Origin of the sequence: Dactylosporangium cerinum (genome assembly GCF_042653625.1) — a bacterium.
GTDB classification, from domain to species: domain Bacteria; phylum Actinomycetota; class Actinomycetes; order Mycobacteriales; family Micromonosporaceae; genus Dactylosporangium; species Dactylosporangium cerinum.
Genome location: NZ_JBHSIU010000053.1, coordinates 1 through 56072, shown reverse-complemented (window position 1 = coordinate 56072; position 56072 = coordinate 1). Strand labels below are relative to the sequence as shown.

Genomic DNA, 56072 nt, shown 5'->3' with positions numbered 1-56072 from the left:
CATCGGACGCGGTCAGGGCAGCCCTGACGTGCCGCCGGCCCTCAGGCCCGTAGAACGCGCCGGGTGCGGTCAGGATGCCCCGCTCGGCGAGCCACGCGACCGTGTCCCAGGAGTCCTCGCCACGGGTCAGCCACAGATACAGGCCGGCCTCGGAGTGCTCGACGGTGAAGCCGGCCTTCTCGAAGGCGGCACGCAGCATCGTCCTGCGGGTGGCGTATCGCTCGCGCTGCTCCTGCACGTGCTCCTCGTCGCCGAGGGCGGCGACCATCGCGGCCTGGACCGGGGCCGGGACGATCATGCCGGCGTGCTTGCGCACCGCGAGCAGCTCGTCGACCAGGGCGGGGTCGCCGGCGACGAACCCGGCGCGATACCCGGCCAGGTTGGAGCGCTTCGACAGCGAGTGCACCGCGAGGACGTTGTCGAAGCGGCCGTCGCAGACCGACAGGATCGAGACCGGCTCGGCCTCCCACGGCAGCGGCAGGTAGCACTCGTCGCTGGCCACGACGGCGCCGCGTTCGCGGGCCCAGTCGACGACCTTGCGCAGGTGGGCGGCAGGCAGGACGCGACCCGTCGGATTGGACGGCGAGTTGACCCAGACGAGGCGGACCCGGGCCGGGCCGAGCGACGTCAGCGAGTCGGCGCGGACCACGGTCGCGCCGGTGAGTTGCACGCCGACCTCATAGGTCGGGTAGCACACCGGCGGGATGACCACGGTGTCGCCGGGGCCGAGCCCGAGCAGCGTCGGCAGCCACGCGACCAGCTCCTTCGAGCCGATCGTCGGCAGCACCCCGAAGCCGTCGCCCGCCGGTGCGCACCAGCGGGTCACCCAGTCGCGGATCGCGGCCCGCAGCTCGGGCGTGCCCGCCGTCAGCGGATAGCCCGGCGAGTCGGACGCCGTTGTGAGGGCAGCACGGATCGCCGCGGGCACCGGGTCGACGGGCGTGCCGATCGACAGGTCGACGAGGCCGCCCGGGTGCCGGGCCGCGGTGGCCTTCGCCGGCTCCAACCGGTCCCACGGGAAGTCCGGCAGCCCGGCAGCGAGCGCGCGCCGGGCTCCGGGCGGCACGGTGCCGGTCAGTGGTCGTGCTCCTGCGGCGGCAGGCCCGCGACGAACGTCGCGTCCTTCTCGACCTTCCCGACCTTCGAGGCGCCACCGGGCGAACCCAGCTCGTCGAAGAACGTGTAGTTGGCGCCGACGAAATCCTTCCACTTCTCCGGGACGTCGTCCTCGTAGAAGATCGCCTCGACCGGGCACACCGGCTCGCAGGCACCACAGTCGACGCACTCATCCGGGTGGATGTAGAGCATGCGGTTGCCCTCGTAGATGCAGTCGACAGGGCACTCCTCGATGCACGCCTTGTCGAGCAGATCCACGCAAGGTTCGGCGATGATGTATGTCACGGGTCGCCCTCTTTCGCGCCTGAGGCTGCCAACGTGGTTGGCGAACCCCGCCGCATCCCTACCGCGGCGGGTACGAGCCTAGTATCCCGTCCGCCCGGAGGTGCAGCGTGCTCGGTCCACAGCACGTGGGAAGTCGGGTCGTGGTGCGCCGCATCGTGGGACTTCGCAACGATCGGCCCGTGTACTCGGACATTCTGGGCTACCTCGTCGAGGCGACCGAGACACATCTCACAGTGCGTGCGCGCGACGGAGCCATCCGCGTTCCAACGGCTGAGATCTTCCGGGCCAAGACTATCCCCGATCGGCGCCGCTTCACGCCGACCGAGGCCCTGGAGTTCGCCGCAGCAGCCGGCTGGCCGGCCCGCGAGCGCGACCGGCTGGGCGACTGGTTGCTGCGCGCCACCGACGGCTGGACGATGCGGGGCAACTCCGCGCTCCCCGTCGGCGACCCCGACCTGCCGCTGCCCGACGCCGTCGACGAGGTCACGCGGTGGTACCAGGACCGCGGCCTCCTCCCGGCGATGAGCGTGCCGCTGCCGCTCTTCCAGCGCGTCGACGCCGAGCTGGAGCGGCGCGGCTGGACGCCGATGCCGCTGACGCTGCTCATGACGGCCCGGCTGGCCGGCCTGGCGGCCCTGGAGGACCAGCAGATCACCCTCGACGCCGCGCCGTCGCCGGAGTGGCTGACCGCGGTCGCCGGCCGGAAGGGCCCGCTGCCCGCCTCCGCGATCGACGTCCTCACCGGCGTGCCCCAGGTGCGCTTCGCCACGCTGCGGGAGGCCGGCGGGGCGTTGCTCGCGACCGGGCGGGGCTGCGTCGCCGACCCGGACGGGCGCTGGCTGGGCCTGTCGCTGATCGGCACCGAGGAGCACGCCAGGCGGCAGGGGCTGGCCCGCCGGGTGATCGCGGCGCTCGTCGCGTGGGGCGTCGCGGCCGGCGCCACCGACGCCTACCTCCAGGTGGAGCAACGCAACGTGGGGGCGGTCGCCCTGTACGAACGACTCGGCTTCACCACGCACCACGTCTACCTGACCCGCTACCTGCCCGCCGCGACCCAGTAGGCCTGGTGCACCGACAGGTCTACCGGATCATGAGGGCCGGCTAGCGGCGCACGACGCGGCGGGGCTTGGTGCCGGCGCGGTCGATGTAGCGCTTCCACGACTGTGACCGGTGATCCAGGCCGAACGTCATCAGCGCGAGCACGCCCAGGACGGCGCCGATCGCGGACAGCCCGACGAAGTAGAAGAACTGGCGGAACACCAGCCCGACCCCGTCGCCGAACGGGGTGGCGCCCGACACGAACGGGCCGACCAGCACCGCGAGCACGCACGCGGTGACGACGGCGATGCCCAGGTCGGCCACGACGCGGAGCATCGGGTGGCGGCGCGCATGCCAGAACGCGATGGGGACCATCACGGCACCGACCGCGAACAGCGCCCACAGGCCGATGGTGATCTGCTTGTCGTCGTCGTCGCCGGCGGCGAACCGCACGACGAGCCGGGCGACGACGTTGACGAGGAAGAGTGCCCCCGCGACGAGGCCGACCGGCAGCCACCGCTCCTTCATGCCACGCCTCCGCTGGTGCTCGTTCGCCGCTGGCCGCCCACGGTCACGGACGGTGCGGGAACGTGTCTACCTCTCCACGCTCCGTGGCGCAAGAGGGGTTGCCTTGGAGTTGGCTGAGGGCGCGAGCTGCCGCCGGAGCACATGCCGGTAGATGGCGACCGCGAACACCACCGGACCGCTCAGCAGGGTCAGCAGCCCGACCCAGTTGTCATCGGTCAGGATCAGGTCGCGCTCGGTGGTGGGGGCCGCGGCAAGCACCCACACGACGCACCATGCCCCGGCCGGTAACAGCGCCGCCAACGGCCGCCCGGTCGACCTGATCGCGAACCACACGAGCAGCGGATTGGTCACCAGCGCCAGGACCGGCGACACCGGGAGCCGCCAGTTTCCCCCGCCGGGGTCGGAGAACCCGAGATCGGAGACGCGCAGCGGGACCAGGAACGCCTCGAAGACGGCGAGGAGCAACGCGAGCAGCACCGCGACGATCAGCGCGCCGATCGTGATCGGGAGGTCGAGCGGCCCACCCGCCACCTCCGCCTTCTCCACCGGCGCGACACCGTCGGGCACAGTGAAGCCGGTGTCCGGCGCGAACACGTCACCATCGGCACCATCGGCACCAGCGGCACCAGCGTTGACCTGCGCCTCGACCGACTCGTCGGAGGACGCCGCGGTCGACGCCTCGTCGGCCGTCCCGGTGGATGACTGGTCGGCGCGCGCCGCGGTCCTCACCTTGCGTTTCGTCACGACGCCGCGGTCTCCAGCTGCGGGGCGACCGCTTCGACGTCGAGACCGGAGAAGAGGTCCTCCTCCCAGCCATGCGGACCCACGCCGGGCCCCTTGATGCCGCGGGCCAGTTGGTAATACTCCACGCCCATGAACTCGGCGCCGAAGTTGCCCGCGATCGCGAACAGCCACGACGACGGCGGGATCTGCGTCGCGTGGGCGCGCAGCGCGGCGGTCTTCTCCTCGGCGAACTCGTGCCCGTCCAGCCGCGCCGCGATCTCGTGGTCGGCGGTGCCGAACGGCAGGTCCTCGGGCTTCTCGACGTCGGCGAACGGGTTGTCCGACGAGTCGCGGAACTCCGCCATCCCCGCCTCCAGGACGCTGCGCGGCACCGCGGTCCAGTAGACCTTCACGGGCGCGATCCCCTCGGCGTCGGCCAGCTCGACCGCCCGCATCAGCACCCGGTGGGCCTGGATGTGATCGGGGTGACCGTAGAAACCGTTGGGGTCATAGGTGACGGCGACCTGCGGGCGGACCTCGCGGATCACGGCGAGCAGCTCGGTCGCGGCGGCGTCCAGGTCGGCGCCCCAGAACGCGCGGGGGTGCTCGTTGGGCGGGGTGCCCATCATCCCGGAGTCGCGATAGCGCCCCGCGCCCCCGAGGAACCGGTGGTCGGTGACACCCAGCCGGCGACACGCCTCCTCCAGCTCCGCGATGCGGTAGCCGCCGAGCTGGTCGGCCGCACCCGCGGCGAGCCCGGCGAGCTCCGGCCGGTGGATCTCGCCCTCCTCACCGAGCGTGCAGGTGACCAGGGTGACGTGCGCGCCGGCGGCCGCGTAATGGGCCATCGTCGCGCCGGTCCCCATCGACTCGTCGTCGGGGTGCGCGTGGACGAAAAGGATGCTCCGGGCACTCACAGCGCCAACTCTACGACGTGCGTATGACACTTCCACCGCGGCGCGGCCCCCGCGGAACATGACAATCGCGCCGCTTCGGGTAAACATTCCGGGGTGGACTATCCGGAGTTGGCCGCGCGCACCCGACGCTTCACCTACGGCGCACCCCGTGCCGTGACGGTGACCTCCGACGGTGCGCGGGTGGTGTTCCTGCGCTCGGCCGGGCCTGAGGACAGCAGCGACGCGCTGTGGGTGTACGACGTGGCGACCCGGGCCGAACGCCGCCTGGCGGACCCGGCGCAGCTGCTGGGCGACGACGTCGACCTGCCCGCGGCCGAGCGGGCGCTGCGCGAGCGGCTGCGGCTCTCGGCCGGCGGGATCGGGTCCTACGCGATGGACTCCGCCGGCGTGATCGCCGTCTTCCCGCTCGGTGGCCGGCTGTTCCGGGTCGACCTGCTGACCGGCGACCTCACCGAGCTGCGCACGGCCGGCCCGGCCGTCGACCCGCGGCCGGACCCGGCGGGCCGCCGGGTGGCGTACGTGACCGGCGGTGCCCTGCGGGTGATCGAGCCCGACGGCACCGACGCCGTCCTCGCCGGCGAGGAGGGGGTGACCTGGGGCCTGGCGGAGTTCATCGGGGCCGAGGAGTTCCATCGCTTCCGGGGGTACTGGTGGGCCCCGGACGGCCGCAGCATCCTCACCGCGCGGGTCGACGAGTCCCGTGTGCCCCGCTGGCACCTGCACGACCCGTCACAGCCGGACCAGCCGCCGACGACGGTGGCGTATCCGCACGCCGGCGCCACGAACGCCAAGGTCACCCTGCACGTCCTCGACCTGGACGGCGGCTGGGTGGACGTGCACTGGGACCGGGAGACGTACCCGTACCTGGTGGACGCCTCCTGGACCGAGCAGGGCGGGCCGCTGCTCACGGTGCTGCGCCGCCTCCAGCAGCACGGCCTGGTGATCGCGGTCGACCCGCGGACCGGCGAGACACAGGTGCACGCCGAACTGGCCGACCCCCGCTGGGTCGAGCCGGTCTCCGGCACCCCGCAGCACCTCGCCGACGGGCGGGTCCTGGTCGGCGGCGAGCTGGCCCACGACGGCTACGACTCGCGCTGCCTCTTCGCCGACGGCAGCCTGCTGACCCCGCCCAACCTGTACGTGCGGCGGGTCGCCGGCCGGCTCGGCGCGGACCTCGTCGTCGAGGCCAGCGAGGGTGAGCCCAGCGAGCAGCACGTGTTCCGCATCCCGGTCTCGCACGCCGGCGCGCAGGCACAACGCCTGACGGCGGAGCCCGGCTGGCACGTCGCCCACGCCGCCGGACGGACCGTGGTGATCGGGTCGCAGACCCTGGAGCACGCCGGGTGGCAGTACACCGTCCACCACGACGACGCAGTCATCGGGACCATCCCGTCGCTGGCCGCGACACCGCCCTCCGCGCCGAGACCGGTGCTGGAGCGGGTCACGGACCGGCGGCTGCCCACCGGGGTCCTCTACCCACGCGGTCACGTGGCCGGGCGCCGGTTGCCGGTGCTCGTCGCGATCTACGGCGGCCCCGGCCACCAGGAGGTCGTCGCCGCGCGGGCCCGCTGGCTGGAGAAGCAGTGGTGGGCCGACGCCGGGTTCGCGGTCGTCACGATCGACAACCGGGGCACGCCGGGCGTGTCGCCGAGCTTCGAGAAGGCCATCCACCGGCGGTTCTCCGACGTGATCCTCACCGACCAGGTCGACGCGCTGCAGGCCCTCGCGGAGAAGCACCCCGACCTGGACCTGGACCGGGTCGCGATCCGCGGCTGGTCGTTCGGCGGCTGGCTGTCCGCGCTCGCCGTCCTGCGCCGCCCCGACGTCTACCGCTGCGCGGTCGTGGGCGCCCCGGTCACCGACTGGGAGCTGTACGACACCGCCTACACCGAGCGGTACCTCGGACTGCCCGCGGACGCGCCGGAGGTGTACGGCCACAACTCGCTGATCGAGATCGCCGCGGAACCGCCGGTGCGGGCCGAGGACGCCCGCCCGATGCTGCTCGTGCACGGCCTCGTCGACGACAACGTGGTCGCCGCGCACACCCTGCGCCTGTCCGCGGCGCTGCTCGGCTCGGGCCGCCCGCACTCGATGATCCCGCTGACCGGCGCGACCCACATGGCCGCGGGCGGGCTGGCCGAGAAGCTGCTGCGGATCGAGCTGGACTTCATCCGGCGATCCGTATCGTGACGTCGCCGCCGAGGCGGCCGTCGCCCGGTTCCCTGGTCACCGCGCCGCTCTGCAGCAGCGCGGTGACCACCTTGACCGCGTCGGCGGCCCGGTAAACCGTCTCGGTCAGCGCGAAGCGCTTCAGCTCGGTGACGGTGCGCCCGCCGGTGCGCAGCAGCGCCAGCAGTTCCCGTCGCAGCGCGCCCGGGTTCGGCTCGAGGGCGATGTCCATGAGGTGACCCTCGGGATCGTTCGGGTCGCGGTACCGCACCCCCGCGTACTCGTCGAGCGCCCACATCTCGTTCTTGAACGCCTCGAGACTCTTCGCCGACCGGGTCCCGAACCCGATCGTCCGCTCGTCGGGCCCCTCCACGAGCGTCACCGCGGCGGTGAGCTCGAACCCGCGCAACTCCTCCCGCGGCACGTCCACGGTGATCACCTCGGCCGGCTTGCCGACCTGCACGACGGCCGGGTCGATCCCGTCGATCAGCGACAGCAGCGGGCCGGAGTGCGCCCCGAGCGCCTTGAGCATCACCGCCACCGACCCCGGCATCACGTGCACGGACAGTTCCGGCGGTGTCCGCAGCTCCCGCTGTACGGCGTCGAGCCGCCCCCGCACGTCGCCGACCTCGGGTGCCACGAACAGCAGCGTCAGCCGCCGCCTGGAGAGGCGGTCACCGAACTCGGCACCCGCCCGCAGCGCCGCCTCCGCGATGTCTGCGTCCAGCCCGGTCGCCGACGCCTGCAGGAACGTCGCCCCGTGCGGCGAGTGCACCGCCCCCGGCACCCACAGGTCGAGGTAGCGCACGAGGAGCTCACGGGTGACACCTGCGATGGACATGCTCTCTTTGTACTGGAAGCGGTAGCGTTTCCGGCATGACAGCAGTGCTCGGCAGCGACGAGGTGGCAACGGCTCTCGCTCACCTGAGCGGGTGGGCCGGGGACGTCGAGGAGATCGAGCGTTCCGTGACCGCGGCGACGTTCCTCGACGGGATCCGGCTGGTGGCGGAGGTGGCGCACGTGGCCGAACAGGCCGACCATCACCCCGACATCGACGTCCGGTGGCGGACGGTGACGTTCCGCCTCAGCACCCACAGCGAAGGCGGCGTGACCGAGAAGGACATCGCCCTCGCCCGCCAGATCAACGAGTTGATCGGGTAGGTCACGGCAGGACAAAGGGTCCGAATGTCGTACCCGGTCGGTAGGGTCCAGACATGACCCACTTCGACGTGGCGAGCGCAGCGGTCGAGGCGGCCCTCGCAGCCGGGGCCCGGTATGCCGACGCGCGCGTGATGCATCGGCGGTCCGAATCGATGAGTGCGCGCAACGGTGAGATCGAGGACCTGAGTCAGGCCGAGGACGCTGGGGTCGGCGTGCGGGCGCTGGTCGGGTCGAGCTGGGGCTTCTTCGCCCTGCCCGACCTGGGCCGGGACGCGGCGCGGCGGGCCGGCGAGCGGGCCACGGCGATCGCGCGGGCGTCCGCGACGGTGCCGGCGCCGGCGGTGGACCTGGTCGAGGTCGAGGCGCGCACCGACTCGTGGGCGAGCGTCTGCGAGGTGGATCCGCTCGGGGTGGCGCTGTCGACCAAGGGTGACCTGCTGACGGGCGCCACGGCGGAGGCGCACAAGGGCGGCGCCGACATCGCCGAGGGGATCTACCAGATCTGGGACACGCGGAAGTGGTTCGTGTCGTCGCAGGGGCATCGCATCGACCAGCACATCCGCGAGGCGGGTGCGGGCATCTCGGCGACCGTGATCGGCGACGGCGAGACCCAGCGGCGGTCGTATCCGTCCTACCGGGGGCAGTATGGGACGAGAGGCTGGGAGCTCGTCGACGAGCTGGACCTGACGGCGCACGCGGCGCGGATCGCCGACGAGGCGCGGGCGCTGCTCACGGCGCCGCAGTGCCCGGCGGGTGAGACGACGCTGATCCTGGGCAGCGAGCAGATGGCGTTGCAGATCCACGAGTCGGTGGGGCACGCGATCGAGCTGGACCGCATCCTCGGCTGGGAGGCCGCGTTCGCCGGGACCAGCTGGCTGGACCTGGCGAAGCTCAACCAGCTGCGGTATGGCTCCGAGCTCATGAACATCACGATCGACCCGACGATCCCCGGCGCGCTCGGGTCGTTCGGGTATGACGACGAGGGCACCCCGGCGGCGCCGCGGCACGCGGTGAAGGACGGGATCTGGGTCGGCACCCTGGCGGGGCGGGACTCGGCGGCGGTCGCCGGGCTCGACTATGCGGGCAGCGTGCGGTCCGACGGCTGGGCGCGGCTGCCGATGGTGCGGATGACCAACGTCGGGCTGACCCCGGGGCCGCACAGCCTGGAGGAGATGATCGCCTCGACGGCCGACGGCGTGCTGATGGACTTCAACCGCTCCTGGTCGATCGACGACAAGCGGCTCAACTTCCAGTTCGGCTGCGAGATCGGCTGGGAGATCAAGGACGGCAAGCTGGGCCGGATGCTGCGCAACCCGACCTACACCGGCATCGGGCCACGGTTCTGGGGGTCGATGGACATGCTGGGCTCGGAGCTCACCGCGTGGGGCACGCCGAACTGCGGCAAGGGCCAGCCGGGTCAGATCGGGCACACCGGCCATCCGGCGGCCGCGGCCCGCTTCCAGAACGTGCGCGTGGGGGTGCGGGGATGAGCGGTCCGGAGCGAAGCGGAGGTGGCGGCATGAGCGGTCCGGAGCGCAGCGCAGGAACCGCTCATCAGGGGCGCAGGGTTGGCTCAGGCCGACGCCGGAGCGAAGCGGAGGTGGCGGCGTGAGCGGTCCGGAGCGCAGCGCAGGAACCGCTCATCAGGGGCGCAGGGTTGGCTCAGGCCGACGCCGGAGCGAAGCGGAGGTGGCGGCATGAGCGACGAGACCGATCTCGCGGCGCGGGTGCTGAAGCTGGTCGGCGACGGGGTCGAGGCGGAGGTGGTGGTCGAGCGGGGCGCGGTGTCGCTGACCCGGTTCGCCAATTCCTACATCCACCAGAACGTCGCCGACGAGACCACGACGGTGCGGCTCAGGCTGCACGCCGACGGCAGGACCGCGACCGCGTCCAGCACGGTCGTCGACGGGGTGGAGGACTTCGTGCACCGCACGGTGGCCTCGATGCGCCTCGCCCCGGCCGACCCGACCTGGCCCGGTCTCGCACCGCTCGCGGCGACGCCGACCGGCGGCAACCTCGACGAGGCGACCGCGGCGGCCGCGCCGGACGAGCGGGCGGCCAGGGTGCGGGCGTTCGTCGACCAGGCGCGGGGGCTGGAGGTCGCCGGCTACTGCCGCACCTCGGCGACCCGCGTCGTCTACGTCAACTCGGCCGGGCAGCACCTGACCGGCGGGCGGACCAGTGCGGCCATGGACGGCATCGCGCGGACCGCCAGCTCCGACGGGCTCGCCAGGCTGGCCTCGACCCGGTTCGCCGACATCGACGGCGCGGTGCTCGGGGCGAGGGCGGCGGCGAAGGCGCGGGCCGGCGCGGACCCGGTGGAGCTGCCGCCGGGGCGCTACGAGGTGGTGCTGGAGCCGACCGCGGTCGCGGACGTGCTGCAGATGCTCGCCATGTACGGATTCAACGCGAAGATGCTGCAGGACCGGCAGTCGTTCCTGGAGCTGGGCGCGGCGCAGTTCGACCCCGCGGTGACGCTGGTCGAGGACGCGACGGCGGCCGACTCGACGGCGCTGCCGTTCGACGTGGAGGGCACCCCGCGGCAGCGGGTGGTGCTGATCGACGCGGGCCTGTCGAGCGCCGTGGTGCACGACCGCCGGACCGCGGCGAAGTCACAGACCACCTCGACCGGGCACGCGATCCCCGGCGGGGCCAGCTTCGGCGCGGTGCCGGCCAGCCTTCGGCTGCTCGCGCACGACGGGCCGGCCCCGGTCGAGGTGGACGGCCCGGCCGCCGACTCGGGAGTGGCCGCGCTGGTCGGCGGCGTCGAGCGGGGGCTGCTGGTGACCGACAACCACTACACCCGGGTGCTGGACCCGCGCACGCTGGTCGTGACCGGTCTGACCCGCAACGGGGTGTGGCTCATCGAGGACGGCGTGGTGACCACGCCGGTGCGCAACTTCCGGTTCACGCAGTCGTATGCGCAGGCGCTGGCGCCCGGCGCGGTGCTCGGTGTCGGACCGCGTGCGGTCGAGCTGCCGGGGGCCTGGTCGGAGTCCGGCGCGATCGCCCCGGCGCTGCGTCTCGCCTCGTGGAACTACACCGGGGGCGCGTCTGGGTGAGGCCGATCACCAGGCCGGGTGGAGCCGCGCGTAACGTGTGCACCGACCACAGATCGGTACATCGGCCCGTCCCTCGCGCCAACAGGGAGCAATCACCATGACGACCACGCCGGCCAGGCTTCGGTCAGCCTCGGGCGCGGGGCCCCGCGCAGCGATCAGCGAGAAAACGTTGCGGACGGACCGGTGGTGGCTGCAGCCACTGCTGGTGTTCCTCGGTCTCGGGGCCTTCGTGGTCTACGGCCTGGTCCGCGCCATCATGGACAAGTACTACTGGGCGGCCGAGGAGCACTACCTGGCGCCGTTCTACTCCCCCTGCCTGACGAAGAGCTGCGTCGAGGGGTCGAGCCACTTCCTCGGCCAGCCGATCCCGCAGCTGCCGTCCTGGCTGTCACCGGCGATGATCATCCTGGTGCTGCCCGGCGGGTTCCGGCTGACCTGCTACTACTACCGCAAGGCGTACTACCGCTCGTTCTGGCTGTCGCCGCCGGCGTGCGCGGTCCCGGACGGTCACAAGACCTACTCCGGTGAGACCCGCTTCCCGCTGATCTTCCAGAACATCCACCGGTACTTCTTCTACGCCGCGATCCTGGTCGGCTCGGTCCTGACGTACGACGCGGTCCTCGCCTGGCACGGCAAGGACGGTGGCATCGGCATGGGGCTCGGCACGCTGATCCTCGCCGTCAACGCGGTGCTGATCTGGGCGTACACGCTGGGCTGCCACTCCTGCCGCAACATCATCGGCGGGCGGCTCAAGCACTTCTCGAAGCACCCGGTGCGATACCGCGCGTGGGGCCTCGTGTCGAAGCTCAACGCCAAGCACCAGCAGTACGCCTGGGCCTCGCTCTTCTCGGTGATCATCGCCGACGCCTACGTGATGGCGGTCTCGGCAGGCTGGATCACCGACTTCCGGTTCTTCAACTGAGGACACAACCCATGACCAACATCGAGCGACACACGTACGACGTCGTGGTCATCGGCGCCGGCGGCGCCGGGCTGCGTGCCGCGATCGAGGCCCGGCTCGCCGGCAAGAAGACCGCCATCATCTCCAAGTCGTTGTTCGGCAAGGCGCACACCGTCATGGCCGAGGGCGGCGCCGCCGCGGCGATGGGCAACGTCAACTCGAAGGACAACTGGCAGGTCCACTTCCGCGACACGATGCGCGGCGGGAAGTTCCTCAACAACTTCCGGATGGCGGAGCTGCACGCCAAGGAGGCCCCCAGCCGCATCTGGGAGCTGGAGACCTACGGCGCGCTGTTCGACCGCACCAAGGACGGCAAGATCAGCCAGCGCAACTTCGGCGGTCACGAGTACCCGCGGCTCGCGCACGTCGGCGACCGCACCGGCCTGGAGCTGATCCGCACGCTGCAGCAGAAGATCGTGTCGCTGCAGCAGGAGGACTTCGCCGAGCACGGCGACTACGAGGCCCGGATCCGGGTCTTCCAGGAGTGCACGATCACGGAGCTGTTCGTCGAGGACGGCGCGGTGTCCGGCGCGTTCGGGTACTACCGCGAGTCGGGCGACTTCGTGCTGTTCGAGAGCGCCGCGATCGTGCTGGCCACGGGCGGCGTCGGCAAGTCCTACAAGGTGACCTCGAACTCCTGGGAGTACACCGGCGACGGGCACGCGCTCGCGCTGCGCACCGGCGCGACGCTGATCAACATGGAGTTCCTGCAGTTCCACCCGACCGGCATGGTCTGGCCGCCGTCGGTCAAGGGCATCCTGGTCACCGAGTCGGTCCGCGGTGACGGTGGCGTGCTGCGCAACACCGAGGGCAAGCGGTTCATGTTCGACTACGTCCCCGACGTCTTCCGCAAGCAGTACGCGGAGACCGAGGAGGAGGCCGACCGCTGGTACTCCGACCCGGACAACAACCGGCGTCCCCCGGAACTGCTGCCCCGCGACGAGGTCGCCCGCGCGATCAACAGCGAGGTCAAGGCGGGCCGGGGCACGAAGGCGGGCGGCGTGCTGCTCGACATCGCCAGCCGGCTGCCGGCCGAGCAGATCCGCAAGCGGCTGCCGTCGATGTACCACCAGTTCAAGGAGCTGGCCGACGTCGACATCACGAAGCAGCCGATGGAGGTCGGACCGACCTGCCACTACGTGATGGGCGGCGTCGAGGTCGACGCCGACACGACCGCCGCCGCGGTGGCGGGGCTGTTCGCGGCCGGTGAGGTGTCCGGCGGCATGCACGGCTCCAACCGGCTCGGCGGCAACTCGCTGTCGGACCTGCTGGTGTTCGGCAAGCGGGCCGGCGAGCACGCGGCCGCGCACGCCGAGAAGATCGGCCGGCGCAAGCCGTCCGCCGCGGCCGTCGAGGCGGCCGTCGACACGGCACTCGCGCCCCTCGCCCGGGCGGACGCCGGGGAGAACCCGTACACCCTGCACCACGATCTGCAGGAGATCATGGGCGTCCTGGTCGGCATCATCCGGCGCGACGGCGAGCTGCGGGAGTCGATCACGCGGCTGGCCGAGCTCAAGGAGCGGGTCAAGAAGGTCGGCGTGGGCGGCGGGCGGAAGTACAACCCGGGCTGGCACCTCGCGCTGGACCTGCGCAACATGCTCGTGGTGTCCGAGTGCACCGCGAAGGCGGCCCTCGAGCGCACCGAGTCGCGCGGCGGGCACACCCGCGAGGACTTCCCGAAGATGGACCCGAAGTGGCGCAAGGTGAACCTGGTCTGCTCGCTGGACGGTGAGGACGTCCGCCTGGAGCACCAGCCGCTGCCGGTGATGCGGCCCGAACTGCAGGGCCTGTTCGAGCAGACCGAGCTCGCCAAGTACATGACCGACGAGGAGCTGTGATGGGCACCAAACGCCACTTCCGCGTCTGGCGCGGCGACGACACCGGCGGCTCGCTGGAGGACTTCCAGGTCGAGGTCAACGAGGGCGAGGTCGTGCTCGACGTCATCCACCGGCTGCAGGCCACCCAGACCCCCGACCTGGCCGTGCGGTGGAACTGCAAGGCCGGCAAGTGCGGCTCCTGCTCGATGGAGATCAACGGCAAGCCACGGCTGGGCTGCATGACCCGGATGTCGACGTTCGAGGAGACGGAGACCGTCACCGTCACGCCGCTGCGGACGTTCCCGGTGATCCGTGACCTGGTCACCAACGTCAACTTCAACTACCAGAAGGCCCGCGAGCTGCCCGCGTTCGCACCGCCGGCCGGTGTCGCCCCCGGTGAGTACCGGATGCAGCAGGTCGACGTGGAGCGCTCGCAGGAGTTCCGCAAGTGCATCGAGTGCTTCCTGTGCCAGAACGTGTGTCACGTCATCCGTGACCACGAGGAGAACAAGCACGCGTTCTCCGGCCCGCGGTTCTTCATCCGGGCCGCCGAGCTGGACATGCACCCGCTCGACGCCCGCGACGACCGCAAGGAGCTCGCGCAGGCCGAGCAGGGTCTGGGCTACTGCAACATCACCAAGTGCTGCACCGAAGTCTGCCCCGAGCACATCAAAATCACTGACAATGCGATCATCCCGATGAAGGAACGTGTTGTCGATCGGAGGTACGACCCGGTGACCTGGCTCGGACGCAAGATCTTCCGTCGTGACCAGCTGGACGAGCAGCCCGTGCCGGCAGCGGTGCTGCCGAAGCCCGCGGCCGCGGCCGGCGACACCGGCAGCAACTGGCACCAGGATGGTCCCGTGCCGCAGGAGGCGCCCGTCGGCGCCGACGGCAAGCTCGTGGTCGCGGAGCTCACCCTGGACCGGGCCGCGGCCGGCTCGCCGTTCGGCGACGACCAGGTGTTCCCGCTGCCGCCGGAGGACCTGCGCTACCAGCACCCGTCGCCCCCGTCCGGGGACGGCCACTAACAACCGGACCAGAAGGCGCCCCTCGTCTAGAGGGGCGCCTTCTGCATGGCCTTCGCATAACGGTTCGTCACCGCGGACTGGACCAGCTTCGCCACGGGGTTGCCGAGCCGGACCCACCACTTCGCCGGCCGGCTGAACGCCCTGATCTCGAACCACACCTCGCCGCCCGGCTCCACGCTCAGCAGGAACGACTCCTCGCCGATCTCCACGTGGCCGGGCAGGGTGCCGAAGCCGAACCCGTAGCGCTCCGGCTCCTCGACGACCCACACGATCAGGCACGGCACCCACAGCCGCAGCGGGCCGACGCCGATCCCCGTGGAGAACCGCCCGCCGAGGGTGACCCGGTCCGCGTCGCTGCGCAGTCTCAGGCCCGCACCGCGCTGGGGCTCCCAGCGGGCCAGGGCGGCCGCTGCGGCGGTGAACGCCGCGTGCCCCTGCCCGACCCTCACCCGGCGCCGCACGTGGTGGTAGCCGGGCGGCAGGGGGCCTTCACGGGTCGCCCCGACCTCGGGGTAGGTGACGGTCACGCCGTCGAAGGTAGCAACGGCTGGAGCGCGACCACGATCGGCGCGTCGGCCGGCAGCCAGGGCACGGAATGGAGCTCGTCGCCGGCCAGCCATCTGAGGTCGCTGTGTTCCAGGGGCACGGGTATCGCCCCGTTCACCAGCCGCGCGAGGTAGACCTTGAGAATCGCGGCGCCATCGAGCATCGTGATGTCATCGCCGACGCGGTCACCCACCTCGACGTCCACCCCGAGCTCCTCCTGGCACTCCCGGATCAACGCCTGCTCTTCCGTCTCCCCCGGGTCCACCTTCCCTCCAGGAAACTCCCATCTACCGGCCATTTCGGGCGGTAACGCGCGCTCGCAGGCCAGGACGCGACCATCCGAGATGATCGCGGCCCCGACGATGATCCTTGGCATCAACCGTTCGGTCTGCACGGGCAACCAGGGTGCCAGATCCAAATGAAGTTCCGGTGGCCCCCTCTGCCCTGTTGTTCACCAGACGAGGGAAATGTGGCCGTGGACAGATCCACCAGTCGCACAGGAGACTTGCAGTCACCGTTGATGACGGGCAGGCTTCGAAACGGCCACAAGCCGGCAACGATGCCGCGGGAGGGTAGGTCGTAATGCGGGCCAGGCGGAGTGCACAGCACCGTGACTATCTCAGCGATGCGCTGGACTTATTGCAAGGCTGGACACACGACGGCGAGGAGATCCGCCGGACGCTCCATCTGGACGATTCCCAGCATGCGGCACTCACTGAGCGTATGAAGATCGTCGCCGACGCCCTCCAGGTGCGACCGGACGTGCGCCGCCTCGACGGCCGCACCCAGATCCGCCTGCGGGTCCCGGGCATGACGGATTTGTCGCCCGGCGAGGTCACGCTTGCCGCCCGCATCGAGGACCTCTACCGCACCATCATCGCCGGCGCCGCCTGATCGCCAGTACGCCGTCACCGAGTGTTACTGTGACGGCCGTTACTGCGCTGCCGGAGTGGATGCTCTCGCACCGGGTCGATGGCTGGTATGCCGGCGACCTCGAATGCATACCCGATGAGCCGCGCCACACCGAGCTGATCGGTGGAGCACTCGTCTTCAGGTCACCTCAGCCGGCCCGGCATGCCCGGCTCGCCACCGCGCTGACGAGGGCACTCAAGGAACAGGCGCCCGCAGGCGTCGAGGTCGAGCAGGCGATGACGATCTGGCTCGACGAGCGCAACCGCCTCGAGCCGGACCTTCTCGCCACGACCGCACTCTTCGAGCCGGACCGCACGGGCTACACGCCGGACCAGGTGCCGCTTGCCGTCGAGGTCGTCTCGCCGGACTCTGCGCATCGCGACCGGACGGTCAAGCCGCGCAAGTACGCGGAGGCCGGCATCGCGCACTACTGGCGCGTCGAGGAAGAGGACTCCTCACCGGTCGTGCACGCTTACGAGCTCGACGAACCCACCCGGCAGTACGTGCCGACCGGCATCCACAGCGGCGAGTTGCGCACCACCAGGCCGTTCGAGATCAAGCTCGACCTGAACGGCCTGGCCCCCTCAGACGTTGAAGCGGAACTCGACCACGTCGCCGTCCTGCATGACGTAGTCCTTGCCCTCGATGCGGACCTTGCCGGCGGCCTTGGCGGCGTTCTGCGACCCGGCGGTCATCAGGTCGTCGAAGCTGACCACCTCGGCCTTGATGAAGCCGCGCTGGAAGTCCGAGTGGATGACGCCGGCGGCCTCCGGGGCGGTCGCGCCGATCGGGATCGTCCAGGCGCGCGTTTCCTTCGGGCCGGCGGTCAGATACGTCTGCAGCCCCAGCGTGCGGAACCCGACCCGGATCAGCTGGTGCAGGCCCGGCTCCGGCTGGCCGATCGAGGCGAGCAGCTCCAGGGCCTCCTCCTCGTCCAGGTCCGTGAGCTCCGACTCGATCTTGGCGTCCAGGAAGATCGCCTCGGCGGGGGCGACCAGCGCGCGCAGCTCGTCCAGGAAGGCGGGGTCGGCGAGGGCGGCCTCGTCGACGTTGAAGACGTACAGGAACGGCTTGGCGGTGAGCAGGTGCAGCTCCTGCAGCTCCGCGACGTCGATGCCGGCCTTCGCGGCGCCCGCGTAGAGGGTCGTGCCGCCGTTGAGCAGCTCGGCGGCGGCCTTCGCGGCGGCGGCGGCGCCGGCGCGCTGCTTCTGGACCTTCGCCTCCTTCTCCAGGCGGGGCAGGGCCTTCTCGATCGTCTGGAGGTCGGCGAGGATCAGCTCGGTGTTGATGGTCTCGATGTCGTCGGACGGGGAGACCTTGCCGTCGACGTGGACCACGTTGGGGTCGGCGAAGGCGCGCACGACCTGGCAGATCGCGGAGGCGTCGCGGATGTTGGCGAGGAACGCGTTGCCGCGGCCCTGGCCCTTGGACGCGCCGCGCACGAGGCCCGCGATGTCGACGAAGGACACCGGCGCCGGGATGATCTTCACCGAGTTGTGCAGCTCGGCGAGGCGCCCCAGCCTCGTGTCGGGCAGGCCGACCACGCCGACGTTGGGCTCGATCGTCGCGAACGGGTAGTTCGCGGCGAGCGCGTCGCCCTTGGTGAGCGCGTTGAACAGGGTGCTCTTGCCGACGTTGGGCAGGCCGACGATCCCGATGCTGAGTGCCACGCGTAAAAGCTACAGGTCAACCTCGACCCAGACCGCACCGTGGTCGGACGCGGCGTGCCGGGCGCCGGTGATCTCGGGGTACGCGTCCCACAGCCGCGGCCGTTTCACGTTGGACGGCGTGCCCCACAGCCCGCGCCGGAAGACACCGCCGTCGGTGACCCGCGCCGCGAGCTCCGGCGACAGCAGGATGTAGTCCAGGCGGTTGCCGATCGTGCACGACTGGAAGCTGCCGGGCCGCTCGTGGTCGCGGTCGAGCGGGTCGAACAGGCCGGAGAACGCCGCCAGGGAGTACGCGTCGACCAGCGGCGAGCCGGGGCCGAGCAGCGGCCGCAGCGACGCGTGGTCGGGGCGCTTGTTGAAGTCACCGACCACCGCGACGAACTCGGCCCCGGCGAGCCGGAGCCGGTCGTAGATCGCGCGGACCTCGGTCGCCTGGCGGGTCCGGAGCGGGTCCGGGTCGCCGCTGGTGAAGGACTGGCTCTTGAGGTGGTTCAGCACCAGGTACAGCTCGGCACCGGTCGGCAGGAGCAGCCGGTACACCGGGCAGTCACGACTGAACAGGCGCCGGTCGGACTGCGGGTCGGGCACGTCGACATGGCTGCGGACCCAGTCGATCTCGATGCCGGCCACGCAGAAGAGGCCGACGTCGATGCCGCGCGGGTCGTTGCCGTCCACGAGCATGGCGTGGCCGTACCGGCGGCCGAGGAGTTCGTCGTTGAACTTCACCAGCGACGGGCGGCTCTCGGCCTCCACGACGCAGAGCACGTCGGCGGCGACGTCGGCGACCACCCTGGCGGTCATCCGGGTGGCGACCTCGTCGACGGGGTCGACGATGAGGTCGACCCAGCCGTTCCAGGACGCCCGGCCGGTGGCGACGATCCTGGGTTCGGCGTCGGCGGGTGCGGCCAGGAAGTCGCCCCGGTTCTCCCGGAGCACCGCGAACGCGTCGCCGAACAGGTCGGGGTTGGCCCGCCGGCAGGTCTGGGTCCGGACGAACACCCGCAGGGTCTCCAGGGCGGCGAGCATGGCGGCCTTGTCCTCGTCGGAGTAGACCGGGTGGGCCGCGATCCGGTTGAACTCCTCATACGCCGACAGCGCCGGCTGTCCCTTCGCCGGGTCCGCCGGGTCCAGGGCCCGGGCCCGGGCGAACAGGTTCTCCACGTTGTACGTTGCCAGCCGCATGACTACGGACCGTAGCAACGACATCGCGGGTGCGCAGTCGGCAACCCGGCAGCCCGCCTCGGTCGTTCTGATGAGCATGAGTGGTTTCGGACGGCCGCTGGCCGTTGTCGGTGCCGGGCTGGCGGTCGCGGCGGCGCTGACCGGGGTCGCGCTGCTGGGTGGCGGGTCGTCGGACCGGGCCGGGAACCCCGACGGGCCGCCCAGCCGGAGGCCGCCGACGTCGGCCCTGTCGGTGGTCGAGATGTCGCCGACGCCGGGATACGGCACCACGGCGACCCCCGGCGTCCCGGCCGAGGTGTGGAACGCCGCGCAGATCGACCGGCTCAGCGCCGCGTTCGAGCGGCACCTGCGGGCGGCCGCCCCGGCCGGCACCACGTTCCTCGACACGCCGGTCAACCTCGGGGCCACCGATCCGTTCCGGTTCGCCGAGTCGACCGGGCCGGGCAGCCGGTACTCCGAAAGCTTCGTCGTGGCACCCGACCTGCGTGACGAACCGGGACTCGGCAACGTCGTCCTCAGGGTGGGCAAGCCGATCGGCCCGCTCGGCCCGGACGGCAGGCCGTGGCCCACGGGCTACGGGATCGGCCAGTTCCAGCAGTGCCCGGGGGACGGGTGCGACCTGCGGACCGGGCCGCACGGCGAGAAGATCGTCGCCATGCCGTCCTTCCAGGACGAGGGCGGCAAGAAGATCGCCCGGATCGACGTCACCACCGCCGACGGCACCGGGATCTGCGTCGAGGTGCGCAACTTCAGCCTCTTCCGCTCCGGCAGCCGGGCCGGGCTGCCGATCACCCTCGATCAGATGATCCAGCTGGCGGTGGACCCGGACCTGGTGATCAGGACAACGTGATCCCGGCGCCCGCGGTCAGTGCCGCGAACGCCCGCGCCGCCCGGCCGAAGCCCGCGGGGCCGGTCCTGGCCGGGTCGACGGGGTCGGCCAGGTGCGGTTCGAGGGACGCGTATCCGGTCCAGCCGTCGTCGCGCAGCGCCGTCACGGTCTGGAGCAGCTCGCCGTCGCCCTCCCCGGCCGGCACGACCGCGCCGTCGGCGAACCGGGCGTCCTTGACCTGGAGGTACTCCAGATACGGCCGCAGCATCGCGTAGCCGTCGCTGAACGGGCGGACGCCGACCTGCACGAAGTTGGCGTTGTCCCAGGCCACCCGCAGTGCCGGCGAGCCGACGGACTCGATGAGGTCCAGCACGCGGGCCGGCACGTCGCCGTAGACGTCCTTCTCGTTCTCGTGGACCAGCACCACCTGCTCGCGTTCGGCCAGATCGGCGAACGCCCGCAGGCGCCGCAGCACGGTGTCACGGGTCGCCGCCACGTCCACGCCGGGCGGCCGGTAGAACGAGAAGAGCCGCACGTATCGGCTCCCCAGGCGCTGCGCGAGCGTGATGACCGCGCGGAGCCGGGCCAGCTCCACCTCCGCGTCACCGTAGACGTTGGTCTTGCCGATCGGGGACGCGACCGCCGACACCGCCATCCCGCGGTCCGTGAGCACCGTGGCCAGGCGCGTGGTCAGCTCCGCGTCGAAGTCGGCCACGTTCACCCCCCAGGCGCTGCGGACCTCGACGTGCGAGGCGCCCAGCGCCTGCAGCACCGCCAGCTGCACGCGTGGATCATCGTCGATCTCGTCGCCGAACCCGGACAGTACCCACTCAACCATGGCGAACAGTATTCACCGGCTAGTCTGTCCAGTCGTGGAGGAAGACGCCGTCGCCCGGGCCGCCGTGCCCGGCACCGTCCGTGGCATGGTCGCGCAGCTGGCGACGCTCGGCCTGCCGACCGGTGCGACCGTCATCGTCCATTCGTCGCTGTCGCAGCTCGGCTGGGTCGCCGGCGGCGCGCAGGCGGTCGTGACGGCGCTGCTGGAGGCGGTCGGGCCGACCGGCACCCTGGTCATGCCGACGCACTCGCGGCAGCTCACCGAGCCGGCCGACTGGGGCAACCCGGCCGTGCCGCAGTCCTGGTGGGACGTCATCCGCAGCGAGACACCGGCCTTCGACCCGCGGACCACCCCCACCTATTTCATGGGTGCCGTCGTCGAGTGTTTCCGCCGTTTTCCGGGGGTACTGCGCAGCGACCACCCGACGGTGTCGTTCGCCGCGTGCGGGCCGGACGCCGCGCGCATCACCGCGGGCCACACGCTGGACGACGGGCTCGGGGAGGGTTCACCCCTCGCGCGGCTCTACGAGGCGGACGCGTGGGTGCTGCTGCTGGGCGTCGGGCACGACAACAACACGTCGCTGCACCTGGCGGAGCACCGGGCCGCGCTGCCGGTGGAGAAGCCGCGGCTGCGGCAGGGCTCGCCGATGCTGGTCGACGGCGAGCGGCGCTGGGTCGAATACACCGAGCTGGCCGACGACACGTCGCTGTTCGAGCCGCTCGGCAAGGACTTCGCGGCGATCACGGAGCTGGAGCGGGTCGGGCCGGTCGGCTCCGGCACGGCGCGCCTGATGCGCCAGCGCGCCCTGGTCGACTTCGGCGCGATGTGGCTGTCCCGCCGCTTCTCGTGATCCGGTCAACCCTGTGCACCCCTGGGTGCGCAAAGCCTTCCGGATCACGAGGAGTGCGGGTCAGGCCTGGGCGAGGGGGTTCGTGGTCGGGTCGTCGTAGCGGACCGTCTCGAACGTGCCGTCGCCGTCGGTGTCGGTGACCGTCACGTCGCTGTCGCCGTCCGCGTCGGTGTCCTGGGAGATGGAGTCCGCGACGCCGTCGAAGTTCTCGTCCTTGACGTCGGTGTCGATGACGCCGTCGCCGTCGGTGTCGGCGACCACGCGGTCGATGATGCCGTCGCCGTTGGCGTCCAGCGCCGCGACATCCACGTCGCCGTCGCCGTCGGTGTCGGTGAGCACCGCGTCGAACGTGCCGTCGCCGTCGAGGTCGACCATCCTGGTCTCGAGCGTGCCGTCGTTGTCGGTGTCGAGCGCGATCTCCTCGAGCTGACCGTCGTTGTCCTTGTCGTAGCCGGCCGCCTCGGCGTCACCGTCGTGGTCGACGTCGACGGCGTAGATGGTCGAGCCGTCCTGGCCCTGCAGCGTGATGATCTCGGACTCGCCGTAGCCGGCGTCGGCGCCCTGGTCGGCGTAGTCGGCCTCGCTGGTGCCGGCGGTCGCGTCGGTGTCGTACTCACTCATGGGGCTATCTCCATCTCGGCTGGGGGGCCGTCTGTTTGTCGCTGGTGTGACCAACTTAGACAACCCGCCGATCGGGTGAATCCCGCAAATGTGCCACTGACCGATCCCTGACACGGCCCCCGACACCCAGGTCCGAAAGCCGCCAGCCGAGAGGCCGACCTGCGAGGCAGGATGGGTGACATGGAACTGGACTTCGATACCTGCCGCAGGGCGGCGACCAGCCGCGACGCGCGGTTCGACGGGGTCTTCGTCACCGCGGTCAAGTCGACGAAGATCTATTGCCGGCCGTCCTGCCCGGCGATCGTGCCGAAGGCGGAGAACGTGCGCTTCCTGCCCACGGCGGCCGCGGCGCAGCGGGAGGGGTTCCGGGCCTGCCTGCGCTGCCGGCCGGACGCGGCACCCGGCTCGCCGGCCTGGGACGTGCGCGGTGACGTGGTCGGCCGGGCGATGCGCCTGATCGCGGACGGGGTCGTCGACCGCGACGGCGTGCCGGGGCTGGCCGGGCGGCTCGGGTACACCGAACGCCACCTGCACCGCATGCTGACCTCGGAGGTCGGCGCGGGCCCCCTGGCACTGGCCCGGGCGCAGCGCGCGCAGACGGCGCGGGTGCTGATCGAGACGACCCGGCTCGGGCTCGCCGAGATCGCGTTCGCGGCCGGGTTCGGCAGCGTCCGCCAGTTCAACGACACGGTCCGCGAGATCTACGGCCGGACGCCGTCGGACCTGCGGGTGCGCCGCACGCAGCTCTCACATGATCCCGCGCAGGACCCGGGGGTGGTGTCGGTGCGGCTGCCGTTCCGCGCGCCGTTGCACGCCGAGGCGCTGCTGTCGTTCCTCGGGGACCGGGCGATCGACGGGATCGACGGGTTGGCCGGGGACTCGTACCAGCGCAACCTCCGCCTGCCGCACGGACCCGGGACGGCGGTCCTGCGGCCCGGCGACGGCCACGTCGCGGCCACGCTCCGCCTCGCGGACCTGCGCGACCTCGCGCCGGCGGTGGCCCGCTGCCGCCGGCTGTTCGACCTGGACGCCGACCCCGCGGCCGTCGACGCCGTGCTGGGCGAGGATCCGTTGCTGGCACCGGTCGTCTTGAAGGAGGCCGGGGTACGGGTACCGCGAGCCACCGACGGCTTCGAGATCGCCGTTCGTGCGGTGGTCGGGCAGCAGATCTCCGTCGCGGCCGCCCGGACCGTCCTGCGTCGCCTTGTCACCGGCCCGGTGTTCCCGTCGGCGGAAGAGCTGCTCGAACTGCCGGACTCCGCCTTCGCCATGCCGGTGGCCCGGCGGCGCACGCTGCGCGCCCTGGCGACCTCGGTTGCCTCCGGCGAGCTGTACCTGGACGGGGGCGGCGACCGGGACGAGACGACCGCCCGGCTCAAGGAGGTGCCCGGCATCGGCGACTGGACCGCGCAGTACACGGCGATGCGCGCGCTCGGCGACCCCGACGCGTTCCTGCCGACCGACCTGGGGGTGCTGCGCGGCGCGCGCGCCCTCGGCCTGCCCGACGACCCCCGCTCGCTGGCCGCGCACGCCGAGCGCTGGCGACCCTGGCGTTCCTACGCCGTGATCCGACTCTGGAGGAGTTCCTGATGTTGTTCGCAACCTCGTCCACGCCCATCGGCCCATTGACGATCGTCGTTGACGGCGATGGCGCGGTACTGGCCAGCGGCTTTACGGCAATTTCCGGACTGGCGCCCTTTGTCGACGTGCCGTCCTTGCGGCAGGTCGCGGACGTCGGCGACGCGAGCAAGGCCGCACTGTCCTACCTGGACGGTGACCTGCACGCGATCGACGACGTGGTGGTGCACCAGCACGGCGGCGGCGCATTTCTGACGCATGCCTGGGACGTGCTGCGCACCGTGCCGGCGGGTGCCCCGGTGACGTACCGGGAGTTCGCCGCCCTGGCCGGTCGCCCACCCGCCATCCGCGCGGCCGCGCAGGCCTGTGCCCGCAACGCGGCGGCGCTGTTCGTGCCCTGCCATCGGGTGCTGCGGACCGACGGCACGCTGGGCGGATTCCGCTGGGGGCTGCCCGTGAAGCAATGGCTGCTCGACCACGAGCATTCTGTCGTGTAATTGACACTTTTACATTCCCCACCACATGAATGGCGGGGTTCACGGGCGCGATCTACCGTGGACAGGTTCATTCGTGGGAGGATTCTTGTCACGCTGCGGATCTTTTTCGTTGCTGCGGGCTTGCATCATCGCGAACATCGCGTAGAAGAGGACCGATGACTGGCGGACGATGGAGTAGCCAGACCCGATTCACCGTCGTGCTTGTCGGGCTCGCCCTGGTCGCGCTGGGCGTGCTCACCACGATGCAGTTCCGCAGCACCGCAGGCGCCGCCGCCCTCGTGGCGGCCGGCGTGCTGGTCGGCCTCGCGGGACTGTCCGGCGGCACGATCGTGGTCCGCTCCGCCGACCGCGAGGAGCGGCTCGCCTCCGCCGGCAAGGCCCAGCTCGAAGGCGACGCCGAGGGGGCCTACGACCGCTTCGTGCAGCTCATCCGTGGGCACGCCCCGCAGGCCATCGCGTATCACGAGGGGGCGAACGCCGCGCTGTACGAGGCGGCCGGGCGCGAAGGGCAGAAACTCCAGCCCGTCTTCGGCTACTTCCTCGGCCCGATCGCCATGTCCGAGTCGCACATCATCGTCGACATCCGGGCCGGCACCGGCTTCTCCATCGCCCGCATGCAGAGCACCTACCAGGCGCTGCTGGTCGGGCAGACCGCCGCGTTCCAGGCGGCGCTGGTCATCGTCAACGCCGCACCGGACGACTCGATCCTCAGCTCGGTGCGGCAACTGAGCATCGCCCTGGACCGGCCCGTGATCGCGGTCGCCTGGCGGATCGGCGACCACAGCGACGGCATCTCCGACGCGATCGTCTCCCTCAAGCGGGAGCTGCGCCGCCGCGGTCTCGAGTCGCCGATCGAGGTGCCCGAGGTCGTGTTGTCCCCGGCCGCTTCCTCGAGACCGGTTGTCGCCGAGCCGGCGGACCGGTTCGTGCCCGAACGGTTCTCGCCGGACTCGTTCGAGCCGGAGCCCGACCCGTACGTGGACGACGAGATCTTCGAGCCCCAGCCCGTGCGGATCCCGACCCGAGCTCCCCAGCCCGCCCCGCCGCGGCCGCCGGTCATGCGGCCGCCGGCGCCCGGCCCCGGGTTCGGCACCGCGGCTGCCGCCCCCGTCTTCGGACCCGCCACCTCGTCGATCCCGGTGCAGCGGGAGCTGCACCCCAGGCCCGAACCGGAGCCGGAGCCGGAGCCGACGGAGTGGCCGACCCCGGAGCCACGCCGCCGCCCCTCCCCCGCCCCGCGCGTCTACGACGACTCCGCGACCTGGCAGCGGGCGACCGACCTGCACTGGCGCGGCCAGCTGCAGGAGGCGAAGGAGGCCTACGGCGAGATCGTCGACGCCCGCGCGCACGCCCTCGGCTGGGACCACCCCGACACCCTCACCGCCCGCGACCAGCACGCCACCGTGCTGCGCGACCTCGACCGGCTCGCCGAGGCGCTGGTCGAGTGCGACGAGGTCCTCACCGCCCGGATGCGCATCCTCGGCGAGGACCACCCCGACACACTGACCAGCCGCAGCCACCTCGCCACGATCTACCACCAGCTCGGCGACCTGACCCGATCCGAGGGTGAGCACCAACGGGTCCTCGAGGCGCGGACCAGGGTCCTGGGCAGCAACCACCAGGAGACGCTGATCTCCCGGAGCAACCTCGCCAAGGTGTACCAGGACATGGGCGAGCTCGACCGGGCGATCGACGAGCACAGCACGGTCATGCGGGCACGGGCCCGGCTGCTCGGGCCGGAGCACCGCGACACGCTGATGAGCCGGAGCCTCCTCGCCTCGGCGCTGCATCACGCGGGGCGGCTGCCGGAGGCCGAGTCGGAGCACCGGGCGGTGCTGGGGAGCCGGCTGCACCTGCTGGGGCCGGTGCATCTGGACACCGCGGTCTCGCGGCACCGGCTGGCCAGCGTGCTGCACGATCTGGGGCGGCTCGACGAGGCCGTCACCGAATACCGGGCGGCGCAGTCGGTGTACGCGCAGCTGCTGGGGGCGAGCAGCCCGTTCGCGCGGGCGGCGGCGTCGGATCTGGCGCTCGCGGAGCGGGCCGCGCGGGGGGCGCAGGGCACGCGGTACTGACCGTTTTGGAATCTCCGCTTCAGAAATCTCCCCCGAAGTCGCCGCCGGCGTCGCCGAAGTCTGCGCTGTCTCCGCCGTCATAGCTCTGGTCCGCGTCGGTGCCGGCGTCGTAGCCCTGGTCCGCGTCGGTGCCGGCGTCGTAGCCCTGGTCGAACCCCGCGTTGTAGCCGGCGTCGTAGCCGGCGTCGCCCCATGACGGGCTGAACAGGGCGTCGAACACGAGCAGCGAGCCGACCCCCCACGCGCCGGCGACCAGGGCCGTCTTCCACCACGGCTCCGAATACCAGCCGGCCGGCACGCCCTTTCCCGCGACCTGGCCGCCGGGGTAGTAGTACGGCGTGGCGTCCCCCGGCTGCGGCCCGGCCCGGAACCGGTGTCCCTGCACGTCGACCTCGCGCTCCCTGGTGAGCTGCCCGGCGCCGGCCCCGGCGAGCGGCGGCAGGTCCGGCCCGGGGTCGATGCCGAGCGCCACCCGGGCCGCCCGCGCGTACGCGAGGCCTTCCAGCGCCGTCTCGCGGACCAGTTCGTACTGCTTCACCGAGGTCGAGCGCTCCAGCTGCGCGCCGGCGGCCGTGTAGCGCTCCCCGGCGTCGGCGAGCGCCTGCCGGGCTGCCGGGGCGTCGCCGCTGAGATTCATGACCTGGCCGCCGAGCCGCTCATACCAGCGCAGGGCGTCCTCGCGGGCGTCGGCGAGCTCGCGCTTCCTGCGCCTCGCGGCGTATGCGGCGGCCGCTGCGACGGCGGCAACCAGGAGCACCGCCAGGACGATCCAGGTTCCCATGGGTCCGACGGTACCCATTTTCTGTCACACCCCTCGTGCATGCTGATACCCGTGGAACTCCTGCTGATCCTCATCGGTCTGGCCGCCGGCATCGCGCTCGGCTGGTTCGCCGCGCGATCACGTGCGGCCGTCGACGTGGCCAAGCTGGAGGCGACCCTGCAGGCGACCCGCGACGGTGAGGCCCGGCTCGAGTCGTCGCTGCGCTCCCTGACCTACGAGGCCCGCGCCCAGACCCAGGACGCCGTCGCCGACGCCGTCGCCCCGCTGCACGACGCGCTGCTCCGCTATGAGCGCCGGGTCGCCGACCTGGAGCGCGACCGCGTCGGCGCCTACGAGTCGCTGCGCGAGCAGGTCCGCGCCATGCACGACGTCTCCGGCGAGCTGCGCACCGAGACCCGCCAGCTCGTGTCCGCCCTGCGCGCACCCCAGATCCGCGGGCGCTGGGGCGAGCACCAGCTGCGCCGCATCGTCGAGGCCGCCGGCATGCTGGAGCACTGCGACTTCGACGAGCAGGTCACCGCCACCACCGACAGCGGCATCCTCCGCCCGGACCTCGTCGTCCGCCTGCACGGCGGCCGGCAGGTGGTCGTCGACGCCAAGGCCCCGTTCGAGGGCTACCTCAGCGCGATGGAGGCCCGCGACGAGGCCGGCCGCACCGCCCACCTGACCCAGCACGCGAAGCACCTCCGCGGCCACGTCGACGCCCTTGCCGCCAAGTCCTACTGGGCCGCGTTCGAGCCGGCACCCGAGTTCGTGGTGCTCTTCATGCCCGCCGACACGTTCCTGGACGCGGCCCTGCAACACGACCCGTCCCTGCTCGAGCACGCCTTCACCCGCAACGTCGTCCTCGCCACCCCGGCCACGCTGGTCGCCCTGCTCCGGACCATCGCCTACGCCTGGCGCCAGGAGTCCCTCGCCCACAACGCCCTCGCCGTCCACCAGACGGGCCGCGAGCTCTACGCCCGCCTCACCACGATGGGCGACCACTTCGCGAAGGTCGGCACCGCCCTGGGCACCGCGGTCTCCTCCTACAACAAGGCCGTCGGCTCCCTCGAGGCCCGCGTCCTGGTCAGCGCCCGCCGCCTGGCCGAACTCGGCATCAGCGCCGACGCCCTACCCACCCCTTCCCAGGTCGAGCTCACCCCACGCCACCTCCAGTCCCAGGAGCCCGCCGAGCAGGAGCCCGTCGAGCAGGACCCCCTCGAGTCCGAATATGACGCCCTGCTGGCCGCCCTCCGCGAAGACCCGCCCCACTGACCCCACCCCCGTCCCTCTCTCCGCCCTGCCCCTGAACCTGCCTCTCCGCCCTGCCCCTGAACCTGCCCATCCTGCCCACTCCTCCGCCCGCTCCACTCACGCCCGGCCCGCTCTTCCGCGCTGTCCGCCGCCGCCCCGGCTGACTCTTCCGCGCCGCTCTTCCGCGCTGTCCGCTTCCGCGCTGACCGCCTCCACCCGACGCCTCTGCCCAACCCGTCTGCGCCCGGCCCGTTCTTCCGCGCTGTCCGCCTTCCGCCCGGCCTGTTTCCACCCGGCCGCCTCTGCCCAACCGTCTCCGCCCGGCCCGATCTTCCACGCAGCTCACCTCCCCCCGGCCCGGTCTTCCGCGCTGTCCGCTTCCGCCCGGCCCACTCTTCCGCCCGACCGCTTCCGCCCGGCCCGCTCTCCCGCATGGTCGCTTCCGCCCCGGCCAACTCGTCCGCGCTATCCCCCGGCCGCCCCGGCCGCCTCTGCCCAACCCCTGTCCGCCCGGCCCGATCTTCCACGCGGCTCACCTCTGCCCGGCCCGGTCTTCCGCGCTGTCCGCTTCCACCCCGCCCACTCTTCCGCCCGGCCCGCTTCCGCCCTGGCCGCTCTTCCGCATGGCCCGCTTCCGCCCTGGCCGCTCTTCCGCATGGCCCGCTTCCGCCCTGGCCGCTCTTCCGCATGGCCCGCTTCCGCCCTGGCCGCCTCTGCCCAACCCATGTCCGCCCGGCCCACGTCCGCCCAGCCCATTTCCGCTTCGCGCTTCGCCTGCGCCCCTGTTCGCTTCTTGCCCCGGCCCTGACGACCGGTCGGGCCCGCTGTCGTGGTGTACGACCGGCCGGGCGACACCTTGGATCACGAACAGGCCGCCACATCCGCCGCGTGGACCTCTGCGTCCCGTGTCTCTGCGAAAGCGTGCAGCGCAAGGGAGCACACCCACACGCGTAGGCCCCCGCACATTTCTGGGCGAGCAATTGCACGGTGGTGCTCAACGTCCTGGCCCGGGGTCCTCGTGCTGGCGCCAGCAGGGTGCCTGTTCGCGCGGCGCAGCATCCGCCGAGCCCTCGATGCGGACATTCCACGTATTTACCGCACCAATCTGGCGCCCGATGGGCAAACGCTCATGATCGAAGGATGGCCGTGGTTGCCCGGACGGCCAGCACGCGCCTTGATCCCCGGAAAGATCCACTTCGAGAGCCGGGCAAGCCTGCAAAGCGCCCTATCCGGACATTGGGAACGCCGAATCGGCACTCCCGGCACCCCAAGCCACATTCCAGCCCGTCTTGGTAAGCGGTCTGGAAACGTAACTACGCGGCATTGGTCCCCGACCCGACGATCCTTCAGCCTGTTACGCCACCAACCCGCCCGGTACGACCTTGCACAGATCGAAGTCGTGCACGGGCTGCGCGAACAGCCGGCCGATGACTTCGATCACCGGGGAGAACCGCTCCCTGCGCCGCACACGCAGGCAACGAGGCTGACCCGGACATTGGCAACGCCGGATCGGGCGGCGCGCGCGGCGACGTTGCCGGAATCCACAAACCGAAGGGATCCCCGGGACCGACCGGACGGGGCCGCTGCGCTGCTGGGCGGGGCAGAGCGGGGTGTCGGGAGGTGGGCGGCGCTGGCGAGGCGGTGGGCGGTCAAGGATGGGGAGCCTGGTCGTCGGCGGGCAGGAGGCGGAGGCTCAATTGGGCGCCGAGTTCGCTGAAACCGAGGGCCCGGGCTACCCGGCGGGACGCTTCGGGGCGGGCGCGCCATTGCGGGAGAAGGCCGGCTTCCAGGGCGGTGGCGACGGCGGTGCTGGCGGCGGCGCGGGCGAGTCCGTGGCCGCGTTCGGCGGTGGCTGTCAGCACGCTGAGGTGGGCGGTGTTGCGGGGCCAGGTCCGGTAGCCGGCTGCGGCGAGGATGCCGGCTGCGCCACGGATCACGAACGCCGGGGAGGTGATGTCGGCCAGGTCGGCCTCTTCGGCGTCTTCGGGAGGTACCCGGGTGAGCAGTGTTGCCAGGTCGGGGTGGTCGGCGGGAATCGGCTCGACGATGCTGGGATCGGCGGGGCGGAGGACAGTAGGGCGGAAGGTGGCCGGGTCGCAGTAGGCCAGGGTCGCGGGTCCCAGCGTCCGGTCGATCGGCAACCGGTCGCGCAGCGTGGCCGGGTCGGTCAACGCGGACGCGGGCAGGTCGTGCACAGCACGGCGCACGAGTTCGGCGGCGGTGGCGTCCGGGGCGGTGGCGATCGCGGCGTTGCCCAGGACGACGACGCCCACCCAGCCCGGCGGGCACAGCCACGACTGCGGGGACACGGCCACATCGATGCCTGTGGCGTGGAAGGTGACCGTGGTGCCGGCCAACTCGGTCCAGAGCCGCTGGGCGCGTTCGAGCAGGGCGGCGTCGGTCACGCTCGCATCGTCGCAATCTGCCCGGCCTGCCCGCCACCGGGAAAGCCGCGCCAAGCCGAAGGGGATCGGGACGGGCGCCGTGTCGGGCAGATGATCGCGGGACTTGAGGGCGGGGGCTACCGTCCCGGGCATGTTCGGATTCGGCCGGAAGCCCGGCGCCAAGGCGGTCACCGCTCGCGGGGAGATCGCGCACGTCGCCTTCGGGTTGCAGAGCGTCGACCGGGAGGGGCATACGCGGGCGGCCAGCTACACGGTCGGCGTGCAGGTGTTTCCCGACGGGGCGGCGCCGTTTCTGGCTTCGATCAAGGTCAAGCTGCGTGGGACGGCGGGGCCGATGATCGGGGAGGAGACCTGGGTGCGGTACCGGCCGGACGACCGGCAGCGCATCGACTTCGACCGGGACCGGATCAAGGTGCGGGCGTATGACCGGGTCAGGGCGAACCCCCGGCTGAAAATCGTCGTGGACACGCTCTACACACACGGCGACCCGCCGGTCAGCGTCATAGCAACGGCCCGCTGACCACCCAAACAGCCGGCCGGGTTACGACAGGGACTTGGCGACCTCGGCGGCGCGGGCGGCGGCGTCGGCCTTCATGTCGCGCTTGAGCTCCTGGGGCAGGGAGAACACGAGCTTCTCCTGGGCCGTGGTGATCTCGGCGACGTCGGTGAAGTCGCGGGCGGCCAGGAAGTCGAGGACCTCCATGACCAGCTCCTCGGGGACCGAGGCGCCGGAGGTGACGCCGACGGTGGTCGCGCCGGTGAGCCAGTCCTCCTGGATCTCGCTGGCGTAGTCGATGAGGTAGCCGGCGTTGGCGCCCGCGTCGACGGCGACCTCGCGGAGGCGCTGGGAGTTGGACGAGTTCTGGGAGCCGACGACCAGGACGACGTCGCAGCTGGGGGCCATGGCCTTGACGGCGTCCTGGCGGTTGGACGTCGCATAGCAGATGTCGTCGCTGGGCGGGGACATCAGCAGGGGCAGCTTGGTCTTGAGGCGGGCGACCGTCTCCAGGGTCTCGTCGACCGAGAGCGTGGTCTGGGAGAGCCAGACGACCTTGGACGGGTCGCGGACCGTGACCTTGTCGACGCCGGCGGGGCCGTCGACCAGCTGGATGTGGGCGGGGGCCTCGCCGGCCGTGCCGATGACCTCTTCGTGCCCCTCGTGACCGATGAGCAGGATGTCGTAGTCCTCGGCGGCGAACCGGCGGGCCTCCTGGTGGACCTTGGTGACCAGCGGGCAGGTCGCGTCGATGGCCTTCAGCGAGCGGGCGGCGGCCTGCTCGTGGACCTCGGGGGCGACGCCGTGGGCGGAGAAGACGACGATGGCGCCCTCGGGCACCTCCTCGTTCTCCTCGACGAAGATGGCGCCCTTCGACTGCAGCGTGCCCACGACGTGCTTGTTGTGCACGATCTCCTTGCGGACGTAGATCGGCGCACCGTAGAGCTTCAGCGCCTCCTCGACCGTCTGGACAGCACGGTCGACGCCGGCGCAGTAGCCGCGGGGCTTGGCAAGCAGGACGCGCTTCGAACCAGTCACCCCGCCATGGTACGTGCACCCCCCGACAAGAGCCCGCGCCGCAAGAACGGCACGAAGCTCGCGAAGGCCGCGAGCAGCGCGCAGCCGCCCGCCACGAACCCCAGCCAGAGCCACGGCATGACGAGCGTCACAGGCGCGCCGATCTCGTCCTGCAGGCCGGCCCGGGCCTCGAACAGCGCCGGCACGGCCACCGCCAGGCCCAGCGCGATGCCGAGCACGACCGCGAGGAGTGACTCGACGACCACGACGCGCACGGTCTGGCCGGGGGTGGCGCCGGTGCGGTGCAGGGTGAGGAACTCCTGCCGGCGGCCGTACGTCGCCATGAGCACCGTGTTGGCCACGGCCAGCGCGGTGTAGCCGACGGAGATTCCCAGCAGGACGGCCAGGAACAGGTCGACCAGGTCGTTCTCCTCGTCGGCCTCGCGCTCGACGTACGCGCGGGCGGTCATCGACACGGCGCCGGGCGATGTCACGAACGGCCCGGACAGCTGCACCACCGGCGTCAGCGCGTTCGGATCATGCAGGCGCACCAGGTCCCGCGGCAGCTCCACCGAAGCGGACGAAACAGACGAAACCACCAACGACACCACAACCCCGTCGGCAAAGCGCAGCGGCACGGTGGAACCGACCTGGAACCCGAGCTCCGGCGGAACGGCGAACGCCGCGCCACCGACCGCGGGAAGGGGCTCGCCCGACGGCAGGTACACCACTGTCGGCAGCGAAGACGTGCCCTGCTGCGCCCGCACGGCCGCCTCCGACAGGCCCGGCACGGCGGAGGACCGCGCCGCGACCGACGCGGCCGGGAACGACGCCGCGTCCTCGATGTCCACCGCGACCGACGCGGTCTGGAACGTGCCGACCAGCAGCACCGCGAACCCGACGGCGGCGAGGACCGGCGCCGCGATCGACGCGAGCCGCCGCGCCGCGACCGAGGCCGCGCCCCGCACCAGCACGCCGGTGGCGCCCCGGCCGGCCGGCACCAGGCGCGCCAGCGGCACGACCAGGACCGGTGCGAGCAGCGCCGCGGCGACCAGCAGCACCATCGCCGACATGAGGACGATCGTGGGCTTGTCTTTCGCGCTCGACCCGGGCAGGAGCAGCGCCAGTCCGCCCCCGGCGAGGACGCAGAGGATGCCGGTCACCCACCGGGTGCGGGTCATCGGGCGCCGCTCCACCGCCGCGTCGCGCAGCGCGTCCAGCGGGGGCACCCGGCCGGCCCGGCGCGCGGACAGCCACACGCCGGTGGCGGCGACGACCAGGCCGACCAGCACCGACACGAGCACGGCCCACCAGGACAGGCCCACGGTGAACCCGGTCGGCTCCAGGCCGACGTTCACCAGCGGGTCCGCGAGCAGCGGCGTGGCGAGGGCGCCCAGGAAGGCGCCGGGGACGCCGGCGAACAGCGCGACCAGGAGGGTCTCGGTGAGCAGCAGCCGCCGCACCTGGCCGGGGGTGGCGCCGACGGCCCGCAGCAGGCCGAGCTCGCGCCGCCGGGACGTGACGGCGAACGCGCAGGTCGAGGACACCACGAACACCGCGACGAACCCGCCGACGAAGACGGTGGCGATGATGAGCTGCGCCCCGAGCCACCGGGTCCGGGTGTCCTGCTCCGGCTCGACCGCCGACCGCGCGTCGCCGGTCAGCACCGATCCGAGCGGTCCGACGTCGAGACGGGACAGTGCGGCGCGGTCCCCGAGCACGCCGATCACCCGTACACCTCCCGCCAATGAGGAGGCAGTGGCGTCGTCGACGTAGAAGTCGCCGCCGTCGGTCACCCCGGTGACCGTCCACGTCGTGGGACCTGCGGCGGTGAGCACCGGCAGCGCGGCACCGACCGGCACGCTGGCCGAGGACGGCACCACGACCTCACCGGAACGGCCGGGTGGGTTTCCGTTTTGGATGGTGTACCCCCCGAGCCCGGCCGACGACCAGGCGGCTCCACTGTGGACGGCGTCGCCGGGATCACCGGTCGGCTGACCGTCAACGAGTCGCTGCACGTAGAACGTCCGGACCGGAACCGCCGCAGTCACGCCCGGCGTGGCCTGCAGGCGCCCGAGGAGCGCGGAGAGCTCGTCCGGCGACCACGGCCGGTACACCGGGAAACCCCCGTCGCCGGGCTTGAACGCCGGCGCGGCGATGACGGCGTCGGTGGCCGCGAGGGCGTCGGGGACGCGCGGCTGGGCGGCGGCCCACAGGGTGAGGCTGCCGGAGATGACGGCGACGCCGAGCAGCAGCGCCGCGAAGGTGCCCAGGAACGAGGCCCACTGGTGCCGGACAAAAGCCCAGCTCATGCCACCACCTCCGCTGCGCTCCGGCGTCGGCCTGAGCCAACCCTGCACCCCTGAATCGCGGCCCCTCCGCTTCGCTCCGGACCGCTCATGCCGCCACCTCCGCTGCGCTCCGGCGTCGGCCTGAGCCAACCCTGCACCCCTGATTCGCGGCCCCTCCGCTTCGCTCCGGACCGCTCATGACAGCGCCGCCATCCGGGTCGCGATCTGTTCGGCGCCGCGCGGCCCGTGCAGGTCCTCGACGATCACGCCGTCGGCGAGGAAGAGGACCCGGTCGGCGTACGCGGCCGCGAGGGGGTCGTGGGTGACCATGACGACGGTCTGGGCGTGCCGGTCGACGGCGGCCCGCAGCAGCCGCAGCACCTCCCGGGACGCCGACGCGTCCAGGGCGCCGGTCGGCTCGTCGGCGAAGACCACCACGGGCCGGGTGGCGAGGGCCCGGGCGATCGCCACCCGCTGCTGCTGGCCACCGGACAGCTCGCTCGGCCGGTGCCCGGCCCGGTCGGCGAGACCGACCTCGGCGAGCATCGCGTCGACCTGGCCGGCCGCGGCCCGGCGGCCGGCGAGGCGCAGCGGCAGCTCCACGTTCTGCGCCGCGGTGAGCGCCCCGACGAGGTTGAACGCCTGGAACACGAAGCCGATCCGGTCGCGCCGCAGCCTGGTGCGGGCCTTCTCGCGCAGCGGGCCGAGCTCGACCCCGTCGACGAGGACGCTGCCCTCGCTGACCCGGTCGAGGCCGGCCGCGCAGTGCAGCAGGGTGGACTTGCCGGAGCCGGACGGCCCCATCACGGCGGTGAAGCTGGCCGGGGCGAACCCGACGGAGACCCGGTCGAGGGCGGTCACAGTCTGCTCGCCGGTGCCGTACCGGCGGGTCACCCCGTGCAGCTCGACGGCCTGACGTGTCTGCAATGTCGTCGTCACGCTCCTGAGCCAACCGTGCGGCGGCCGCCGGCACAGTCGCACCACGACGACAGTCGGGGGTAACGCCAGCATTACCGTTTTTGTCAGACGGTCTCGGTAGCGTCACCGATGTGCAGGTCCGATCCGCGTTGGAGTCATTGACGCTGCCACCGGCGAAGTTCCTGACGTCGTCGTGGCCGTGGCGGTCGTTGCTGTACCTGGGCAGCGGCGCGGTCCTCGGCGTCGGCACCGGCGTGGCGCTGGCCGGCCTGACGGTGTTCGGCATGGTGTTCACCCTGGCCGTGGTCGGCATCGCGGCGCTGCTGGCGGTCGCGCTGTCCGGGATCGCGGTCGCGCGGATAGAGCGGTGGCGGCTGCGGCTGGTCGACACGGTCGAGCTGCCCGACCAGCACCGTCCCGTGGCCGAGCCGGGCCTGCGGGCGTGGGTGCGGACCCGGCTGCGGGAGCCGGCGACCTGGCGGGAGCTGGGCTACACGATCGTGCTCACGTCGATCCTGGCCTGGCTGGACCTGATCGTGTTCGCGGGCGCCACCTGGGTGGTGACTGCGCTGCTGTGCGGCCCGGTCTACATCCGCGACGAGTCGATCTGGCTCACGCTGTCCGGCAGCGCCGCCGGGGCCGTCCTCGGCATCATCGCGCTCTACCCGGTGACGGCGTGGGCGGCGGCCCGCGCCGCGATGACCCGGTCGATCCTGGCGCCGCGCGCCGACGACGACCCGCAGCTGGTCGAGCTGACCCGGTCCCGGGCCCGGCTCGTCGACGCGTTCGAGGTGGAGCGCCGCCGGATCGAGCGCGACCTGCACGACGGTGCGCAGCAGCGGCTGGTGGCGCTGAGCATGCAGCTGGGCCTGGCCCGCCTGGAGCTGCCGGACGGTTCGCCCGCCGCGGATCCGGTGCGCCGCGCGCATGACCTGGCCAAAGAGGCCCTGGCCGAGCTGCGGGAGCTGATCCGGGGCGTCCACCCGAAGATTCTCACGGACCGGGGACTCGCGGCGGCGGTCCGGGAGGTGTCCGACCGCGCGCCGCTGCCCGTCGACGTCGACATCGCCCTGCCGGCGCGGCTGCCGGAGGCGGTGGAGGTGACCGCGTACTTCGTCGTCGTCGAGGCCCTCGCCAACGTCGCCAAGCACAGCGGCGCGGCGCGGGCGAAGGTCGTCGCGTCGGTCGCGTTCAACCGGCTCACCGTGCAGATCCGCGACGACGGCCGGGGCGGCGCCGACCCGGCCCGCGGCACCGGCCTGGCCGGCCTGGTCGACCGGGTCGACGCCGTCGGGGGGACCGTCTCGCTCGCCAGCCCGCGTGGAGGGCCTACGGTGGTCCACGTGGAGCTGCCGTGCGGGTCGTGATCGCCGAGGACGGGATTCTCATCCGGGAGGGGATCGCCGGACTGCTGCGCCGCTTCGGCCATGACGTCGTCGCAGCCGTCGGCACGGCGCCCGAGCTCGTCGACGCGGTGCGCGCGGAGCGGCCCGACCTCATCGTCACCGACGTGCGGATGCCGCCGGCGTTCACCGACGAGGGGTTGCAGGCGGCGATCGCGTTGCGACTCGAAAACCCGGCGCTGCCGGTGCTGGTGCTGAGTCAGTACGTGGAGCAGACATACGCCGCCGAGCTGCTCGACTCCGGGCGCAACGGTTCCGTCGGTTACCTGCTGAAGGACCGCATCGGCGACGTGACCGAGTTCGTCGACGCCGTCGACCGGGTCGCGGCCGGGCACACCGTCGTCGACCCCGAGGTGGTGATGCAGCTGCTGGGCCGCCGCCGCGACCCGTTGCAGCGGCTCACCCCGCGGGAGCGCGAGGTCCTGGCCCTGATGGCCGAGGGGCGCTCCAACGCGGCGATCGCGCGGTCCCTGGTCGTGTCCGAGGCCGCCGTGTCGAAGCACATCAACAGCCTCCTGGCGAAGCTCGACCTTCCCCCGGACGAGGATGACCACCGCCGGGTGCGGGCGGTCCTCGCATACCTGCGCGGCTAGGGTGTTGCGGTGACCACTCCCACTTCCTCGTCGGACGAGCCGTGGCCCGTCCGGGTGGTCTCGCAGAAGATCGGCGCCTGGATCGGCAAGCTCGGCTGGATCTGGGTCGACGGCCAGGTCGCGCAGATCACCCGCCGCCCCGGCACCAACACCGTCTTCCTGACGCTGCGTGATCCCTCCGCCGACCTGAGCCTGACCGTCACCACCAACCGGGACGTCGTCGACCTCGGCGCGCCCGGCCTCAACGACGGCGCCCGCATCGTGGTGCACGCCAAGCCCGAGTTCTACGCCGCCCGCGGCTCGCTCAGCCTGCGCGCCGACGAGATCCGCCAGGTCGGCCTCGGCGAGCTGCTGGCCCGCCTGGAGCAGCTCAAGAAGCTCCTCGCCGCCGAGGGCCTGTTCGACCGGGCCCGCAAGCGGCGGCTGCCGTTCCTGCCCGGCAAGGTCGGCCTGATCACCGGCCGGGCCAGCGCCGCGGAGCGGGACGTGCTGACCAACGCGCGGCGCCGCTGGCCGACGGTGGAGTTCCGGGTCATCAACGTCGCCGTGCAGGGCACGTCGGCGGTGCCGCAGATCATCGACGCCCTCGCCGTGCTCGACCGGGACGAGACGGTCGACGTCATCGTCCTGGCCCGCGGCGGTGGCTCGACCGAGGACCTGCTGCCGTTCTCCGACGAGGCGCTGTGCCGGGCCGTGTTCGCGTGCCGGACCCCGGTCGTGTCCGCCGTCGGCCACGAGACCGACGTGCCGCTGGTCGACTTCGTCGCCGACGTGCGCGCCTCGACCCCGACCGACGCCGCGAAGCGCATCGTGCCCGACCTGGCCGACGAGTTCCGCCTCATCGGCCAGGCGAAGCAGCGCCTCGACCGCGCCTTGAAGGGCCTGCTCGACCGCGAGCAGCACCGCCTCGACGCGATCCGCTCGCGGCCCTCGATCGCCCGCCCGCTCTCGCTGGTCGACAACCGGGCCACCGACGTGGCGCAGCTGCGCGACCGGGCCGCCCGCAACCTGAGCCACCGCCTCGACCGGGCCGGCACCGAGCTCGCGCACACCCTCGCCCGGCTGCGGACCCTGTCCCCCGCGGCGACCCTCCAGCGCGGCTACGCGATCGTCCAGCGCGCCGACGGCGCCGTCGTCCGCGCGGCCGGCGAGGTCTCCCCCGGTGACCCCGTCCGCCTCCGGCTCGCCGAAGGCGAGGTCGCCGCCACCGTCGACCCCGCCGTCAAGAAGCCCGCCAAGCGGGCCGCGAAGCCAGCCGCCGCCGGTTCCCAGGAGTGACGTGTCCCAACGCATCCAGGACTACCTGCTCGCCAGCGCCGGCCGCGGCCGCGAGGTGGTGCAGGCCGGCCCGTTCACGGTGACGATCAGCGCGCACGACCCGCTCGTCTACATCAACTACGCGATCCCCGCGGCCGGCGCCGACCCGACCCCGGCGGACATCGCGGCCCTCGAAGCGGCGTTCACCAGCCGGTCGCGGACCCCGCGCCTGGAGTACCTGCCGGGCCTGGCCCCGCTCGTCGAGCCCGCGCTCCTGGCCGCCGGCTTCACCGTCACCCACCGGCTGCCGCTGATGGAGTGCCCGCCCGGCGGCACCGTCGACCAGCCCCTGGCCGACGGCATCGAGTTCGTCGAGCCCACCACCGACGAGGAGCTGTTCGGCCTGCTGGGCGCCCAGCACGAGGCGTTCGGCGAGGCGCCGCCCACCGACGAGCACGTCGCCCGGGCCAGGTCCCGGGAGGACATCACGGTGTTCGCCCGCACGCTGGACGGCGAACCCGTCGGCGGTGGCTCCGCCGTCGCGGCCAAGGACGGCATCAGCGAGGTCGCCGGCATCGCGGTGCGGCCGAAGTTCGAACGCCGCGGCATCGGCGGCGCCATCACCCTGCACCTCACCCGGGCCGCGCACGCGGCCGGAGCCGGCCTGGTGTTCCTGACCCCGGGCGGCGACCCCCAGGAACGCGTCTACGCCCGCGTCGGCTACCGGCGCACCGACTCCGTGCTCTTCCTGACGAAGGAGCCCGCATGACGAAGGAACTCGCATGACAAAGGAAACCGCATGACGAAGGACGACCTGTCCTACGAGCAGGCCCGGGCCGAGCTCGCCACAGTCGTGGAGAAGCTCGAGTCCGGCGGCACCACGCTCGAGGAGTCCCTGGCCCTGTGGGAGCGCGGCGAGCAGCTCGCCGCCATCTGCCAGCGCTGGCTCGACGACGCCCGCGCCCGCCTGACCGCCGACCGCGGCTGAGGGACTGCTTCTTCCGCGGCGGCCTCACGGCCGGAAGAGCATTGGGGGTTCCCACCCCAAGCCCCCCATGCGACGCTGCGCGCCGCACGCAAGCGGCGTTCCTCGCTCCGCTCAGTGCAGGGATGCGGCCAGGCGCTGCAGCTGGGAGTCGGTGGCGCGGCCGAAGATGATGACGGTGCGGCCGGCGGAGGTCTGGATCAGGGCGCGCTCGCCGGGGCGGCCGTCGTCGTGCCGCTGCCATTCGGTGCCGGCGACGGAGACGGGCGCGCCGCCGGCGCCACCGGTGCCGATGATCGCGGGCACCAGCGTGGCGGCCGGCTGGGCGCTCTCGACCAGCTGCATCGCGCCGTCGGACGGGGCGGTCACGCCGATACGCAGGACGCCGCCGGTGAAGGTGGCCGAGGCGATCCGCCAGCCCTGCGGCAGGTCGGTGGGCTTGAGCGGGGTGAACTGGCCGGCGCGCTGGACCGACCCGTACACCTCGGTCGTGTCGATGGTCGGCGGCTCCTCGTGGCCGAGGTAGCGGTAGAAGCCGACGAGCAGGAACACCGGCACCAGCAGGACCAGCATCGACAGCGCCATGTCGCGCGGGCGACGACCGGCCCGCTCGGATGCGGGAGTGGGAGCGGGAGCAGCGGTTTCCACCCACCCATCGTGAACCATCGGATGGAACATGCCACAACCGCCCGGACCGTAGCGACGTGGAACACGCCGGCCTGCCACGATGACAGGTGGCCCGCCCGCCCACGCAACGCCGCGCGAGGAGAGCACATATGAGTCGTGAGATGGACCGGAACCTGGCCCTTGACCTGGTGCGAGTCACGGAGGCCGCGGCCATGGCCGCCGGGCGCTGGGTCGGCCGGGGTGACAAGAACGGCGGCGACGGCGCGGCCGTCGACGCGATGCGCCTGCTGATCAACTCAGTGCCGATGCAGGGTGTCGTGGTGATCGGTGAGGGCGAGAAGGACAACGCGCCGATGCTGTACAACGGCGAGCGGGTCGGGGACGGCACCGGGCCGGAGGTCGACGTCGCGGTCGACCCGGTCGACGGCACCACCCTGATGAGCAAGGGGATGCCCAACGCGGTCGCGGTGCTCGCCGTCGCGGAGCGCGGGGCGATGTTCGACCCGAGCGCCGTGTTCTACATGGAGAAGCTGGCCGTCGGGCCGGACTACGCGGACGTGATCGACATCGACGCCGGCGTGGAGGAGAACCTGCGGCGGATCGCCCGGGCGAAGCGGTCCAGTGTGTCCGAGGTCACCGTCTGCATCCTGGACCGGCCCCGGCACAAGCAGCTCATCCAGGAGGTCCGCCGGACCGGGGCGCGGATCAGGTTCATCTCCGACGGCGACATCGCCGGGGCGATCAGCGCCGCCCGGGAAGGCTCGGAGACCGACGTGTTGATGGGCATCGGGGGCACCCCGGAGGGCATCGTCGCCGCGGTGGCCCTGAAGTGCATGGGCGGGGCGATCCAGGCGAAGCTGTGGCCGCAGGACGACGCCGAGCGGGCCAAGGCCGTCGCCGCCGGCCACGATCTCGGTCGCGTGCTGCACACCGACGACCTGGTCGGCGGTGACAACATGTTCTTCTGCGCGACCGGCGTGACCAGCGGCGACCTGCTCAAGGGCGTCCGGTACCGGCGGGGCGGGGCGGACACGCAGTCGATCGTGATGCGCTCCCGGTCGGGCACGATCCGGGTGATCGACTCGTTCCACCGCCTGGAGAAGCTGCGCGCCTACTCGCTGGTCGACTTCGACGGCACCCTGCCGCCGCTCGCGATCGAACCCGACGGGTCGGTGGGGGCGCTGCCCAGCACCGACTGAACGGCCTCGTCGACCGGCGTGTGGGTCAGGCCGAACGTCGCGGTCACCCGGGACGAGTCCAGCACGAACGGCTTGACGTGCTGGTAGCGGACCTCGCGGAACTCCTTGGCGAACTTGTCGAAGAGTCCGGCGGCCCACACGGCCGGCAGCGGGTAGGCGCGCAGGCGCGGGGCGGGCAGGCCAGCGACGCGGGCCACGGTCGTCAGCAGCGACCGGCCGGTCATCGGCGGCGGCGAGGGCACGTGCCACGCCCGGCCCCACGCCCGCTCGTCGGTCGCCAGGGCGATGAGCGTCCGCGCGACGTCGCCGATGTACGTGTAGCTGTGCGGCACGTCGAGCGCCGCGGGCAGCCATGCCGTCTTCCCGGCCCGCAGCGCCGGCAACGCCATCTCGATGATCGACGACGTGGGGCTGATGTAGTCCGACGCGCGGGCCTCGAAGGTGCGGATGCCGGCGGCCAGGGCCTCCCGCCACATCTCGTTGCGGACCCGGCCCTTCCGGACGGTGTCGACGAGCGGCGTGTCCTCGGTCATGGGGCGGTCGACCGGCCCGTAGCCGTAGAGGTTGCCGGTGATCGCCAGGACCGCGTCGTTCGCCGCGGCGGCGCCGATCAGGGCCCGGTTGATCGGCGGCCAGTCGGTCTGCCAGGCGTAGTACTGCGGGTTGACGCAGTTGTAGATGACGCTCGCCCCGGCGGCGACGCTGCGCAGCGCGACCGCGTCGGACGCGTCCGCGGAGACCCGCTCGACCAGTGGGTGCACGGGCCCGCCGCCGGAGCGGCTGACGAGCTTGACGTGCTCACCCGCCGCGGCGAGCCGACCGGCGATGATGGTGCCGACCGCGCCGGCACCGACGATGACCTGCATGACTGCCTCCAGAACCGTGATTGCGAGAGCACTGCTCTCTCAGTAGAGCATGGGTCGCTCGACAATTCAAGAGCAGTGCTCTCTGATGTGAGCATGCGACTATGTACGGCATGAAGGCGACCAACATCCGGGCGCGCGTCCGTGCCGAGATGACCGAAGAGATCAAGACGATCGCCCGGCGGCACCTGGCCACCGACGGGGCCAACCTGTCGCTGCGCGCCGTGGCCCGCGACCTCGGCGTCGTCTCGTCGGCGATCTACCGGTACTTCGCGAGCCGGGACGAGCTGCTGACGGCGCTGATCCTCGACGCGTACAACTCCCTGGGCCGGACGGTCGAGGACCGGGAGCGCGCGGTCGCCCGCGACGACTTCACCGGGCGGTGGATGGCGGTCTGCGACTCGGTCCGGGAGTGGGCCCTGGAACGGCCGCACGAGTATGCGCTGATCTACGGCAGCCCGGTCCCGGGGTACCAGGCGCCGCAGGACACCGTCGCCGCGGCGACGCGGGCGGTCACGGTCCTCGGCACGATCATCCAGGACGCGGCCGTGGCCGGACGGGTCCGCGACGACACCACCGAGCCGCTGGCCGCGGCGGTGGTCGAGGACGTGCGGCGGGCCGGCTCGGTGATCGCGCCGGACGTGCCCGACGTCGTGACCGCCCGGGCGCTGTCGGCCTGGGTCACCCTGTTCGGGTCCGTGAGCTTCGAGCTGTTCGGGCAGCTCAACAACGTCGTGCTGCACCGCGACGAGTTCTTCGCGCACCAGATGCGGGTGCAGGCGAGGTTCGTCGGGATCTGATCGCGCGTCCTTGCGTTCCGGTTGACCGGTGTTCTACTCTACCGACACAATTTGCTGACGGGAGAGGAGGCACCGGCGTGATCAATTTCCATGTGGACAAGTCCAGCAGCGTCCCCGCATACGCACAGCTGATCCGGCAGGTGCGCGAAGGGCTGCGGATGGGCGTGCTGCATCCCGGGGACCAGCTCCCCACGGTGCGCAGCGTGGTGACCGCGTGCACGGTCAACCCGAGCACGGTGCTGAAGGCGTACCGCGAGCTGGAGCTGTCCGGGCTCGTCGAAGCCCGGCAGGGCGCGGGCACCTTCATCAGCGGCACGCTGGGCGGCGCGGACCCGCACGTCATGGCCCGGCTGCGCAACGGCCTGGCCCGGTGGCTCGACCAGGCCCGCGAGGCGGGGCTGGAGACCGAGGACGTCGAGGCGCTGTTCGCCTCCGTGATCGTGGAGAACTCCACCCGCCGCAAGCAGGAGGGGGCGGCATGACCGCCGTCGAGGCCCGGGCCGTGAGCAAGCGCTACGGCAGTGTGTGGGCGCTGCGGGACTGCTCCTTCCAGCTGCCGGCCAACCGGATCATCGCGCTGGTCGGGGCCAACGGCGCGGGCAAGTCGACGCTGATGAGCATCATCAGCGGGATGCTGCCGGCGACCTCCGGGACACTGCTGGTCGGCGGCCGGCCGGTGGTGAAGGGCCGGTCCTCCGACGGGGGTGAACCGGCCGGGAGCCGGGTGGCGATCCTCGCCCAGGACAAGCCGCTGTATCGCGACTTCAGCGTCGCGGACATGCTGCGCTTCGGCCGGGCCACCAACCGGGTGTGGGACCAGCGGCGGGCGCTGTCCTGGCTGGAGCGCTTCGCCATCCCGCTGGACCGCCGCTGCGGCAAGCTGTCCGGCGGGCAGCGGGCGCAGGTCGCGCTCGCGGTCGCCCTGGGCTCCCGCCCGGCGCTGCTCCTGCTGGACGAGCCCCTGGCCAACCTCGACCCGGTGGCCCGCACCGAGGTGACCGGCGAGCTCATGGCCGAGGCTGCGGAGGGCGACATGACCGTCATGCTGTCGACCCACATCATCGCCGAGCTCAGCGGCGTCGGCGACCACCTGCTGGTGCTGGACGCGGGCCGGCCCGTGCTCAGCGGCGACGTCGAGGACCTGCTCGCCGACCACGTGCGGCTCACCGGGCCGCGGGCGGACCTGCCGCCCGGCCCCGGCGCGATCGTCCAGGCACAGCACGCGGACCGGCAGTCCACGTTCGTCGTGCGGCAGCCCGCCGGACCAGCGGCGGCCGTCGTCGCGCCCGGCTGGACCACCCAGCCCATCACCCTGGACGAACTGATCCTGACCTATCTCAAGGCGTCGGCCGGCGCCCCCGATCGCCTGGAGGCGGCAGCATGAGCCTGGTCACCGACGCACCGGTCACCGCGAGCCGCCGCGAAGGTCCGGGCCCAACGGCCGGCCTGGTCTGGCTGACCTGGCGCCAGCACCGCTCGGCCATCATCGGCACGCTCGTCCTGGCCGCCGTCGTCGCCGGCTGGATGACCTACCTGTCCATCGAGATGACGGACCTGTGGCACCAGTGCCACAACCTGCGGTGCCCCGACTACTCCCCGCAGGACCTGCGGCTCAGCGCGCGCCCCTTCGGCCTGTTCCGGCAGGCAAGCTACGCCGAGCGGCTGGTGCAGTACATGCCGCTGCTGGTCGGCATGTTCATCGGCGTCCCGGTGCTGTCCAGGGAGCACGAGCAGCGGACCCTGCTGCTGGCCTGGAGCCAGGACATCTCCCCGGCCCGGTGGCTGTGGACCCGGATCGGCCTGCTGGCCCTGTTCGTCGCGGCCGTGACCGGGGTCGTCGCCGGGGTCAGCGACCACCTGGAACACGTGGGGACCCGGGTCGGCCAGGAGGACCTGTTCCGATACGAGGCGGTCCTGGCCACCGGCTGGCTCCCGGTCATGATCAGCGCCTGCTGGTTCGCGGTCGGTGTCGCGCTCGGCGCCGCGCTGCGACGCACGCTGCCGGCCGTGTTCGGTGTCATCGGGGGCTTCATCGGCCTGATGCTGTTCGTGCAGGCCCGATTCCCCACCCTCAGGCGGCCGCTGGGCGCCTACCGGCAGATCGACGCCCCGGTCGACGACCTGCTGCGCGACAACGCCCTGCTGGTCAGCGGCGGCATCATCCGCACCGGCGCCGGCGACCAGCCCTCAGGGTTGTTCGACGCCTCCAGGCACCCGCTCACCAGCGGCGAGCTGGAACGCCTCTGCCCGTCGAGCGTCGACGTCCAGGCCGACCTCTCCTGTTTCGCCGATCACCACCTCCAGCGCTACCTGCAGTACCAACCGGGCAGCCGGATCCCCGAGTTCCACCTGATCCTCGGCACCGGCTACCTCGCCCTGGCCGTGGTGGCGCTGCTCTCGGTGTGGCTGCTCGTCCGCCGGACCAACCTGACCGCCGGATAGGCACGGCGCTACGGCGTGGGGACGCCGAAGCCGACGGTGGTGCCGCTGCCCTCGATCGACTCCAGGGCGATCCACCCGCCGTGCGCCTCCACGATCGCCTTGCTGATCGCCAGCCCCAGCCCGCTGCCCTTGATCGCCCGCTTCTGGGCGTCGGCGGTGCGGAAGAAGCGGGTGAACAGCATGCCCTGCTCGTGTTCCGGGATGCCGACCCCGGTGTCCCGGATCCACACGACCACCTCGCCGTCGCGTTCCCGGCCGGTGACGGTGATCGAGCCGCCGGGGTCGGAGAACTTGACCGCGTTGGTCAGCAGGTTGAGCACGACCCGTTCGAGCTGGTCGCCGTCGCCCTGCACGACCGGGATGTGCTCGTCGATGTCGGTGGTGACGGTCAGGCCGGCGGTCTCGACGGAGGGCCGGATCGCCTCGCACGCGGCGTCGATGATGTGCTTGACCTTCACCGGGCCGACGGTGAGCGTCAGGGTGCCCGACTCGATCCGGGAGAACGTGAGCAGGTCCTCGATGAGGTCGAGCAGGCGGCGGCCGTTGCGGTCGATAATGCCGACGATCTTGCGTTCGGTTGCGCCGAGGGAGCTGGCGTGCGCATCGGCGAGGATCTCGGTGTAGCCGCGGATGCTGGTCAGCGGGGTGCGCAGCTCGTGGGAGACGGTGGCCACGAACTCGCTCTTGAGCCGGTCGAGCTCCTGCAGGTCGCTGTTGGTGCGGGCGAGCTTCGCCGCCTGCCGCTGCAGGGCCTCCTCGGCCCGGCGGCGGTCGGTCACGTCGGCGATCTGGTGCACGACGTGGTGCGCCCGCTGCTGGCCGCCGTGCTGCCCGCCGCCCGCGCCGATGAGCGACGCCGAGTACTGGCCCCACAACGGCGCGCCGTCGGAGCGGCACAGCCGCAGCTCCTTGCTGACCTTCTCGGCCTCGCCGGCGACGAGGCGCTTCATCTTGTCCGCGACGATCGGCTGGTCCTCCTCGAGCACCATGTCGAGCAGCAGCTGCGCGGGCTGCAGGCCGGTCATGCGGGCCAGCTCCTGGTTGACCTCCAGCACGTGGCCGTCGAGGTCGGTGACGGCCATGCCGACCGGGGCGTGGTCGAACGCGGCCCGGAACGTCTCCTCCGCCCGGCGCTGGTCGGCGGCGAGCCGCTGCTGCGACAGGGCGTGCTGCACGGCCGAGCCGAGCCGGCTCAGCCGGTCCTTGAGCAGGTAGTCGACCGCGCCGTGGCGCAGCGCGTCGACGCACGACTCCTCGCTCATCGCGCCGCTGACCACGATCGCCGGAATGTCGTAGCCGCCGGTGCGCAGCATGTGCAGCGCCTCCAGGGCGTTGAACTGCGGCAGCGAGTAGTCGGCGAGGATCACCTCGGGCGGGCCCGCGGGATCCTCGAGCGCGGCCTGGAAGTCCGCGCCGGACTCGACCCGCTGCCACACGGGCGCGAAGCCGGCCCGCCGCAGCTCGAACACGAGCATCTCGGCGTCGTCGGGGTTGTCCTCCAGGAGCAGGATCCTCATGAGTGCGCATCGGTCAGGTTCAGGCCCAGCCAGTACAGGCCGATGCTGTTGACGGCGGCCATGAACTGCTCCATGTCGACGGGTTTGACGATGTAGCTGTTGGCCCCGAGCTCATAGCAGGCGTGCAGGTCCCGGTCCTGGGCCGACGAGGTGAGCATGACGACCGGGATGTGCCGGGTGCGCTGGTCGGCCTTGACCCGGCGCAGCACGTCGATGCCGTCGACCAGCGGGAGCTTGATGTCGAGCAGCACCACCTGCGGCGGGTCGGTGGCGGCCGGGCCGAGCAGGTATTCGAGGGCTTCGGCGCCGTCACGGGCCACGTCGACGTTGCGGGCGAACCTGCCCCGCTCGAACGCGAGCCGGGCCAGCTCCAGGTCGTCGGGATTGTCCTCGACGAGCAGGACCCTATTGGACCGCGGTTTCACCCGCCCACCTCCAACAGCGTGTGTCCAGTGTGTTCGAAGGCCGGAAGGGTGAAGTAGAACGTGGCGCCCTCGCCGGGGACCGCGTCGGCCCAGATCTGACCGCCGTGCCGCTGCACGATGCGGTGGGTGAGGGCGAGCCCGATGCCGGTGCCCTCGTAGTCCTCGGCGCGGTGCAGCCGCTGGAAGACCTTGAACAGCTTGTCGGCGTAGCGCATGTCGAAGCCGGCACCGTTGTCCTTGACGTAGTACATGACCTCGCCGCTGAGCGGCCCCACCCGGTGCCCGATCTCGATCCTGGCCGGCGAGACGTCGCGGGTGTACTTCACCGCGTTGCCGACCAGGTTGGCGACCACGTGCCGGATGAGCCGCGGGTCGCCCTGCGCGTCGGGCAGGTCGCCGACGGACAGTGCGATGTCGCGGGTGCCGCGCTCCACGGCGAGCTCGTCCCAGACGTCGGCGACCAGCTGGTCGAGGTGGACGCGCAGGCTCGCCATCTCCTGCCGCTGGAGCCTGGAGAAGGCCAGCAGCCCGTCGATCAGGTCACCCATGTGCTGGGCGCTGGCGCGGATGCGGGCGAGGTACCGCCGGCCCTGCTCGTCGAGCGTGTCGCCGTGGTCGAGGGCGAGCATCTTGGCGAAGCCGTCGACGGCCCGCAGCGGCGCCCGCAGGTCGTGGGAGACGCTGTAGGAGAAGGACTCCAGCTCCGCGTTGGCCTCCCGCAGGTCGGCGGTGCGCTCCGCGACGCGCACCTCCAGCTCCGCGTTGAGCTGCTCGACCGCCCGCTCGGCGGTCTTGCGCTCGGTGATGTCCTGGCTGACCTTGACGAAACCGCGGACCGTCCCGTCGGGGTTGCGCACGGCGGTGAGCAGGCCGTGCGCCCAGAAGCGGCTGCCGTTGCGGCGCACCCGCGGGCCGTCGATCTCGACCCGGCCGTGCTCGGCCGCCTGGTCCAGGACGCGCTGCGGCACCCCCGCGGCGGTCTCCTCGGCGGTGAAGAACATCCCGTAGGAGTGGCCGATGACCTCGTCGGCGCGGTACCCAGTGAGCCGCTCCGCGTTGCCGGACCAGCTCTCGATCACGCCCTGCCGGTCGAGCATGTAGATGGCGTAGTCGCGGGCGCCGTCCAGCAGCAGCTGGAGCAGCTCCTCCGAGGCGCGGACCTTCTCGTCGGCCTCGTGCAGCTCGGTGACGTCGCGCAGCACGGCGACCGCGCCGCCGGCGCCGTCCTGCCGGACCAGGGTCCGCAGCCGCACGTCGAGCCGCCGGCCCCGCACCACCAGCTCGATCTGCGACTCCGCCTGCCGGCGGACCAGGTTGCGGAACCGGTACGGGGTGGTGCCGTCCGCCTCGTACGCCTCCAGCAGCTCGGGCCAGGCGGTCGGCGGGTAGCGGTCGATGTCGTGGCCGAGCAGCCCGCGCGCGGTCGGGTTGACCCAGACCGCGGCGCCGTCCGGGTCGAAGACCACCACGCCGTCGCCGATCGTGTTCATCACCGCGGACAGCAGGGTCGCCTGGTGCCGCAGGTCGGCGGTGGCCTGGGTGACCCGGTCCTCGGCCCGGCGGCGGGACGTCGCGAGGGTGTACACCAGCAGCGCGGTGACCAGCGTGAGCGCGAGACCGCCGAACAGCATGCCCTCGTCGAGGTGGCCGTCGGCGCCGATCAGGGCCGTGCCGTCGGTGCCGGCCGCCAGCTGCCACTGCTGGTCGGCGACCTGCACGAGGACGGTCCGGCGCAGGTCACCCGGGCCGGCGTCGTGGCGCTCCATGCGGGCCATCAGCTGCCACTCGCTGCCGTCCAGTGCGGACAGCGTCACGTCCAGCAGCTCGCGGGACGGCTGGAGCATCGTGTCGGTGAAGAAGTCCTGCATCCGCACCGCCATCTGGACGAAGCCGCGCAGCTCACCGGTGACCCGGTCGAGGACGCGTTGCAGGAGGGCCACCGACTGCTGCCGGTCCCCCGGCGGCAGGCCGGTGTCGCGCGGCAGCACGTACGGATCGGAGATGGCGGGCAGCCCGATGCGCCCGGCCCGCTCCAGCGCCGCGGACGCCTCCGCCGACCCGGTCAGGTCCTGCCCGACGTCGCCGACGCTCGCGCCCGTGCCCGCGCCTTCGCCGAGCGTCCGCTGCAGCACGGTGAAGTAGTGGCGGCCGACCCCGGCGGTGGCGCGCAGCGTCAGCCCGGCCGCGCCGAGCGTCCGCCAGTCGGCCTGCGCCGCCGCGACGGAGGAGTCCGGCACCGCGACGACGAGGTCGATGGAGGTCGCCCCCGGCAGCCACAGCTGGCCGAGCGGGGCGGTGGCCGTGGTGAACGAGGCGGCGTCGATCTTCGGCAGGGCCTCCAGGCTGCCGGCGGTCAGCTGCACCGCGTCGACGTAGCGCTGGGCGGTGGACGCCACCGACTCCTGCGCCGCGGCGACCCGCCGGTCGAGGGCCTGCCCGGCGTTGTCCATCTCGACGCGGTGCATCAGCAGCCCCGCCCCGCCCGATACCAGCAGGCCGAGCAGCACCACCCCGAACACCTGGAGACGGACGCCCACCACGCATCTCAGATCGGCGGTGCCCTCAGGTTATTGAGGAGTTGCTCATCCGTTGTCCGACGAGTGTCCCGGGAAGAGGTGGGCGGCCGGGTCGATGATCACGGCGGCGTTGTTGACGGCGGTCGCCGCCTCCCCGAAACCGACCGCGATCAGCCGGACCTTGCCCGGGTATTCGCTGATGTCGCCCGCGGCGAACACCCGCGGCAGGTTGGTCGCGGTGGTCGAGTCGACCCTGATGTGCCGCTTGTCCAGCTCGAGGCCCCAGTCGGCCAGGGGGCCGAGGTCGGCGGTGAAGCCGAGCGCGGCCACGATCGAGTCCGCGGGCAGCGTCCGCGGCTCGGCGCCACGGACCGCGACCTCGACGCCGGTGCAGTGGCCGTCGCCGTGGATCCTGGTCACCTCGGCGTTGACGATGATCTCGATCGGCAGCGCCTGCGCGCGGGCGACGGTGGAGGCGTGCGCCCGGAACTTCTCCCGCCGGTGCACGAGGGTCACCGACCTGGCGAGTGGTTGCAGGGCCAGGGCCCAGTCGAACGCGGAGTCGCCACCGCCGACGATGACCACGTCGTGCCCGGCCAGGTCGGCCAGGTGCGGCACGAAGAAGACCAGGCCGGTGCCGGTGAACCCGGCGGCGGCGGGCAGCGGGCGGGCGGTGAAGCTGCCCAGGCCGCCGGTGATGAGCACGGCGCCGCAGCGCAGGACGGTGCCGTCGGACAGCGTCAGCACGGGCTGCTCACCGTCGTAGGAGAGGTCCTCGGCCCGCACCCCCAGCAGGTAATAGGGGTGGAACTGGTCGGCCTGCTCGACCAGGTTGGCGACCAGGTCCCGGCCCCGGATGCCCGGGAAGCCCGCGACATCGAAGATCATTTTTTCCGGGTACATCGCGGTGATCTGCCCGCCGGGCTCGGGCAGCGCGTCGATCACCGCCGTGCTGAGCCCCCGGAAGCCGGCGTAGTACGCACCGAAGAGGCCGGCCGGTCCCGCGCCGACGATGGCCAGATCGACTTCCCGCATACGGGCACGCTATGCGGCATCGGTGCCGATGGCCAGAGGGTCGTCGGCGCGCGGCGGGCGCCGGCGCCGGAACAGCACCGCGGCGACGAGACCGCCGATGAACCCGCACAGGTGCCCCTGCCAGGAGACCCCCTGCTCACCGGGCAGGACACCGATGATCTGCCAGCCATACAGCAGGCCGATGAGGAGGCCGACGGCGATGTGCCACCAGCTGTGCTCGACGACGCCGCGCATCAGGATCACACCGAGGTAGCCGAAGATGACGCCGCTGGCGCCGACCACGACCGTGCCGGACTCGCCGATGAACCAGACGCCGACGCCGGCGACGATCGCGATGAACGCGGTGGTGAGCAGGAACCGGGCGGCACCGGCGGCGAGGACGAAGGTGCCCAGCAGGATCAGCGGGACGCTGTTGGCCAGCACGTGCTCGTAGTCGACGTGCAGGAACGGTGAGAACAGGATGCCGTCCAGCCCGTCGAGCCGGTGCGGCTTGATCCCGCCGTCGTCCTGGAGCCGCTCACCGATCAGCCGGTCGAAGAACTCGACGGCGAACAGCACCGGCACGACCGCACACATGGCCACGAAGGCCCGGCCGACGGAGGCGTAGAACGCCTCCGTGCCGAAGCGCGTGGGGTCGGAATCACGGGTCCCGTCGAGAGTCACGCCACTGTGGTAACAGGTCCGGTGCAAACCCGCCACCCGTCTTGCCGGTGCTGGCGGGTTTGCACCGGTTTCAGTACCAGCCTGTGGACTGGCTGTGGGACCAGGCCGCGCAGGGCGTCTTGTAGCGGCCCTTGATGTAGCTCAGGCCCCACTTGATCTGCGTCTCGGGGTTCCACGACCAGTCACTGGCGATCGAGGCCATCTTCGACCCCGGGAGCGCCTGGGCGATGCCGTACGCCCCGGAGCTCTGGTTCTTCGCCGTGGTCGTCCAGTGGCTCTCCTTGTCCCAGAGCTTCTCCAGGCAGGGGGACATCTGGTCGAACCCGAAGCCGGCGGCCATCGTGAGCCCGCAGCCACGCCACTTGTTGTCGCTCTTGGCCTTGTACACGTCGCACACGGCGGGGATCGGGTAGGTCGGCGGGCCCAGCGTCCGCGTGGTGGTGCGGCTCGCCTCTTCTTCCTTCTTCTTGCGGGCGGCGTCCTCGGCGGCCTTCGCCTGCGCCGCGGCGGCCGAGGCGGCGTCCTGCGCCTTGCTCTGCGCTTCGGTGCTGCTGGCGGCGGCCGACGGGCTGCCGGAGGAGGAGGAGGAGGAGGCCCGCGGGAGCGCAGCGTCGGCGGCGGCGTTGACCGGCTCGACCGGCTTGCCGCTGTCCCAGTTGGCGACGACCAGGCCACCCGCGAGGGCCGCGACCAGCGCGAGCACGGCGAGGGCCCGGACCTTGCCGACCCGCTGCCACAACAGACTCACGACGTCCATGGCTAGTACCACCCGGTGTTCTGGCTGTGGCCCCATGCGCCGCACGGCGTCTTGTAGCGGCCCTTGATGTAGTTCAGGCCCCACTTGATCTGGGTCGCCGCGTCCTTGTACCAGTCGGGACCGTACGCGGCCATCTTGTCTCCTGGCACTGCCTGGGGGATGCCGTGGGCCCCGCTGCTCTTGTTGTGCGACAGGGGGTTCCACCCGCTTTCCTTCTGCCAGAGCTTGTCCAGGCACGGCATCTGGCCGAGGGCGAAGCCGGCCGCAACCATGAGCGTGCACCCGGTGTTGCGATTGCCGGTGTAGACGCCGCATGAGGCAGGGGCGGGATACGACGGCTCTCCGGCGGGACGGGTGGAGCGGCTCGCTTCCTCTTCCTTCTTCTTGCGGGCGGCGTCCTCGGCGGCCTTCGCCTGCGCGGCGGCGGCCGAGGCGGCGTCCTGCGCCTTGCTCTGCGCTTCCGTGGTGCCGGCGTCGGCGGACGGAGTGCCGGAGGACGCCCGGGGAAGGGACGCGGCGTCGGCGGCCTGGACCGGCTCCGCCGTCGCGTTGTGCTGGGTCTGTCGGTTGGCAATCAGCAGGCCGCCGACGAGTCCCGCAACCAGCACGAGAACCGCGAGGGCTCTGACCTTGCCGACCCGCTGCCACAGCCGGATCACGAAGGTATCCATTCGTCGGGGACATGACCTCGGTGCACGGCCCGGACGGTATCCATGTGCTTTCGCATTCGCGTAAGCGGACACCCGTCCGGGCCAGTGACGCACCGTGAGCGCCTGATGCCGAGATGCCTGGCGTCACGCGCTCGTTCCCCACCATCGCCTAGTGCATTCGCGGGTGAGAACCCAAACGGTACCTTCTGTGATTCTAATCACGTGACAATTAGGACTCTTTCGCTTAAGTTACCGCTCGAACGGGAGGTCCTCCAGGAGGTCAGTGACAACCTCGGCAATCGGTGAACGCTCCGAACGCGTCAAGGTCACGTGCGCGAAGATCGGATGCCCCTTGAGCGCCTCGATCACCGCCGCGATGCCGTCGTGCCGGCCGACCCGCAGGTTGTCACGCTGAGCAACGTCGTGGGTCAGCACGACCCGCGAGTTGCTGCCGATGCGGGACAGCACGGTGAGCAGCACACCGCGCTCCAGCGACTGGGCCTCGTCGACGATCACGAAGGCGTCGTGCAGGCTGCGGCCACGGATGTGGGTCAGCGGCAGGACCTCGAGCATGCCGCGGGCCGCCACCTCCTCCATCACGTTGTCGTGCACCAGCGAGCCGAGGGTGTCGAAGACCGCCTGCGCCCAGGGCGACATCTTCTCGGCGGCGTCGCCGGGCAGGTATCCCAGCTCCTGGCCGCCGACCGCGTACAGCGGGCGGAAGACGATGACCTTCTTGTGCTTGCGGCGCTCCATGACCTGCTCCAGGCCCGCGCAGAGCGCCAGCGCGGACTTGCCGGTGCCGGCCCGGCCGCCCATCGACACGATGCCGATCGACTCGTCCAGCAGCAGGTCCAGCGCGATGCGCTGTTCCGCGGAGCGGCCCCGCACGCCGAACACCTCCCGGTCGCCCCGGACCAGCCGCACCGACTTGTCCGAGCCGACCCGGCCCAGGGCCGAGCCGTTCTGCGAGGTGAGCACCAGACCGGTGTGCACCGGCAGGTCCCCGGCGCCGTCGAGGTCGATCGCCTCGCCGGCGTAGAGCCGCTTCACCTCGTCCTCGGCGATGCCGAGCTCGACCATGCCCGTGTAGCTCTGGGTGGTCGCCGGACCCGGCTGGTATTCGTCCGCGGCCAGGCCCACCGAGCCGGCCTTGACCCGCAGCGGCATGTCCTTGGTGACCAGCAGGACGTCCTTGCCCTCGGCCGCGAGGGCGAGGGCCACCGCCAGGATGCGGGCGTCGTCCGTGTCGGCCCGGAAGCCGGCCGGCAGCACGTTCTGATTGGCGTGGTTGAGCTCGACCCACAGCGTGCCACCCGCGTCGGTCAGCGGCAGCGGCAGGTCGAGCCGGCCGTGCTTGGCCCGCAGGTCGTCCAGGAACCGCAGCGAACGCCGCGCGAAGTAGCCGAGCTCGGGATGGTGCCGCTTGCCCTCCAATTCGGAGATGACGACCAGGGGCAGGACCACGTCGTGCTCCCCGAAGCGCAGGAACGCGCCCGGGTCGGCCAGCAGCACCGAGGTGTCCAGCACGAAGGTGCGGCGCGGGGCCTCCGCCTTGGTGAGCTCCGCCTTGGCGGGCTCCACCTTCTTGCGGGTGCGCTTGACCGGCGTGACTGCGTCAGCCACCGGTTGCGCCTTGGCCGCACGGCTGCGGGGAGCGGGAGTGGAGTCAGAGGGACTGCGGCGAACGGTCACGGGATCTCCGGGGACGGGCACCTCGCCGCCCGCACTCGCGTCCTCCGACGCCCGCACGGGGTCGGGTGCTTGGCCCCGTGGCTTCACATGGATCGCTCGGTCCGGGCCTCGGATGGCCGGGAAAACCCCTAGCCACAGCACAGACGCTAACCGCTGCAAGCAAAATCCACTAGATCGAGTCGTTGATTGCCCCGCTTGTGAGGTACGCCCCGCTACCCACACGGAACGCGAAATGTTCAGTACGCTGAGGATATGGCGGCCCCTGACACTGCACGGTCCCGCGCGGCCATCCTCCAGCTGACTGCGGAGCGAGCCGGGCACTGCGCCTTCTTCTTCGACTTCGACGGCACCCTCGCCCCGATCCAGGAAGATCCCGACACCGTGCACCCGGCCGAAGGCATCGTCGAGGTCCTCGCCGAGGTCAACCGGCGCCTCGGCAAGGTCGTCATCGTCTCCGCCCGCCCCGCGGACTTCCTCCGCCAGCGCTTCGCCGCCCTGCCCGACGTGGCGGTCTTCGGCCTCTACGGCCTGGAGGTCCAGCGACCCGGCGGCCTGGTCGAGACCGACCCGAGCGCCGCGCCGTTCGTCCAGGTCATGAGCGACCTGGCGGACCGCGCCCGGGCGGAGCTGCCGGCGGGCACCCGGGTGGAGTACAAGCGCCTGTCCGTCGCCGTGCACTACCGCAACGCCCCCCACCTCGGCCCCGAGGTCGAGCAGTGGGGCAAGGAACGCGCCAGCGAGCTCGGCCTGCGCGTGCAGGCGGGCCGCATGGTCGTCGAGCTCAAGCCTCCCGGCCAGCGCGACAAGGGCAGCGTCCTGCGCGAGGAGACCGAGGGCCACAGCTGCGCCTGGTACTTCGGCGACGACGTCGCGGACCTGCGGGCGTTCGCCGCCCTGACCGCTCGCGAGGAGGCCGACCCGGACTTCGTGGGGGTGCGGGTCGCCGTGGCCAACGCGGAGAGCGGCCACGCCCTCGTCGAGGCCGCCGACATCCACGTCGACGCCCCCGAGGACGTCCCCGCCCTCCTCCGCACCCTCCTGGCCCAGGCCCCCTAACCGCACCAGGACCACAGCGCCCCGCCGCCGCGCCGAAGG

The 56072-nt window shown here is 71.9% G+C and carries 54 protein-coding genes and 1 pseudogene (1 of these 55 running past the window's edge); 28 read left to right on the top strand and 27 right to left on the bottom strand.

The window, feature by feature from the left end:
• Window positions 1–1066 carry the 5' portion of a succinyldiaminopimelate transaminase gene (gene dapC, locus ACFPIJ_RS37245; RefSeq protein ID WP_380122475.1) on the bottom strand. Its footprint begins 35 nt before the window's first position, so only the first 1066 of its 1101 coding nucleotides appear in the window; it begins with the start codon at window positions 1064–1066; its stop codon lies off the left edge, out of view.
• 8 nt (window positions 1067–1074) lie between these two features.
• Window positions 1075–1401 (bottom strand): ferredoxin, encoded by a 327-nt coding sequence (gene fdxA, locus ACFPIJ_RS37240; RefSeq protein WP_239136063.1) that lies wholly within the window; start codon window positions 1399–1401, stop codon window positions 1075–1077.
• Between the two features lie 107 nt (window positions 1402–1508).
• On the opposite strand from fdxA, the gene ACFPIJ_RS37235 reads away from it, so the two are divergent.
• Window positions 1509–2462: a GNAT family N-acetyltransferase gene (locus tag ACFPIJ_RS37235; protein ID WP_380122474.1), complete on the top strand. Its 954-nt coding sequence runs from the start codon at window positions 1509–1511 to the stop codon at window positions 2460–2462.
• Between the two features lie 40 nt (window positions 2463–2502).
• On the opposite strand, the gene ACFPIJ_RS37230 is transcribed toward ACFPIJ_RS37235, so the two are convergent.
• The 3 genes from ACFPIJ_RS37230 to mshB all read right to left on the bottom strand — a co-directional run bounded on the left by ACFPIJ_RS37230 (window position 2503) and on the right by mshB (window position 4607).
• Complete coding sequence (locus tag ACFPIJ_RS37230) at window positions 2503–2967, bottom strand: hypothetical protein (protein ID WP_380122472.1); 465 nt, start codon at window positions 2965–2967, stop codon at window positions 2503–2505.
• Between the two features lie 66 nt (window positions 2968–3033).
• Window positions 3034–3711 (bottom strand): hypothetical protein, encoded by a 678-nt coding sequence (locus tag ACFPIJ_RS37225; protein WP_380122470.1) that lies wholly within the window; start codon window positions 3709–3711, stop codon window positions 3034–3036.
• Window positions 3708–4607 carry an N-acetyl-1-D-myo-inositol-2-amino-2-deoxy-alpha-D-glucopyranoside deacetylase gene (gene mshB / locus ACFPIJ_RS37220; RefSeq protein ID WP_380122469.1) on the bottom strand — a complete coding sequence of 300 codons (900 nt, stop codon included), beginning with the start codon at window positions 4605–4607 and terminating at the stop codon, window positions 3708–3710. Before mshB ends, ACFPIJ_RS37225 begins: the two co-directional genes overlap by 4 nt.
• A gap of 93 nt (window positions 4608–4700) precedes the next feature.
• Between mshB and ACFPIJ_RS37215 the strand changes: the two genes are divergently transcribed.
• Complete coding sequence (locus tag ACFPIJ_RS37215; RefSeq protein ID WP_380122467.1) at window positions 4701–6797, top strand: S9 family peptidase; 2097 nt, start codon at window positions 4701–4703, stop codon at window positions 6795–6797.
• Here ACFPIJ_RS37215 and ACFPIJ_RS37210 read toward each other — a convergent pair.
• Window positions 6775–7617, bottom strand: a complete 843-nt coding sequence (locus tag ACFPIJ_RS37210) for a hypothetical protein (protein ID WP_380122465.1) — start codon at window positions 7615–7617, stop codon at window positions 6775–6777. The two genes, ACFPIJ_RS37215 and ACFPIJ_RS37210, sit on opposite strands and share 23 nt — an antisense overlap.
• A 35-nt stretch (window positions 7618–7652) precedes the next feature.
• Here ACFPIJ_RS37210 and ACFPIJ_RS37205 point away from each other — a divergent pair, with 35 nt between their 5' ends.
• The 6 genes from ACFPIJ_RS37205 to ACFPIJ_RS37180 all read left to right on the top strand — a co-directional run bounded on the left by ACFPIJ_RS37205 (window position 7653) and on the right by ACFPIJ_RS37180 (window position 14808).
• Window positions 7653–7937, top strand: a complete 285-nt coding sequence (locus ACFPIJ_RS37205; RefSeq protein WP_380122463.1) for a 4a-hydroxytetrahydrobiopterin dehydratase — start codon at window positions 7653–7655, stop codon at window positions 7935–7937.
• A 53-nt stretch (window positions 7938–7990) separates the two neighbouring features.
• Window positions 7991–9427 carry a TldD/PmbA family protein gene (locus tag ACFPIJ_RS37200; protein ID WP_380122462.1) on the top strand — a complete coding sequence of 479 codons (1437 nt, stop codon included), beginning with the start codon at window positions 7991–7993 and terminating at the stop codon, window positions 9425–9427.
• Window positions 9428–9634: 207 nt separating this feature from the next.
• Window positions 9635–10999 (top strand): TldD/PmbA family protein, encoded by a 1365-nt coding sequence (locus ACFPIJ_RS37195; protein ID WP_380122460.1) that lies wholly within the window; start codon window positions 9635–9637, stop codon window positions 10997–10999.
• A gap of 97 nt (window positions 11000–11096) precedes the next feature.
• Window positions 11097–11921 (top strand): hypothetical protein, encoded by an 825-nt coding sequence (locus ACFPIJ_RS37190; protein ID WP_380122458.1) that lies wholly within the window; start codon window positions 11097–11099, stop codon window positions 11919–11921.
• Between the two features lie 11 nt (window positions 11922–11932).
• Window positions 11933–13798 carry a fumarate reductase/succinate dehydrogenase flavoprotein subunit gene (locus tag ACFPIJ_RS37185; protein WP_380122457.1) on the top strand — a complete coding sequence of 622 codons (1866 nt, stop codon included), beginning with the start codon at window positions 11933–11935 and terminating at the stop codon, window positions 13796–13798.
• Window positions 13798–14808: a succinate dehydrogenase/fumarate reductase iron-sulfur subunit gene (locus tag ACFPIJ_RS37180; protein WP_380122455.1), complete on the top strand. Its 1011-nt coding sequence runs from the start codon at window positions 13798–13800 to the stop codon at window positions 14806–14808. Before ACFPIJ_RS37185 ends, ACFPIJ_RS37180 begins: the two co-directional genes overlap by 1 nt.
• A gap of 26 nt (window positions 14809–14834) precedes the next feature.
• Here the strand turns inward: ACFPIJ_RS37180 and ACFPIJ_RS37175 are convergent, their stop codons facing one another.
• Window positions 14835–15335, bottom strand: coding sequence for a DUF1990 family protein (locus tag ACFPIJ_RS37175; protein WP_380122453.1), 501 nt, complete (start codon window positions 15333–15335; stop codon window positions 14835–14837).
• Window positions 15332–15730, bottom strand: coding sequence for a (deoxy)nucleoside triphosphate pyrophosphohydrolase (locus tag ACFPIJ_RS37170; protein ID WP_380122674.1), 399 nt, complete (start codon window positions 15728–15730; stop codon window positions 15332–15334). Before ACFPIJ_RS37170 ends, ACFPIJ_RS37175 begins: the two co-directional genes overlap by 4 nt.
• A 206-nt stretch (window positions 15731–15936) precedes the next feature.
• Between ACFPIJ_RS37170 and ACFPIJ_RS37165 the strand changes: the two genes are divergently transcribed.
• On the top strand, window positions 15937–16248 hold the full coding sequence (locus tag ACFPIJ_RS37165) for a 4a-hydroxytetrahydrobiopterin dehydratase (protein WP_380122451.1): 312 nt from the start codon (window positions 15937–15939) through the stop codon (window positions 16246–16248).
• Between the two features lie 59 nt (window positions 16249–16307).
• Window positions 16308–16736: pseudogene (locus ACFPIJ_RS37160) on the top strand (Uma2 family endonuclease); the annotation flags it as partial.
• A gap of 114 nt (window positions 16737–16850) precedes the next feature.
• On the opposite strand, the gene ychF reads toward ACFPIJ_RS37160, so the two are convergent.
• Both ychF and ACFPIJ_RS37150 read right to left on the bottom strand, forming a co-directional pair.
• Window positions 16851–17936 (bottom strand): redox-regulated ATPase YchF, encoded by a 1086-nt coding sequence (gene ychF / locus ACFPIJ_RS37155; protein ID WP_380122449.1) that lies wholly within the window; start codon window positions 17934–17936, stop codon window positions 16851–16853.
• Between the two features lie 9 nt (window positions 17937–17945).
• Window positions 17946–19118 (bottom strand): endonuclease/exonuclease/phosphatase family protein, encoded by a 1173-nt coding sequence (locus ACFPIJ_RS37150; RefSeq protein WP_380122447.1) that lies wholly within the window; start codon window positions 19116–19118, stop codon window positions 17946–17948.
• Between ACFPIJ_RS37150 and ACFPIJ_RS37145 the strand changes: the two genes are divergently transcribed.
• On the top strand, window positions 19117–19968 hold the full coding sequence (locus ACFPIJ_RS37145; protein ID WP_380122445.1) for a hypothetical protein: 852 nt from the start codon (window positions 19117–19119) through the stop codon (window positions 19966–19968). The genes ACFPIJ_RS37150 and ACFPIJ_RS37145 overlap by 2 nt on opposite strands.
• Here ACFPIJ_RS37145 and ACFPIJ_RS37140 read toward each other — a convergent pair.
• Window positions 19955–20785, bottom strand: a complete 831-nt coding sequence (locus ACFPIJ_RS37140) for a sugar phosphate isomerase/epimerase family protein (protein ID WP_380122443.1) — start codon at window positions 20783–20785, stop codon at window positions 19955–19957. The two genes, ACFPIJ_RS37145 and ACFPIJ_RS37140, sit on opposite strands and share 14 nt — an antisense overlap.
• A gap of 34 nt (window positions 20786–20819) precedes the next feature.
• Here ACFPIJ_RS37140 and ACFPIJ_RS37135 point away from each other — a divergent pair, with 34 nt between their 5' ends.
• Entirely contained in the window at window positions 20820–21635 is an 816-nt protein-coding gene (locus ACFPIJ_RS37135; RefSeq protein WP_380122441.1) for an AAC(3) family N-acetyltransferase, read from the top strand.
• A gap of 60 nt (window positions 21636–21695) precedes the next feature.
• Here ACFPIJ_RS37135 and ACFPIJ_RS37130 read toward each other — a convergent pair whose 3' ends face one another.
• Window positions 21696–22256, bottom strand: a complete 561-nt coding sequence (locus ACFPIJ_RS37130) for a hypothetical protein (RefSeq protein WP_380122440.1) — start codon at window positions 22254–22256, stop codon at window positions 21696–21698.
• 180 nt (window positions 22257–22436) lie between these two features.
• On the opposite strand from ACFPIJ_RS37130, the gene ACFPIJ_RS37125 reads away from it, so the two are divergent.
• The 3 genes from ACFPIJ_RS37125 to ACFPIJ_RS37115 all read left to right on the top strand — a co-directional run bounded on the left by ACFPIJ_RS37125 (window position 22437) and on the right by ACFPIJ_RS37115 (window position 26406).
• Window positions 22437–23846: an AlkA N-terminal domain-containing protein gene (locus ACFPIJ_RS37125; RefSeq protein ID WP_380122438.1), complete on the top strand. Its 1410-nt coding sequence runs from the start codon at window positions 22437–22439 to the stop codon at window positions 23844–23846.
• The gene (locus tag ACFPIJ_RS37120) at window positions 23846–24331 is read left to right on the top strand and encodes a methylated-DNA--[protein]-cysteine S-methyltransferase (protein WP_380122436.1); all 486 of its coding nucleotides are present in this window, start codon (window positions 23846–23848) and stop codon (window positions 24329–24331) included. The genes ACFPIJ_RS37125 and ACFPIJ_RS37120 overlap by 1 nt, the downstream gene beginning before the upstream one ends.
• Window positions 24332–24486: 155 nt before the next feature.
• Window positions 24487–26406: a tetratricopeptide repeat protein gene (locus ACFPIJ_RS37115; RefSeq protein WP_380122434.1), complete on the top strand. Its 1920-nt coding sequence runs from the start codon at window positions 24487–24489 to the stop codon at window positions 26404–26406.
• 19 nt (window positions 26407–26425) lie between these two features.
• Here ACFPIJ_RS37115 and ACFPIJ_RS37110 read toward each other — a convergent pair whose 3' ends face one another.
• Window positions 26426–27187, bottom strand: a complete 762-nt coding sequence (locus tag ACFPIJ_RS37110) for a hypothetical protein (RefSeq protein WP_380122433.1) — start codon at window positions 27185–27187, stop codon at window positions 26426–26428.
• Between the two features lie 39 nt (window positions 27188–27226).
• On the opposite strand from ACFPIJ_RS37110, the gene ACFPIJ_RS37105 reads away from it, so the two are divergent.
• Window positions 27227–28444 carry a DNA recombination protein RmuC gene (locus ACFPIJ_RS37105; RefSeq protein WP_380122431.1) on the top strand — a complete coding sequence of 406 codons (1218 nt, stop codon included), beginning with the start codon at window positions 27227–27229 and terminating at the stop codon, window positions 28442–28444.
• 1628 nt (window positions 28445–30072) lie between these two features.
• Here ACFPIJ_RS37105 and ACFPIJ_RS37100 read toward each other — a convergent pair.
• Entirely contained in the window at window positions 30073–30828 is a 756-nt protein-coding gene (locus ACFPIJ_RS37100; protein WP_380122429.1) for a GNAT family N-acetyltransferase, read from the bottom strand.
• Between the two features lie 130 nt (window positions 30829–30958).
• On the opposite strand from ACFPIJ_RS37100, the gene ACFPIJ_RS37095 reads away from it, so the two are divergent.
• Window positions 30959–31348 (top strand): hypothetical protein, encoded by a 390-nt coding sequence (locus ACFPIJ_RS37095; RefSeq protein ID WP_380122428.1) that lies wholly within the window; start codon window positions 30959–30961, stop codon window positions 31346–31348.
• 21 nt (window positions 31349–31369) lie between these two features.
• Here the strand turns inward: ACFPIJ_RS37095 and ACFPIJ_RS37090 are convergent, their stop codons facing one another.
• The 3 genes from ACFPIJ_RS37090 to ACFPIJ_RS37080 form a co-directional block, all read right to left on the bottom strand.
• Window positions 31370–32362 carry a 4-hydroxy-3-methylbut-2-enyl diphosphate reductase gene (locus ACFPIJ_RS37090; protein ID WP_380122426.1) on the bottom strand — a complete coding sequence of 331 codons (993 nt, stop codon included), beginning with the start codon at window positions 32360–32362 and terminating at the stop codon, window positions 31370–31372.
• Complete coding sequence (locus ACFPIJ_RS37085; protein ID WP_380122424.1) at window positions 32359–34653, bottom strand: ABC transporter permease; 2295 nt, start codon at window positions 34651–34653, stop codon at window positions 32359–32361. Before ACFPIJ_RS37085 ends, ACFPIJ_RS37090 begins: the two co-directional genes overlap by 4 nt.
• 174 nt (window positions 34654–34827) lie before the next feature.
• Window positions 34828–35571, bottom strand: coding sequence for an ABC transporter ATP-binding protein (locus tag ACFPIJ_RS37080; protein WP_380122422.1), 744 nt, complete (start codon window positions 35569–35571; stop codon window positions 34828–34830).
• A 110-nt stretch (window positions 35572–35681) separates the two neighbouring features.
• Between ACFPIJ_RS37080 and ACFPIJ_RS37075 the strand changes: the two genes are divergently transcribed.
• From ACFPIJ_RS37075 to ACFPIJ_RS37055, 5 genes are read left to right on the top strand one after another with little or no spacing between them, the layout of a single operon-like run.
• Window positions 35682–36917 (top strand): sensor histidine kinase, encoded by a 1236-nt coding sequence (locus ACFPIJ_RS37075; protein WP_380122420.1) that lies wholly within the window; start codon window positions 35682–35684, stop codon window positions 36915–36917.
• Entirely contained in the window at window positions 36905–37546 is a 642-nt protein-coding gene (locus ACFPIJ_RS37070; RefSeq protein ID WP_380122418.1) for a response regulator, read from the top strand. Before ACFPIJ_RS37075 ends, ACFPIJ_RS37070 begins: the two co-directional genes overlap by 13 nt.
• Before the next feature lie 9 nt (window positions 37547–37555).
• A complete protein-coding gene (gene xseA, locus ACFPIJ_RS37065) occupies window positions 37556–38824 on the top strand; it encodes an exodeoxyribonuclease VII large subunit (RefSeq protein ID WP_380122416.1) in 1269 nt (422 codons plus the stop codon).
• 1 nt (window position 38825) lies between these two features.
• Window positions 38826–39572 (top strand): GNAT family N-acetyltransferase, encoded by a 747-nt coding sequence (locus ACFPIJ_RS37060; protein ID WP_380122414.1) that lies wholly within the window; start codon window positions 38826–38828, stop codon window positions 39570–39572.
• Window positions 39573–39602: 30 nt separating this feature from the next.
• Window positions 39603–39791 (top strand): exodeoxyribonuclease VII small subunit, encoded by a 189-nt coding sequence (locus tag ACFPIJ_RS37055; RefSeq protein WP_380122413.1) that lies wholly within the window; start codon window positions 39603–39605, stop codon window positions 39789–39791.
• Window positions 39792–39902: 111 nt separating this feature from the next.
• Here the strand turns inward: ACFPIJ_RS37055 and ACFPIJ_RS37050 are convergent, their stop codons facing one another.
• On the bottom strand, window positions 39903–40436 hold the full coding sequence (locus ACFPIJ_RS37050) for a DUF4245 family protein (protein WP_380122411.1): 534 nt from the start codon (window positions 40434–40436) through the stop codon (window positions 39903–39905).
• 128 nt (window positions 40437–40564) lie between these two features.
• On the opposite strand from ACFPIJ_RS37050, the gene glpX reads away from it, so the two are divergent.
• A complete protein-coding gene (glpX, locus tag ACFPIJ_RS37045; RefSeq protein WP_380122410.1) occupies window positions 40565–41614 on the top strand; it encodes a class II fructose-bisphosphatase in 1050 nt (349 codons plus the stop codon).
• Here the strand turns inward: glpX and ACFPIJ_RS37040 are convergent.
• Complete coding sequence (locus tag ACFPIJ_RS37040) at window positions 41527–42480, bottom strand: 2-dehydropantoate 2-reductase N-terminal domain-containing protein (RefSeq protein WP_380122408.1); 954 nt, start codon at window positions 42478–42480, stop codon at window positions 41527–41529. The two genes, glpX and ACFPIJ_RS37040, sit on opposite strands and share 88 nt — an antisense overlap.
• A 110-nt stretch (window positions 42481–42590) precedes the next feature.
• On the opposite strand from ACFPIJ_RS37040, the gene ACFPIJ_RS37035 reads away from it, so the two are divergent.
• The 4 genes from ACFPIJ_RS37035 (at window position 42591) to ACFPIJ_RS37020 (ending at window position 45719) form a co-directional block, all read left to right on the top strand.
• Window positions 42591–43277, top strand: coding sequence for a TetR/AcrR family transcriptional regulator (locus ACFPIJ_RS37035; RefSeq protein ID WP_380122406.1), 687 nt, complete (start codon window positions 42591–42593; stop codon window positions 43275–43277).
• A gap of 77 nt (window positions 43278–43354) precedes the next feature.
• Window positions 43355–43759, top strand: a complete 405-nt coding sequence (locus ACFPIJ_RS37030) for a GntR family transcriptional regulator (protein WP_380122404.1) — start codon at window positions 43355–43357, stop codon at window positions 43757–43759.
• A complete protein-coding gene (locus ACFPIJ_RS37025; protein WP_380122402.1) occupies window positions 43756–44661 on the top strand; it encodes an ABC transporter ATP-binding protein in 906 nt (301 codons plus the stop codon). The genes ACFPIJ_RS37030 and ACFPIJ_RS37025 overlap by 4 nt, the downstream gene beginning before the upstream one ends.
• On the top strand, window positions 44658–45719 hold the full coding sequence (locus ACFPIJ_RS37020) for an ABC transporter permease (RefSeq protein ID WP_380122400.1): 1062 nt from the start codon (window positions 44658–44660) through the stop codon (window positions 45717–45719). The genes ACFPIJ_RS37025 and ACFPIJ_RS37020 overlap by 4 nt, the downstream gene beginning before the upstream one ends.
• 8 nt (window positions 45720–45727) lie before the next feature.
• Here ACFPIJ_RS37020 and ACFPIJ_RS37015 read toward each other — a convergent pair whose 3' ends face one another.
• The 8 genes from ACFPIJ_RS37015 to ACFPIJ_RS36980 form a co-directional block, all read right to left on the bottom strand.
• Window positions 45728–47236, bottom strand: coding sequence for a sensor histidine kinase (locus tag ACFPIJ_RS37015; RefSeq protein ID WP_380122399.1), 1509 nt, complete (start codon window positions 47234–47236; stop codon window positions 45728–45730).
• Entirely contained in the window at window positions 47233–47661 is a 429-nt protein-coding gene (locus ACFPIJ_RS37010) for a response regulator (RefSeq protein ID WP_380122397.1), read from the bottom strand. Before ACFPIJ_RS37010 ends, ACFPIJ_RS37015 begins: the two co-directional genes overlap by 4 nt.
• Window positions 47658–50198: a PAS domain S-box protein gene (locus ACFPIJ_RS37005; protein WP_380122395.1), complete on the bottom strand. Its 2541-nt coding sequence runs from the start codon at window positions 50196–50198 to the stop codon at window positions 47658–47660. Before ACFPIJ_RS37005 ends, ACFPIJ_RS37010 begins: the two co-directional genes overlap by 4 nt.
• Before the next feature lie 45 nt (window positions 50199–50243).
• On the bottom strand, window positions 50244–51212 hold the full coding sequence (locus ACFPIJ_RS37000; protein ID WP_380122393.1) for an NAD(P)/FAD-dependent oxidoreductase: 969 nt from the start codon (window positions 51210–51212) through the stop codon (window positions 50244–50246).
• Between the two features lie 9 nt (window positions 51213–51221).
• The gene (locus ACFPIJ_RS36995) at window positions 51222–51875 is read right to left on the bottom strand and encodes a rhomboid family intramembrane serine protease (protein ID WP_380122391.1); all 654 of its coding nucleotides are present in this window, start codon (window positions 51873–51875) and stop codon (window positions 51222–51224) included.
• A gap of 70 nt (window positions 51876–51945) precedes the next feature.
• Entirely contained in the window at window positions 51946–52632 is a 687-nt protein-coding gene (locus ACFPIJ_RS36990; RefSeq protein ID WP_380122389.1) for an aggregation-promoting factor C-terminal-like domain-containing protein, read from the bottom strand.
• 2 nt (window positions 52633–52634) lie between these two features.
• On the bottom strand, window positions 52635–53303 hold the full coding sequence (locus ACFPIJ_RS36985; protein ID WP_380122388.1) for an aggregation-promoting factor C-terminal-like domain-containing protein: 669 nt from the start codon (window positions 53301–53303) through the stop codon (window positions 52635–52637).
• 228 nt (window positions 53304–53531) lie between these two features.
• Window positions 53532–54977: a PhoH family protein gene (locus ACFPIJ_RS36980; protein WP_380122386.1), complete on the bottom strand. Its 1446-nt coding sequence runs from the start codon at window positions 54975–54977 to the stop codon at window positions 53532–53534.
• Window positions 54978–55229: 252 nt separating this feature from the next.
• On the opposite strand from ACFPIJ_RS36980, the gene otsB reads away from it, so the two are divergent.
• Window positions 55230–56033, top strand: coding sequence for a trehalose-phosphatase (gene otsB / locus ACFPIJ_RS36975; RefSeq protein WP_380122384.1), 804 nt, complete (start codon window positions 55230–55232; stop codon window positions 56031–56033).
• Window positions 56034–56072: the final 39 nt, after the last annotated feature.

Bases quoted from the DNA above. Each gene is read 5' to 3' on its own strand.
- ACFPIJ_RS37035 (WP_380122406.1), top strand. From the start codon at position 42,591: ATGAAGGCGACCAACATCCGGGCGCGCGTCCGTGCCGAGATGACCGAA.
- ACFPIJ_RS37020 (WP_380122400.1), top strand. From the start codon at position 44,658: ATGAGCCTGGTCACCGACGCACCGGTCACCGCGAGCCGCCGCGAAGGT.
- ACFPIJ_RS37085 (WP_380122424.1), bottom strand. From the start codon at position 34,653: ATGAGCTGGGCTTTTGTCCGGCACCAGTGGGCCTCGTTCCTGGGCACC.
- ACFPIJ_RS37180 (WP_380122455.1), top strand. From the start codon at position 13,798: ATGGGCACCAAACGCCACTTCCGCGTCTGGCGCGGCGACGACACCGGC.
- ACFPIJ_RS37040 (WP_380122408.1), bottom strand. From the start codon at position 42,480: ATGCAGGTCATCGTCGGTGCCGGCGCGGTCGGCACCATCATCGCCGGT.
- ACFPIJ_RS37125 (WP_380122438.1), top strand. From the start codon at position 22,437: ATGGAACTGGACTTCGATACCTGCCGCAGGGCGGCGACCAGCCGCGAC.
- otsB (WP_380122384.1), top strand. From the start codon at position 55,230: ATGGCGGCCCCTGACACTGCACGGTCCCGCGCGGCCATCCTCCAGCTG.
- glpX (WP_380122410.1), top strand. From the start codon at position 40,565: ATGAGTCGTGAGATGGACCGGAACCTGGCCCTTGACCTGGTGCGAGTC.
- ACFPIJ_RS36985 (WP_380122388.1), bottom strand. From the start codon at position 53,303: ATGGATACCTTCGTGATCCGGCTGTGGCAGCGGGTCGGCAAGGTCAGA.
- ACFPIJ_RS37170 (WP_380122674.1), bottom strand. From the start codon at position 15,730: ATGCCAAGGATCATCGTCGGGGCCGCGATCATCTCGGATGGTCGCGTC.
- ACFPIJ_RS37140 (WP_380122443.1), bottom strand. From the start codon at position 20,785: ATGGTTGAGTGGGTACTGTCCGGGTTCGGCGACGAGATCGACGATGAT.
- ACFPIJ_RS36990 (WP_380122389.1), bottom strand. From the start codon at position 52,632: ATGGACGTCGTGAGTCTGTTGTGGCAGCGGGTCGGCAAGGTCCGGGCC.
- ACFPIJ_RS37025 (WP_380122402.1), top strand. From the start codon at position 43,756: ATGACCGCCGTCGAGGCCCGGGCCGTGAGCAAGCGCTACGGCAGTGTG.
- ACFPIJ_RS37210 (WP_380122465.1), bottom strand. From the start codon at position 7,617: ATGTCCATCGCAGGTGTCACCCGTGAGCTCCTCGTGCGCTACCTCGAC.
- ACFPIJ_RS37095 (WP_380122428.1), top strand. From the start codon at position 30,959: ATGTTCGGATTCGGCCGGAAGCCCGGCGCCAAGGCGGTCACCGCTCGC.
- ACFPIJ_RS37190 (WP_380122458.1), top strand. From the start codon at position 11,097: ATGACGACCACGCCGGCCAGGCTTCGGTCAGCCTCGGGCGCGGGGCCC.
- ACFPIJ_RS37200 (WP_380122462.1), top strand. From the start codon at position 7,991: ATGACCCACTTCGACGTGGCGAGCGCAGCGGTCGAGGCGGCCCTCGCA.
- ACFPIJ_RS37230 (WP_380122472.1), bottom strand. From the start codon at position 2,967: ATGAAGGAGCGGTGGCTGCCGGTCGGCCTCGTCGCGGGGGCACTCTTC.
- ACFPIJ_RS37150 (WP_380122447.1), bottom strand. From the start codon at position 19,118: ATGCGGCTGGCAACGTACAACGTGGAGAACCTGTTCGCCCGGGCCCGG.
- ACFPIJ_RS37105 (WP_380122431.1), top strand. From the start codon at position 27,227: ATGCTGATACCCGTGGAACTCCTGCTGATCCTCATCGGTCTGGCCGCC.
- ACFPIJ_RS37205 (WP_380122463.1), top strand. From the start codon at position 7,653: ATGACAGCAGTGCTCGGCAGCGACGAGGTGGCAACGGCTCTCGCTCAC.
- ACFPIJ_RS37015 (WP_380122399.1), bottom strand. From the start codon at position 47,236: ATGAGGATCCTGCTCCTGGAGGACAACCCCGACGACGCCGAGATGCTC.
- ACFPIJ_RS37195 (WP_380122460.1), top strand. From the start codon at position 9,635: ATGAGCGACGAGACCGATCTCGCGGCGCGGGTGCTGAAGCTGGTCGGC.
- ACFPIJ_RS37185 (WP_380122457.1), top strand. From the start codon at position 11,933: ATGACCAACATCGAGCGACACACGTACGACGTCGTGGTCATCGGCGCC.
- ACFPIJ_RS37120 (WP_380122436.1), top strand. From the start codon at position 23,846: ATGTTGTTCGCAACCTCGTCCACGCCCATCGGCCCATTGACGATCGTC.
- ACFPIJ_RS37130 (WP_380122440.1), bottom strand. From the start codon at position 22,256: ATGAGTGAGTACGACACCGACGCGACCGCCGGCACCAGCGAGGCCGAC.
- ACFPIJ_RS37165 (WP_380122451.1), top strand. From the start codon at position 15,937: ATGCGGGCCAGGCGGAGTGCACAGCACCGTGACTATCTCAGCGATGCG.
- ACFPIJ_RS37110 (WP_380122433.1), bottom strand. From the start codon at position 27,187: ATGGGAACCTGGATCGTCCTGGCGGTGCTCCTGGTTGCCGCCGTCGCA.
- ACFPIJ_RS37115 (WP_380122434.1), top strand. From the start codon at position 24,487: ATGACTGGCGGACGATGGAGTAGCCAGACCCGATTCACCGTCGTGCTT.
- ACFPIJ_RS37055 (WP_380122413.1), top strand. From the start codon at position 39,603: ATGACGAAGGACGACCTGTCCTACGAGCAGGCCCGGGCCGAGCTCGCC.
- ACFPIJ_RS37000 (WP_380122393.1), bottom strand. From the start codon at position 51,212: ATGCGGGAAGTCGATCTGGCCATCGTCGGCGCGGGACCGGCCGGCCTC.
- ACFPIJ_RS37145 (WP_380122445.1), top strand. From the start codon at position 19,117: ATGACTACGGACCGTAGCAACGACATCGCGGGTGCGCAGTCGGCAACC.